Origin of the sequence: Cytobacillus sp. Hm23, assembly GCF_051842895.1 — a bacterium.
GTDB lineage: Bacteria > Bacillota > Bacilli > Bacillales > SM2101 > Nanhaiella.
Genome location: NZ_JBPXRQ010000011.1, coordinates 57672 through 115342, shown reverse-complemented (window position 1 = coordinate 115342; position 57671 = coordinate 57672). Strand labels below are relative to the sequence as shown.

Here is a 57671-nt window from a genome sequence, read left to right as displayed (position 1 = left end):
GTATTACATGTTGAGTTACATAACAATGAACGTGAAATAGGGTCGATCATTTCTCTACTGGTAATGTAATATAGAAAATTGTACCCTGTCCTTGTTCACTTTCAACATGGATACTGCCCTTGTGTTCTTCGATAATCTGATAACTTACCATCAGTCCTAAACCTGTTCCAGACTCTTTTGTTGTAAAAAATGGCTCACCTAATCTTGATAACATTTCTTTTGGCATGCCGTTACCTTCATCTCGAATCATAATCATCAGTTCAGATTGGTTTCTCATTTCGGTTTTAACAGTAATCGTTCCACCGTTACTCATCACTTCAATGCCATTTTTTATGATATTAATAAATACTTGCTTCAGTCGATTTGGTTCACAATACATAAAAGGTAAACCATCCTCAAAAACTGTGACAAATTCTATATTATGAAGCAATGCCTGTGCGGATAATAAATCAATTGTTTCTTTGACAATTGTTGATACATCCTTATGTACAAATAATTCGTGCTTAGGTTTTGCCAACATCAAAAAATCAGTTATGATCGTTTCTATACGATTAATTTCAGATGTAATGACATCAAAATACATCTGATAATTTTCTTTAATACTACTTTCTAATAATTGTATAAAACCTTTTAATGCGGTAACTGGATTTCTAATTTCATGTGCAATTCCTGCAGCAAGTTGACCTACAACACTAAGTGTGTCTGATTTTCTTATATGTTCCTCCATACCGATCCGTTCAGAAACGTCCCTGACAATTGTGATATTAAGCCCCTCTACAACATTTTGCTTTGCTGCAAATTCAAGATACTTAAGTTGTTTTCTACTATCCCTTATTTTTAATCTACCCGTTGATTCGCCTTCTTCGTTAAAGTTTACTAGACCTCCATTATCACATGCTAGGTCATCAATAAAATCTGTTAAATTTGAGCTAGTTAATTCTTCTTGACTTAAACCATATATATCACATGCTGCTGGATTTACATCAACGATATTGAATTGATGATCCCAAAAAACAATGCCATCCAACGCCCAATTAAACGTATTTCTAAACCTCTGATCACTTTCCCTAAGCTGATGTTCAATCTCAATGCGTTTACTAATATTTCTGAAGACAACTACGTTTAAACCATCTATAATTCCCTTCTTAGTTGTAAATTCAAGATATTTCTTCTCACCATTAGGCATATAAAAAACTAATTCATCTCTAATTTCAATATTATCACGGAATTTCCCCAATAAATCCCTCATTTTAGGATGTTTATTGTCAACAAAGTCGGACAATTTTTTTGAAATAAGAATATCAAGAGGTAATTCGAAAGTACGACTAGCAGCATGGTTTGCTTTTTTTATTTGAAAACTGTCATCATATAACATAATTGCTTCATGGGCATGCTCAAAAATCGCTCGGAACCTCTCTTCACTTTTTTCAAGCTCTATTTCCATATCTCGTTTTTGAGTGATATCACGTATGATCGCTATCCTAGATCCACTATTTACATTTGCTGCAACTGAGTATTCAACGTATATTTCTTTACCATCAAGGAGTACGACATGTAGTACTCCCTTCTTTCTACGGTTTATGACAAGATTCTTTAGCACAGTCTTTATGTATTGCTGATCATTCATATGTACAAATTGAAAAATATTAAAAGAACGTATTTGACTTTCTCTTATATTTAAATATGTCCTCATAGGTTCATTCATGTCAACAAATTGACCATCTTTGTCGAAAATAAGTATGCCATCTACAGTATGGTCAAACAATTCTAGTAACATTTGTTCATTTATAGAACGTTCTTGCTCTATTTTTTTACGTTTTGTCACATCTCTAAATAGTGAAACGCAATAATCTCCAATATCGTTTATGGTTGTTCCATATTCTATATATTTTAATGTTCCATTATTCAACCTTATCGGAAATTCATTAGTTACTTGCTTATTTGTTTCAAAAATGGTCAACCTCTTAATCATAGTTTCTTTTGGAACGACAGTTAGAAAATCTGTCATGTTCTTAGTAAGTAATTGTTCTTCGGGAAGTTCAAATATTTCGCATGCCATCTCATTTACTTTCACAAAATTACCTTTTTTATCAAATACGACGATAGCTTCATTTGCTTTCTTATAGTATGTACGAATGTCAAGTAGTTGTTGTTGAAGCTGCTTATTACTCTTTTCAAGCTGTGATATTTGTCTTTTTAACTTTTCAACTTCGTTATCATGAGTTGTTTCATTCAAGTTCATTAACCCTCCCCTTTAAAACAAATATTGTCTCAATTAGTCGTTTTTTCATCATCAGCAAAAACGTTTCTTAGCCTCTTCTCATCTTTTAAAAAATAGTAGTAGCATAAAGCTTTTCTTATACAGGAATCAAAGTTGTACCGTTTATGGGACTAATCAAAATGTGGCAAGTAACAATCATGTTGAATAATGTAGGATTATTCAAAATTGTCGAATTTTTAATATAATATATTATATCATAGTTAAAGTTTGTATTAATGTAAATATTTTGTATCACTTCAAAATAGAAACTATGCTTTGCACTTCTTTGTCTATTTACTACAGTACAAAACAAAAGACTAACTCTTAGAGTATAGTCCTCGTTTTAGTCAACATATCAATTGACCTTACCGAGCAAACAATACTCTTCTAATGAGTTAGCCTCTTGTTTATTTACAAATATGGATTGTCATTAAATGCTTTTAAACGTTGCCATCTTCTTTCTACCTCATCTTCAAACTCGCTAAGCATCTCACCATTTTCTTCCTTTAAAAGATGCTTAGTTTTACCCATAAATTTCAACCACTCTGTTAATGGAATTCGCTTGTTCTTCGTTTCCGGATTGTATGTTATCATTGTTTCTCCACGTTCAATTTCATATAGTGGGAAAAAGCAAGAGTGAACAGCTGCTTCCATAATTTTCTGACCGAAACGATCCTCAGACTTCCAATTTAGAGGGCATGTGATTAAAATCTTCCCATAAACTGTACCAACATTTTGTGCATACCATTGTGCTTTCGCTGCCTTTTTGACCAAATCTTGCGGAAATGCTTCTGTCCCAGTGAAGACATATGGAATATTAGTAGCAGCCATTATTTGAGCAGTATCCTTATGATGAAATGCTTTACCACTTTGTATTTTACCTACACCTGTAGTACTTGTCATATGACCCAAAGGTGTAGAATATGACATTTGTGAGCCTGTATTCATATACCCTTCATTATCATATTCAAGCATAATTATTTTGTGGTTACGTAGAGCTGTCCCTATCGCGGAGCCCATTCCAATATCCATACCTCCATCACCTGTAACCATTACGAATGTTACATCATCTGCAACATCGATCTCTCCACGGCGTTTCATTTCTAAGAAAGCTTCTGCTGTACCTGATAGAGTTGCAGGGCCATTTTGGAATAAATTATGAATCATCGTTTGCTTATGTGAGCTATAAGGGTATGCTGTAGTTACTACATACGCACAACCAGTTTGAAATAAGACAACAATGTCGCCTTCAATGCCTTTAAAGAACAACTCTAACCCAGAAAAAATCCCACAACCTGGACATGCACCATGCCCTGATGCTATTCGTTTTGGCTTGCTAGTTAGTGCTCTTAATGGAGGAATTTTCACTTTTAATTTATTCGTTTCTACATCTTCAGTTACTTTAATGAGGCCTGATTTAAACGTATCACCGTGCATTGGTTTTATCGCTTGCTTAAGTGAGTCTTCTGGATATCCTTTTATATGTCCGTAGTAATCAAATACTTTATCGGCATATCCCTTTTCTACCGCAGAAATTGCCTCATTAAAGAAAGCCTCTGCATCGTCAACAAAAAAATCTTTTCCACCCACTCCAAAAACACGACTCAGTACAATCGTTTTATTATCCCTATCTTCTTGGAGGGCTGATTTCACTTCATGTGTGATATTCGGTCCATTAGCTCCGTAAGAATCGGCTCGTTCACCAACTAATAGCGCTTTAACATCACTCAATGCATGCTTAACCTCTTCTGTAGGAAACGGCCGAATAATATTTGGACTAATTACCCCAGCTTTCACACCTTGACTACGAAGTTTATCCACTGTATCCTTTGCTGTTTCAGCTGCAGAATTTAATAGAAATAATGCCACTTCAGCATCTTCCATTTTATATAAGTCTAGTATAGGATATTCTCTGCCTGATAACTTAGCATACTCACGAGTAATTTGCTTATATACTTCTGATGAGTTATAAAGCGCTTCTGATTGCTGGTAGTTATTATTTATTAAGTCATCACCATTCATATGTGCCCCAATTGTAACTGGCTTGTGTAAATCAACTGCTCGAGGATAATCAGTAGGACATTCTCCAACAAACTCTTGTACAACTTTCCGATCTTTGAAATACTCTACCTTCCTTTTTTGGTGAGAGGTAAAGAAACCATCATATGCGACTATTACAGGTAACCTCACATCAGCATGCTCGGCAATTTTCAGCGCGATAATATTCATGTCGTACACTGCCTGGGGACTTCTAGCCGTTAAAATAACCCACCCTGTATTTAGAGCATAATATAAGTCAGAATGGTCACCTCTAATATCAAGCGGCCCGCTTACAGAACGTGTTACGAGATTCATAACCATAGGGAAACGAGTTCCAGATTGTACTGGTAATTGTTCAATCATATACAATAACCCATTGGCGCTCGTTGCATTAAAAACTCTAGCTCCAGCTACAGATGCCCCATAGCATATACCTGCTGAACCATGCTCACCATCAGCAGCTATTAGCTGGATGTCATGTTCTCCCCTTGATCTCATTTGATCTAAGTATTGAGCAACTTCAGTTGATGGCGTTATAGGGAAATACCCCATTATATGATAGTTAATTTGTGCAGCAGCCATTGCGGCCATTTCATTTCCTGATTCAAACGTGACGACTTGCTCAGCTCTATTAACTTTATTTACATTTTCCTCTATCATTGCCACTATAAAACACCTCCTGATACTAATGGGAATTTATGCTTAACTTGATTCTTTTCAGCGAAACCAATCTCTTCTCGCAAATCTGCTAATGCAGTAGTAGGACAAGCTTCGACACATTTAAGGCATCCCTTACAATATTGATAATCAATTCCTTTAAGAAACATTTGCTCTCGACCACGTTTATCTTCACCTTGTTCCCATACAAAGCAAAAATCTGGACAAACTGTATCACAAGCAGCACAATTTATACATTTATCTTGGTCAAATTGCGGTAAGAAACCTTGGCGAGAACCACTTAAATCTTTAAAAATACTATTTGCATTGGTAGTAATTATTCCTCCGGAAGTTTGTGTATCATACCCTAGTTTTGCTTCTAATCTAGTAAACTGTTTTTCAACTACTTCGCCTGGTACTTCGTATGTTTTAAACTGTACTTGCGCATATCCACGATTAAATGTTCGAATATTTGGTTCTACTAAATGTGGATATTTTTTTTCAAATGTTTTTCGAATAACGTCACGCATAGCGTCTGCATCTAAGAAATCGCATATTCTAAACAAAGCACCAAGCATAGCGGTATTGACCTTTGTTTTTTCTTCAACTGCTATTCCCAGAGCATCAACAATCGCCAATGTTCCATATTTAAGTTGTAAATCATCTTTAACAGCATCGAACTCTCGAACTGAGTTAACTAATACGATACCATCCGAAGCTAATCCACTGACCACATCGACCATTTTATATAATGCTTCATGAAAAACTCCGATGACATGTGGCTGTTCGATTGGACTATGTGCTCTAATTTCTGTATCTGGGTCACAAAAACGAACGAAACCTTTTACAGGCGAACCTTTTTTTTCTGAGCCGTATGAGGAAAAGTTGGAGCCGTTCAATCCAAGCCCGAGCACACCTGCTTCTGCTAGCATTTTTCCAGCTAAATTAGCCCCAAGACCTCCTATTGATTCTAATCTAATTTCATAAAAACCGAGTTCATTTTTCTTCGGTAGTATTGACATTACATCACCCCTAATCTTTTTTACTGAATTCCCCTATATCTAATTGTAGTTTTTTATATGATTTTTGACTGTGACAAAAGTCAAACATTTATTATTTTTTTGTAATACAATTTTTATTTTTTTCTGCAATTGCTGAGTTTTAAAGTTTTGTAAACGTTACCATAGTATATAACAGTTTATTTCCTGTGATAATACAGTTGTAATATTTTCACTAAAATTTCTATTTTATTTCATACAAACCTCATATGGTTTGATAACTTACTTAATGCAAAAGGCAGTTTTCTCATTAATTGTTGCTTTTCGTAAGAGCAGCTAAACACGAATGCAACTATATTTTTGGGCATCTTTTCATCTTTTGTTGGGTATCGTTCTTTAACTAGGATATAAAAATGTCGTTTTTATGGAAATAAAATACCGCGTAGTCTAATTGTATACATGGTTATTTTTTAGTAGGAAAAACAACAATTCATCAGAGAACTCTGTTCGAAAAAAAGTGAAACTTGCTCCTTATATGCAGGTTTTGTATTAAAAACTAGCATTTTGTATTCTCTTTGTTACTTACTTGTAACTTTTATGTTTTTTGCTTATGTTATTATTTACGAATAGTAGATTTAATTTGGAGGAAACTAATGCTAAAAAATAAAAAACATCGAAAACTACTTATATACGTGACAATTCCTTTGTTGTTCCTCATATTAGCTGGAGGGGTATACGCATCCGTTCTATTTAATAAAGCACAAACAACTGTTGAAAAAGCACATAAAGAACTTGACAGAGGAGAACAATCAGAAAGGCGTATTGATGAGGTGGATCCTAAATCAGACAATATTTCTATCTTATTAATGGGTGTTGATGACAGTGAAACTAGAAATATTGGAGACAGATTAGGCGAAGGGCCACGAACTGACGCATTGTTACTAGCTACGTTTAACGAGGACAAAAAATCAGTTAAACTTGTACACATCCCTCGAGATTCTTATGTCCCTTTACAATTTTATGATGGAGAAAATCACCGAATTAATAGCGCATATCATTTTGGTTTAGCAGATGGCGCTGTACAAACCGTAGAGGAATTATTTGATATACCTGTTGATTATTATGCTACTGTTAACTTCAACTCTTTTATGGATATAGTAGATGCCCTAAACGGGATTGAAGTTGATGTACCTGTTACATTTACAGAGCAGGATAGTCAAGACCGTTCAAAAGCTATCCACCTTGAAAAAGGATTGCAAACACTAAACGGAGAAGAAGCTCTCGCCTTAGCAAGAACAAGGAAAATTGATACCGATGTGGAGAGAGGGAAACGACAACAGTTGATTTTAGAAGCTATAGTAAAAAAAGCTGCATCACTTGGTTCTATAACAAGATACGGAAATGCACTTGACGCAATTGGAGATAATATTATTACAAATTTGACATTTGATGAAATGTTATCCTTCTATGATTATGCAACAGGAGATGTAACGATAGAAACGTACACAGTACCTGGTTATTCAAACGATCAATATGACTATATCGTTGATTATGATGCGTTTGAAATAATTAAACAGGATTTAAAAGCACACTTAAATTTTGAAACAACAAATGTGGAGACTAACACTGCAAACAACCATTCAAATGATAAAGTACAAAATAATAACTAACTTAATATAAGCTCTTTTCACAAACTTTGTTGCTATTGAGACCAATATAGTACAGCATCAAATGAACTTATGCAATTGCTCTCATTTAACGCTATGTAGCAACAAGCAATGCGAAATCAGCAAAAGTAGAAAAGGCCCTGAGTGCTAAGTATATAAATTCTTTGTAAGACTGAATTTCAGTCAATGAAAAACAATATAATAAAAGGGTCTAACTCAAATTGAGCTTAGACCCTTAAATATAATTATAATGAATGTAGTTCGTTAATTACTTCTGATGGTTCCATTCGTTTCGTATAATCAGGATTGACAGAAGCTAATCTAATTTTCCCATCCTTATCGATTATAAATGTTGCTGGGACAGGTAATGACCAATCACTATCGTTAAATTCTTCTAAATTAATACCGAAACCTTTGTACACTTCAACTAAATATTTTGGTAATTCGAATAATAAATTATATTCCTTAATTACGTGAGATCCCGCATCACTTAGGACTGGATATGCAAGTTCATTTTTTTCCTTCATTGACAATGAATGATCTGGTGTTTGAGGACTAATAGCAATCAATTGGGCACCTAAAGCATTTATTTCCGGTAATGCTTGCTGATATGCCCTAAGTTCTAGATTGCAATAAGGACACCATTCACCTCTATAAAAGGTTAATATAACCGGCCCCTTTTGTAGCTGCTCATATAGATTAAGTTCTTTTCCTGTCGGATCAGACAGAGTAAAATCTGGAGCATGATCACCTATTTCTAATCCTTTTGCAATATCTGATTGTGCAAGGTCTGTAGTTGCTTGCACCATTTTATTTAAAACCTCTTCAGGCATTTTTTTCACTGCATTTTCGTTGTATGCCTTTAGTTGTTCTGCCAATGTTGTCAATATACTCACTCCTTTTAATAAATTCACCTAAATGATAACAAGCACCATCCGTAGGTTAGGGCTTCCCAAATTACTAACAATATGATTTTCCTAACACTATTTTTTTATTCTATATCCACCTTCGATTTTTTTCTGTAAGCTCGCTTACAATTTATATTTTTCACAAATTCATTTCGTTAGGCCCTTTTCGTAAACTTTGTTGCTATTGTTATCAAATTAGTACCCAAAAAGTAGTTTACATTGTTAGTTTTCTTAATACAGAAAAAAAGATCCCACGAACTTTAGTTGTGTACGTGTTTATTTCTTAATACGAAAACTGCCTTTAGGAATGAATATATCAAGCTTGCTTTCAGCGTAATTTCAGAGTGAGATATATGTGTAAGACAACTTCTCTCGAGACAATAAAAGAGCCTGCTCTTAGCTTCAGACTCTTCTATTATGGCTAAATATCTCTTAATGTAAATACGATACACCTGGTAACCTAATATAGGCTCATACTAATTCTTTTTCAATAATATTTTGTACATTTGTTGCAAGGTCATTGATCGTCATACCATCGTACTCTTCTTTTGAAATGGGTTTAGAAATAATTACTTCAACATTCGCTCCTTTAAGAATATTCTTGTTCGCTTCCATGATTTTATAAGAGCCATTGATCGTAACTGGGACAATTGGCACGCCTGATTTAGTCGCTAACTTAAAACTACCTGGTTTAAATTCACCTATAGCATTTCCTTTACTTCGTGTACCTTCAGGAAAAATAACAAGTGAATGCCCTTCTTTTATATTGTTAATCCCTAAATTGATTGCTTTAACAGATTGACGTATATTTTTACGATCCATAAAAACACATCTCATCATTGACATCCAATGCGAAATAATAGGATATTTTTTAATTTCTAATTTTGAAATAAATCCCATTTTCCTGTCTAAAAAGCCTAGTAAAATAGGAATATCAAAATTCCCTTGATGATTACTTACGAAAAGAACAGGCTGATTATCTGGTATATTTTCCTTACCTTTCACATTGATCTTTGAGCCTGTCAGATTGACTAATGTTCTAGACCAACGTATTGTTTCTCTTAAAACAATTTGATCTCGTTCTGAATGTAATTCTCTCTTATCTAGGTGTCTCGCTTTTAGTAAGGCAGGGACAGTAAATAGTAAATGTAGCCAAAAATAGATAAACCATACGATTGTACGAATCATGTTGACACCATCCAGTTCTTATAAAATATAGAATAATCTTGCTCACGTCTATTTATATTAATGATAGTTTAATATTTTTTCAACTATAGAATACAATTGAATCGAATCCATTGACATTTGGTTTTTAATATTATACATTTGGTTTAAAAGTTTAAACGAAAGAACGAGGTGTCGTCATGAAGCAACATAAAACAGAACCTCAAGATATTTTAGCAGTATTCCGTGAAGCGATCCCTGCTTTTCAAGTCCTTTCAGATAAAACCCGCCAAGATATCATACTTTTGTTAGATGAACATGAAGAAACAGGACTTAATGTTAATGAAATAGCTGAAAAGCTCCCATTATCTAGACCAGCAATTTCGCATCATTTAAAAAACTTAAAACAAGCTGGTCTTGTTGATGTTAGACAACAGGGCACAGGTAATTATTATTACTTAACCCTTCTTCAAGCAGTAGAGCATATGAAGCATCTTATTTCATTACTGGAAAACAACTGTGAATTGAAATAAAAAGTATAGGGGGAATTTAACATGACTGAAATTAGCGATTTAGTAAAAAAACAAAAAAAGTTTTTTTTCACCGGTAAAACGAAAGATGTTACTTTCAGATTGAACGCCCTTACCAAGTTGAAAAAAGCAATTCTTGAAAATGAACGTGGGATTACTACCGCATTAAAGGCTGATTTAAACAAATCTGAAGCTGATACTTACATGTCTGAAATCGGCCTAGTATTAGCTGAGATTTCAGTTATTCAAAAAGGCTTGAGGTCATGGGTTAAACCAAAAAGAGTTAAAACTCCTATTTCACACTTTGGCGCATCAAGCTATCGATATGCTGAGCCTTATGGTGTTACCCTTACTATTGCTCCGTGGAATTACCCATTCCAACTAGCACTCACTCCTATTCTTGGTGCAATTGCTGGTGGAAATACTGTCATTTTAAAACCTTCAGAGTTAACACCGACTGTTTCAGCAATTTTAAAAGAACTGTTGTCTTCAACCTTTGATGAAGAGTATATAGCTGTAGTTGAGGGCGGCGTAGAAGAAAGTACACAACTTTTAAATGAACCCGTTGATTATATCTTCTTCACTGGCAGTGTCCCTGTTGGCAAGATTGTGATGGAAGCTGCATCAAAAAACTTAACTCCAGTAACTTTAGAACTTGGTGGCAAAAGTCCAGTGATTGTTGATGAAACAGCTGATTTAAAACTTGCAGCAAAACGAATCGTATGGGGTAAATTCTTTAATGCTGGGCAAACTTGTGTTGCTCCAGACTACATGCTCGTTCACCATAGTGTAAAAGACGAGCTCATCAATAACATGAAGAAAATAATCAATGAGTTTTATTCTGATAATGCTCTTACTAATGAAGAGTATACTCATATAGTCAATGAACGCCATTTTCAGCGCCTAGTGAAATATTTAAGTGACGGAAACATTATCGTTGGTGGAAATATTGATGAAAAATTGCATGCGATTGAACCTACCATTCTAGATCATATCACATGGGATGATTCAATAATGCAAGATGAAATATTCGGTCCAATACTACCTGTCATTGAATATAGTGATGCGAGTGAAGTGATTAACATGGTAAACGAGCGACCGAAACCTTTAGCTCTATATTTGTTTTCTAGCAATAAACAAGCTCAAGAGCACATCATTAACAACATCTCTTACGGTGGTGGATGTATTAACGATACGCTCTACCATCTAGCTTCTCCTCACCTTCCATTCGGGGGTGTTGGAACTAGTGGAGTAGGTGCATACCATGGTAAACATAGTTTTGATACGTTCTCCCATTACAAAAGTGTTCTTAAGCAAACGACTAAATTTGACATACCATTACGTTACCCAAATATGAAAAATGGACTAAAGCTGGCAAAAAAAATATTAAAATAAAAATTCTTGTAAATTAGGAAGGTGCTATTATATGTCTAATAACTTTGTATTAATTACTGGTGCTTCTGGTGGGATTGGCTTAGAGTTAGCCCATCTATTTGCCAAAGATAATCATAACGTTTTACTTATCGCGCGTAATGAGCAAAAGTTAACTGATTTAGCTAACGATTTAATGAAAACTTACAATATTAAAGCAAAGGTACTTTCAAAAGACTTATCAAATCCTGAATCACCACAGCAAATATACGATTATTGTGAAAATGAAAAAATTGATGTTGAAGTTCTTGTAAACAACGCTGGCTTTGGAAGTTTTGGGTTCTTTGCTGAAACGGATATCAACAAAGAATTGGAATTGATTCAAGTGAACATCACAGCACTTACTTATTTAACTAAACTATTCTTGCCACGAATGGTTAAAAGAAAATCTGGCAAAATATTAAATGTAGCATCAACAGCATCTTTTCAGCCTGGACCATATTTATCTAACTATTCGGCATCAAAAGCATATGTGTTATCTCTTTCTGAGGCCATTGCAAATGAAGTAGAAGGTACTGGCGTATCAGTTAGTGTTCTTTGTCCAGGACCTACTGAAACTGGCTTTCAATCTGCTGCCGACATGGACAACTCAAAAAATTTCACAGGTGGCAAGGTGATGGATGTTAAGTCAGTAGCAATAGCAGGATATGAAGGTTTACAGAAGGGCAAGACGGTAATCATACCTGGTTTAATGAACCGTATTATGGCGACATCGGTTCGATTTGGACCTCGTAAACTTATACCTAAAATTGTTCGACGCATGGTTGAACCAACTAAATAACATGAAGCAAGCTGTCTCAAATTTGAGACAGCTTTTCCTTTTAGTTTTTTAGAAAGAACTGAATTTGACCCATAAATACAGGAAATTGACCGATAAACTTTCAATTTGACCTATAAATTTGCTCAGGTTCATAAAATGTTAGCTTATGTTTACTTTTTCACCCGCTGTTATAGATTGAAAACACGCATCGATAACTTTCATGTTTTTTAGACTTTGCTCTCCAGTATATATAGGTTGCGATTTGTTCAATACACAATTAGAGAAATGTTCTATTTGAAGGACATATTGGTCTGCTTTATAGTACTCTACTCTAGACTCTTCTTGCTCTTTTGATATGATTATTTTCCCTACGTTATTATATAAGTTAGGTGTAAATGCCCGCGGTAAAACCAATTTGCCCTTCGTACCTATTAATTCATAATATGCGCTAAAAGATCTTTCAAAACTACAATCAAAAGAAATCATCACATCGTTTTGTAATTTTAATAGAGCATATGTTGACATATCTACATGATATAGTTCGTGAATATGAGCATGAGCAAAAACATCAATAGGTTCTGAATCTAATATGTACTGAATTGCATTAATGCAGTAGCTACCAACATCATACAAGCTCCCCCCTCCTAATTTAGGAACCATACGGATATTACCTTCAAGGTCATTTAATGTAAATGAGAAGCTTGAACGCATTAGTTTAATGTCACCAATTTCACCAGATGCTATAATTTCTTTTACTCTTTTATGTTGTGGATGAAATTGATACATAAATGCTTCCATAAAAATGACATTATTCTTCCGACATGTGTCGATGATGTCCTTCATCTCTGAAGAATTCAGTGCTGCTGGTTTTTCACATAAGATATGTTTACCGTGTGTAGCAGCCTCCATTACCCATTCTGCATGTAAGCCATTAGGTAGAGGAATGTAAACAGCATCAACATTAGAATCCAATAATAAATCCTTATAACTTTTATATACATTAGGTATGGATAATGATTTAGCAACACTTTTTACGCGCTCATTTCCGCTAGCAATAGCAACTACTTCGGCATTAGTTGCTTTGTGAATCGCTGGAATAATTGCAGTTTGAGCTATATTTGCAGTACTTAGTATCCCCCATCTAATTTTCTTATACATTCTCTCATCTCCTAAACTTTTAATTCTATTATAATAGAAAAATTAAAAGACGGTATGTGAATTAAATGTTATACTTTTTTCCTCCTTAATAACGATATACAACATATAACACCGTAAATTATTGGTTAGTATTGCAACAATTGATACGATATGAGCCATAAATAAAGAAAAAAAACTTGTATAACATTAACTGCTTGTTTTTAGAATACAATTTTCGGTTAAAATTATGATAGAATAAATCGACGTGTTAATGCTATAGCGAAGTAAAAGGAGCTAAAAAATCTAATGAATGTAGTTTTAAGTACATTAAATGCAAAATATATTCACACAAGCCTATCAATTAGATATTTAAAGGCATACGCTGAACCAGAGTATGATGTACAGCTTGCAGAATATACTATTAAAGATCCAGCGATGAATATCGTGACTGATATATACAGAAAAAAACCAGATGTAGTTGGTTTCAGTTGTTATATATGGAATATAGAAGAAACAATAAAAGTGATAAAAATGCTAAAGAAAATAAACCCAAAGCTTACTATTGTATTAGGTGGTCCCGAAGTGACATATGATGTAAGTGAATGGTTAGATAGAATTCCTGAAGTTGATTTTATCGTCATCGGAGAAGGTGAAGAAACGTTTAAACAATTGCTTGACGAACTTAATCTTGACAATAATTTTGAAAAAATTGATGGGATTGCTTATCGACAAGAAAAACAAAAAGTTATAAAGCGTCCGCAAAAAAAGCTTGATCTAAAGTTACTGCCTTCACCTTTTCGTTTAGAAGAAGACAGGCAAAGTTTATCCAAGCGAGTAACTTATATTGAAACAAGCCGTGGCTGTCCTTTTAGTTGCCAATTTTGTCTCTCATCAATAGAAGTTGGGGTACGTTATTTTGATCGGGAAAAGGTAAAAGACGATATTCGTTATTTAATGGATAACGGTGCTAGAACAATAAAGTTTGTCGATCGAACCTTTAATATAAGCAGAAGTTATGCGATGGAGATGTTCAGGTTTTTAATTGATGAGCATAAGCCAGGTACCGTGTTCCAATTTGAGATTACTGCTGACATTATGCGTCCAGAAGTCATTGAGTTTTTGAATCAAGAAGCACCACCTGGGTTGTTTAGATTCGAAATAGGTGTTCAGTCTACAAATGATGCAACAAACGAGCTTGTCATGCGCAAGCAAAATTTCGAAAAGCTGACACGTACTGTGACGATGGTTAAGGAAGGTGGTAAGATTGACCAGCACCTTGATCTAATTGCCGGCCTACCTGAAGAAAACTATGGATCATTCCGTAAGACTTTTAATGATGTTTTTGCTATGCGACCTGAAGAACTGCAGCTTGGCTTTTTGAAAATGCTACGAGGAACAGGACTTCGACTAACTGCACATGACCACGGCTATAAATATATGGACACATCACCATATGAAATTCTGGAAAATGATATTTTACCATTTGATGACATTATGCGTATTAAACAGGTTGAAGACGTGTTAGAAAAGTATTGGAATGACCACAGAATGGATCAAACGATAGAATTCCTTGTAACTAATAGCTATCCTACTCCATTTGACTTCTTTCAATTATTCGGTACGTATTGGGATGAACAAGGTTGGATTAGAATTGGACATCAATTGGAGGATTTATTTAAAAGGTTATATCAATTTTTGCACGAAACAAATGTAAAAGATTTGGCCATTATTTCAGGATTAATGAAATATGATTATTTACGTAAGCAAAAGCATAAACCACGTAAACCGTGGTGGAATGATTTACTAGAAAAACCAATTAGAGCAGCATATTATCGTGATATTGTTAACAACCCTCACGTTTTCGGACGTCAATTTACACATTTACAACTTAGTGAAAAAGATATACACAAGCACACCGTCATTGAAGAGCTTAGTTTTAATCTTTCACACTATTTATTATCAAATAAAATTGTTCATGAGCAAACATTGTTATTAGTATATTTTGATCCATCGACAAACAAGACAAGTTACTTTACATCAACGATAGATAATATAGCTAAAACCAAATAATTTAACATAAGGTGGAGATGTATCTCCACCTTTGAAAAGTTGCTACTCTTTGTCACAGTTCTTATTTTTCGACTCAAGTGCTCCTTCGTAGGGCTTCATTGCATTATAATCCCCTAGCTCCCCACCAAACTCTTCACGTAATAAATCTTTAGACATCTTATGGTTTTGATCACCTGCGTGCTGTTTCTTCTGCATTCTTTTTCCCATGAATCTTTACTCCTCCTCTTTTCTTTGCTGATACCCTTTTTTAGAGTTTCTATTGGCCCCTTTTATTGGCTCTTCATAGTCAGCTTCAGCTGAAAACTCAGTATCAGGTAGACTTTCCTTTGGGGTAAAATTATTATTTCTTGCTGCATTATATTTTACTTTTCGTTTCATCTTATTCCCTCCAAACACACTTACTGACGTTCTGTATTTTTATATGCAATCAAAATAATTTCCTCACCTGTATCAGTTCTAAGCTCTTCCTCAATACGCTGAACTTTTGTTAAATCATCTGATGCAAGCTGGGCAATTGCAAAAGTATCATTGTTCATATTTTCACCTGCCTGTACTTTTCATCATTGTCCTTCACCTTTTATATTGTTCGAACGACTAAAACGTATGCATGATAAATGAAAAATTCGATTATAATACCAATAAGGTTGTGAGTAAGCTTGTTCATTAGTATAAACCCTTTCATCTAATTTAAAGATCTATAGCTGAGAAAGATACAAGTTTGAAAAAACAAGCAATACAGTAGACATATATAATAACAATTTGAAATATAGTGAGGTGTAGACTCAGTGGCTAAAAAAGAGGATAAGATATCATCACCAATACTTGACGAAACTCAACCCCATCAAATTAACGCTCCAAGCTTTAAAGGAACTGGTAAAAAAATGCAAGAGCCTTTTGTTAATAAAAATGGTGTTGTCATAGGTGATAGCATGTATAATTCTCCAAATTCACCACTAAATCAATGGAGTGATGACATTGATCCTGAAATTATGGCTGGTGATGATTGGGTACATCCTACTAATGACATTGGTTGGAACACACCAGAAAATAGAGATTTAATTGAAAAGAACAACAATCCAAATGGTGCACCTTTCATGCATCCCACAGAAGATACGAGTTACGGTACTGATTAATATTAATAAATAGAAGTGGCTCATAAGCATGTTACAAGTAGCATTTTCAATCTCCCCCTGTGTCTATATTACTTTTGAGCCACATTTATATTATTTTCCACATTATAGTTATATATTTTTTTCGATCGTTCTTTAATAGGTAATTGTTAAGCTTATAAAGAAAATACTACGTGATCCTCTCATGCATTAATGTATTTATTTTCTTCTTCTAGCATAATTATTTTGTTATTATTTAACTTGTGGACATCATCTATATGATAATTTCTTAACTTACCTATTAATTTCTACCTATATACCTCTAGCGAAAAATTCATCTTCTACTCTCTACTTATGAAATATACATTTCTCAAATGTTTAGATCACTTATAATCCTTTAACTACAAAAATATTAGAAAATATTGAAATATAATAAAAATTATATTATATTAAGATTATCAACTTTATTACTATTCTTTATATTCTGAAATTGATTAATTTGAACTAGTAATACAGTTGAAACAAATACATAAGGGGGAAAAAAATGAAAAAAAGATTTGGAATTTTCACAGTTTTTCTTTTATTGGTAGTTGCAGCTATTTCTGGATGCTCAGATGATGCATCAAGTGAAGAGTCAAAATCACTACTTGATACAGTAAAAGACAGAGGAAAATTAATTGCTGGTGTTAACGGTTCATTACCTGGTTTTGGTTATGTAGGAACTGATGGAGAATATACTGGTTTTGATGTAGACTTTGCTAAGGCAATTGCAGTTGCTGTTTTAGGGGATGCAAACGCGATAGAATATCGTCCACTTACATCAGATGAGCGTTTCACAGCTGTACAATCTGGTGAGGTAGACGTATTAGTTCGTAATACAACTTGGACAACAAACCGTGACTCAGAAGTTGGTTTAAACTTTGCACCTGTCACGTTTTATGACGGACAAGGGATAATCGTTCGTAAAGACAGCGGAATTAACAGTTTACAAGATTTAGAAGGTGCTCGTATTTCTGTTGACCAAGGAACGACAACTGAGCTTAACTTAGCTGACGTACTTGATTCTTTAGGAATTCAATATGAAGCTGCAGTTTTTGATACACAGGATGCGGCTGTTCAAGCATATGAAGAAGGATCTGTTGATGCTTGGACAACAGATAAATCTGGGTTAATCGCAAGACAAGCAAACATGGAAAACCCTAGTGATCACAAAATCTTAGACGAAACTTTATCAAAAGAGCCACTAGGACCTTCAGTTATTGGTGGAGATGACACATGGTTTGATATCGTAAAATGGGTTACTTTTGCTACTATGCGTGCTGAGGAATTAGGCATTACTTCTGAAAACGTAGATGAAATGTTAAATAGTGATAACAAAGAGATCCAGCGTTTATTAGGTCAAGATGGAAACCTTGGAGAACAGTTACATCTTGATAATGATTTCGCTTATAAAGTTATTAAAGAAGTTGGAAACTACGGTGAAATTTTCGAACGTAATTTAGGGTCTGTTTTCGGTTTAGAGCGTGGCTTAAATGATACGTATTTAAACGGTGGATTAATGTATTCTCCTCCGTTCCGCTAAATTTAACTTTGTATGCTTTAATAATGAACGAAAGGTCTGCAAATTTATGTTGTTACTAATGCAGACCTTTTCAATTGTGAGGTGGATGTATGAAAAAAGATGTATCAGTGTCAACTCCGTTTTGGCGAGACAAAAGAGTTATTCCGATTTTACTACAACTAAGCTTTGCAGTCGTTGTCATTTTATTTGGTGCGTATTTTGCAATTAACGCAATAAACGGGTTGGAGAAGATCGGCATTGCTTTTGGTTTCTCCTTTTTAAGTCAAACAGCTGGTTTTGGAATATCCGATAGTATAATCGAGTACGCATCAACTGATACCTATGGAAGAGCATTACTTGTCGGGATTGTAAACACACTAAAGGTTGCATTTTTCGGGATTATATTTGCTACTATAATCGGCATAGTTGCTGGTATTTCAAGACTTTCTTCAAACTGGCTAGTAAACAAATCATCAAGTATTTATATTGAAGTATTCAGGAATACTCCTTTACTTGTACAGATATTCATTTGGTATTTTGCTGTATTGCTTCAATTACCTAAAATACAGGAAGTTGAATCAAATGCTTTAATTTTTACAAATCGTGGAGTCGCTATTCCATGGTTTACCCAAACTTCTGGTACTCTCTTATGGACAATTCTTCTATTATTAGGAATCATCCTTTCTATTATCATGTGGCGTGTTCAACTTAAAAGGCAAATTGACTTAGGAAAACGAACTTACCCTTTTATTTGGTCAGCAGCTGTGATAATCATTTCGATGGTAGCAGCTTTTATCGTTACGCAACAGGCTCCATTCCATCTTTCAACCCCTTCTATTGAAGGAAAAGGATTTACCGGTGGTTATGTACTTAGGCCCGAATTTCTTGCATTGCTGATGGCGTTAAGTGTTTATACATCAACTTATATTGCAGAAGTTGTTCGAGCGGGGATTTTAGGTGTAAAACAAGGGCAAAAAGAAGCAGCTAATGCATTGGGACTAAAACCGTCGACTACTATGAGGCTCGTTGTTTTCCCACAAGCCATTAGGATTATCATCCCTCCTGTTACGAGCCAATATTTAAATTTAATAAAAAACTCAAGTTTAGGAGTTGCAATTGGATTTCAAGAACTTGTAAGTGTAGGTAAAACTACGTTAGGCCAAAATGGACGAGCGATTGAAGTAGTTCTTATCTGGATAGCAGTATATTTACTCATTAATTTATTTACAGCCTTATTAATGAATATCTTTAACAAAAAAGTACAAATCGTTGAAAGGTAGGTGGTAACGATGGGGAATATTGGTGTTGAAAAGCAAGAACCGAAACAACTTGATGTAAATTCTGATAAAGAACCTAACAAGGTAGTACAATGGTTAAAAGCAAATCTTTTTAGTAACTTGGCAAATACAGCATTAACACTTGTATCTATCGTTATAGCCTATTTTGTCATTAAAAATGCTTCGTACTGGATTTTTGTTACTGCAGAGTGGCGAGTTGTTGCTGATAACTTTAAACTCTTTGTCGTTGGTCAATATCCTGTTGCTGACATTTGGCGAGTTTGGGTATTATTAGCCTATGTATCTACTATGCTTGGGTTTTCATATGGTATTTGGAAAGGAATCGTTAGACCAATTGCATGGACACTTGGAATTATCATGTTAATTGTAGCCTGCCTCCCATTCGTAGAAGGTATAACGAGAATTTGGTTAGGTGCAAACATTGTCATTTTAATTGCAGCTTATTTTCTAGCAATTAAATTTAACAAATTAAAAAACGTTACTCTCATTGGCTGGTTTTTATTATTCCCTATTTCTATTTTCTTACTGTCTGGGTTCGGTATATTACCTGAGGTAAGCACGAGTGTCTGGGGAGGATTTTTACTAACATTATTAATCGCTTTGGTCGCTATCGTCTTTTCATTTCCTATTGGCATTTTGCTTGCACTAGGAAGACGTAGTAATCTTCCAATTGTAAAATGGTTTAGTATCCTATTCATTGAGCTCGTTCGAGGTATTCCGTTAATTACAGTGCTATTTATTTCCCAACTGATGGTTCCTTTGTTTTTGGGAGATGGAATTGAAGTAGATAATGTGTTACGTGCTATGATTGGGTTTATCATGTTTTCAGCCGCTTACTTAGCAGAAAATGTTCGTGGTGGATTACAAGCTATTCCACGTGGACAGTTTGAAGCAGCTCAAGCCTTAGGCTTAAACAAGACTTTGATGACTGGATTTATTATATTACCACAAGCGTTAAAAATTGTCATACCACCTATTGTTGGTTTATATATCGGTATTTTTAAAGATACCGTTCTTGTTACAATTGTTGGTTTATCTGATTTATTAGGTATGGCAAAGAAAATAATTGCAAATCCACAATATTTAGGTACACATATGGAATCATACGTTTTTGTAGCCTTTGTGTTCTTTATTTTCTGTTACTTAATGTCTTACGTAAGTAGAAAGCTAGAAGCAACACTCGCAGTTGGGAAACGATAGGAGGTATTATATATGAGTAGTATTTTTGCAGTTGAAAAATTAACGACACCGCTTGAAGAAAGAGACGATATTATAACCGTTAACAATTTAGACAAATGGTTTGGAAAGCTACATGTGTTAAAAAACGTTGATATTACAGTAAAAGAAGGTGAAGTGGTCGTTATTCTTGGTCCTTCCGGCTCTGGAAAATCAACTTTTATTCGAACAATAAATGCATTGGAAGAATTTCAAAATGGAGAAATTATTGTTGACGGCATTAGCTTAACAAATGATGTGAAGAACATAGAAGAAATTCGTAAAGAAACAGGAATGGTATTTCAACAGTTTAACCTATTTCCTCATATGACAATACTTAAAAATATTACATTAGCCCCTATTTGGGTTCGTCGATGGAAAAAGGAAAAAGCAGAAAAAATTGCCCATGAGCTCCTTGAGCGGGTCGGTATTCCAGAGCAAGCAGATAAATACCCAGGTCAGCTATCAGGTGGACAGCAGCAGCGTGTGGCGATTGCTCGAGCACTAGCTATGCAACCAAAAATTATGTTATTTGATGAACCAACATCAGCCCTTGATCCAGAAATGGTTCGTGAAGTGCTTGATGTTATGAAAACATTGGCAGAATCTGGTATGACAATGCTCGTCGTTACCCATGAAATGAATTTCGCAAGAGAAGTTGCAGACCGTATCGTCTTGTTTGACCATGGTGAAATTGTTGAAACTGGTACTCCTGAAGAACTATTTGACAATCCTCAACATGAGCGAACAAAAGCATTTTTATCTCAAATTTTATAACATAATCATTAAAATAAAAAAGGATCTCGTTTATCTACGACTTGCACTGGAGCCATATATATCTCTCGAAGGTAACGTATACCTTCGAGAGATATATCGAAGTGACCTCGAGAAGGCTACGTGCTGGAACTAACAAATTACATATAACACAGCAAAGCCTGACCTTTATATTGGTCAGGCTTTCCAATGTTTTCTAGTGTGTAATTATCCAATAATAACCCGCTCTTTCGGAAAATGATAATTTGGCTCTTTTGACCGCTTTCCTATTAAAAAGAGGAATGTTAACAACCCTATTCTTCCTATAAACATTAACAAAATGATGATTATTTTTCCTATCACACTTAACCCTGGTGTTATACCCATTGATAGACCTGTTGTTCCGAATGCAGAGCTCACTTCAAAAATAATCTCTGTTAATGTGAAAGGCTCAGTTAAAGTTAATATGACAATAGCTAGTGAAAACATCATAAATGCCATCATGGTAACTACTAATGATTTAACCACATCTTCCTCATGAAGTTCTCTTTTAAATACTTTAACCGTTTTACGACCTTTAGCAAAATGGAATAAGAATAGTAAATTTAACGCAAAGGTAGTCGTTCTAATACCTCCACCTACTGAGCTGGGAGAAGCTCCGATAAACATAAGAGCACACAAAACTAACAAGGTAGGTTCAGTAAACTCACTAACGTTCATCGTCGATAAACCTCCACTCCGCGTTGTGACCGACTGGAATAGAGCATAGAAAAAAGATTCATGCCATGTTTTATCAGCAAAGAAATGATTAAATTCAAATAGCAGAATGATAAGTGTACCAAAGATTAATAAGCTAAAGTAAGTTATTGTTGTAATCTTTGTAAAAAGTGAGAAGCGATAGCTCTGACCATTCTCCCTTTTATTTAATAAATAATCTTTTACTTCAATTAGTACTGGAAACCCTATCGCTCCTAAAGTAATTAAGATAATCGTAATAAATTGTACGAAATAATCCTTAGCAAACGGCACCAGTGATTGCCCAGTAATATCAAAACCACCATTTGTTGTCGCACTAACTGATGCAAATAAACCGTGTAAATATGCCTCCTGCCAAGTTGGATAATACTTCAAAAAGTATGTCCCTAAAATAACTGCACCAATGAGTTCAATGATAATAATGAGCCAAAGAATTTGCTTCATTAAGATGACTAAACCAGATAAATTTGATTGGTTATGATCGGTCATAATTAACCGACGTTGCCTCAAACCAATCTTTTTACCGATTAAAACATAAATGAATGTCCCTAAAGTCATAATACCAATACCACCAACTTGAAGCATTAACAAAAGGATAAACACACCTGTAGTACTGAATGTATCTGCAGTTGACACAACAGTTAATCCTGTGACACTTACTGCACTAACTGCAGTAAATAAAGCATCCAAAAAAGATAGTTCAATACCTGGTTTATGCGCAACAGGTAAACTGATTAAAATTGTTGATATTGAGACTGCCAAAAAATAATAACTGACAATAATTTGAAAAGGTGTTAAGCCACTTATGCGTTCACGAAATTTTTTCAACATTAATTCTTCATTCCCTCATTCATTACATATACACATAATCATATCATAAAAAAATATCATTGTTACATGAAAAAATGGATGTATTCATTAAGTATAAACGTACAATCAATTTACCACATTTTTAATAAAGTATTAATATACAATGAAAGGAGGAATGGTATTTATGAGTGATGGGTTTGGATCTATTTTTGCTTTGGTTATCGTTTTATTCGTGCTGTTAATCATTATCGGTTGTGCTTGTGTAAGACCACCAGCTCCTGTGCTTCCTGCACGAAGATGTCCCTTATGCTAGAACGACAAGCATTAATCTGCAATTAGCCAAATTACCACCTTCTTTACGAAATGAACAAAACTACCATCCTTTTGAATTGCATAAGAGAGGGAGGCTAACTCCTCTCTTTTTATTATGCGTTTTTCCACCTTGATTGTTGCTGATTGTACAAAGAGATGAACAGAAAAACCACGATCGTTTTAAGCATCTTTTCTTCTCCAAAGAATATAGCAATTATATAGGGCATTGATTGTTGTTTTCTTACAAATAGATGTCTATAGTTTCATGGCACCTTTAGAAATGATGATAATCACAAAAAACTTCGAAAGAACAATATGGCATACGAAAAGAGCTTTTATATAAAACGTACCTATCTGTATATTAGCTAAATGAGTTTTGAATATTATGACGTTTTATCGGGAATTGTAAGCACCATCACTTTTACCTCCGAACATAACTTTTGCGTTGAACAGATGTTTTTATAATGTTACACATAGCTCCTAACATACATATTTTTTTTGTTTTTCCAAATATTTATTGCCTGTTGAAACGATATTTATATCTTCCTTCCGCATAAAATTATCATGACGTTTAACACTATAATTAATAAGAATATTTCATTCTTATAATGTTTTACACATAAACAAGGAGATGATTTGAAATGGGGCGTAGTAGTAATAAATTACTTGTGCCTGGTATAGAACAGGCGTTAGATCAAATAAAATTTGAAATCGCTCAAGAATTTGGCGTGAATTTAAGTCCAGATAGTGCATCACGAGCAAATGGGTCTGTAGGTGGAGAAATTACGAAAAGACTCGTCACTCAAGCTCAGCATCATATTAACGGGCAGTTTCCTAAATAATAAGGTGAAGGTCACCACACAAAAAATTTAATACCATATGGATAAAACCGAGTGATATTATCACTCGGTTCATCTCATACTGACTTATTGTCATATGCTTCGTTCTATGTATTAACTGTGTTATTCAGATTCTGGTGAAAAAGAGCGGCCAGCAAATTCATTGTCTAGCATAAAGATAGCATTGCTGTCATTTTCAATACGCTTTAATTTTTGAATAATACTATCAAATAAATCTTCTTCTTCGACTTGCTCTTCGATAAACCATTTCAAAAAATTAATCGTTGCATGTTCACGTTCATCCAATGCAATGTCTGATAATTGGTATATACGCTTGGTAACTTCCTTTTCATGGCTTAACGCTTTTTCATAAGCGTCCAACAGTGATGAAAATTCATTATTTGGTTCAGGGAAGCCTATAATTGTTGCACGTTCACCTAAAGCATTTATAAAGTTATAAAATTTCATCGCATGAAAACGTTCTTCCTCTGCTTGAACTAAAAAGAAGTTCGCAAAACCATCAAAGCTTTCAGACGAACAGTATGCTGCCATTGCCATGTATGCATGTGCAGAATAAAATTCAAAATTCATTTGTTCATTTAAACCATCAAGTAAATTTTTACTTATCATTGTATACTCTCCTTCATTGCTATGTTGTCCATTTTTATTATAGCACTTTTATGTAGAGTATTCTAAAACGAAGTGCAACCATTTAGTAAATTTGAACATGTGTAAATTTTATATTTTATTCTTCCTCATTACTTTAGGATTTTTAGCATTGATGTATTAAGAAGAAAACACGTACAATAGTAACCAACAATTTAATACTACTTTTTATATTGCTAATTTAATAACAATAGCAACCATACATACTAAAAGAGCCTTACTTTAATAGTAAAAAATATGTTCTTATAGTTCTTTCTGTTCATCCATATTTTTTATTGTCGTCATCACTTTTTTCTTTTATGTTCATATGACCTCTTTAATCTTCTTTATCCTTTTTGCTCTCATGATCCCATTTTTCTTTTTTGTTCTCATGGTCCCTTTTATCTACTTTATCCTTTTTGTTCTCATGATCCCATTTTTCTTTTTTGTCTTTTTTGTTCTCATGATCCCTTTTATCTTTTTTGTCTTTTTTGTTCTCATGATCCCTTTTATCTTTTTTATCCTTCGATTCTTTCTTCTCTAAGTTATCCCTTTGATTTTCTAACTTAATAATGTTTTCGTTTTTTAAGTTGCTAGAGGATGTTTTAGCACCCTCACCTTCCTTATGGTCTTTATCTCTATTTTCAGCTTCTTCAATTAAGTATTTACCAGTAGAGATACCCTGTTCCTCTGCTTTCTTACGTGTATTTTCATCACTTTTAACAGAGGTGACATGAATAGTATCCTTTTCTAATGTTTCAGATATTATTACAATTTTTTCTTCTAGTTTTTTTTCGACATCTTTTGTTGTAGATTCTTGATGTATTTGTACCGTTGTAATAAGTAGATTACTACCTTCAATTAAATATCCATTCTTCTTGCTTTCATCTATGATAGAATTTGTGACAAACGTAATATCTTGTTTTTCCCAATCTGGTAAATTCTCAATAATTCTTTCACCCTCGGTGTTAAGTGCTGTTACGCTTAAAACCTCTAGCTTGTTATTTATTGATAATTCTATACTTGGGTTAATATCAATTGACATATAAGCAAATACCTTATTTGGCGTATAAAATGGTAAAATAGAAATGAAAACTAATAGAGCGGCTATTGTGCTAACAAGTGCAAGCTTCCATTTTTCAATTCGTGTAATTTTTAACAAAAATGAATAACTTCTTTTCCCCTCACGAAAGGGCAGAAATATAATCTCTTGACCAATATCATATTGTTGTTCCAGCAGCTTATTTGTCCGTAAAAATTCTCCATCATCTGTTAATACTGTAACAAATTTACTGCTTATTTCCATAATGACCCCCTTTTTCAATTTTAGATCACCTCCTTCAAATATTCTTTTAGAAACAAGTAATCACCAGTGAGAATGACCGAAATGGCAATTATATATTTGCGGTTTCTCTCTATCGTTTTTCGGCTCACTTTTACTTGTTTTTCTAATTGTTTTATTGGTAACTGTTTTTTAGCCAACAAACTACCTCGAAGCTCTTCATGATCAACAAGAATCTTCGCTACAGTAATGGCATTTTGCCTAGCATCGGCATGCTTTGGTGATTGATTTACTAAATCTTGAAATGTTAAGCCAAATGTTTTAAGCTCCTGCTTATATTGCTCAATCTCTTCTTTTCGTCGTTCTTGTTCAACTTGTTTGCCATATTCTTCGAAGGATAGATGTGACTCTAGTGTTTGAGGACGGGCATCGTTTTCACTTTCATGTAAATCGTATGGTATTGACCTGTTACGTGCTTGTTTCCGAATGTAATCTATGACTCTCCTCTTAATTATTAATTCAGCAAAAGCTAAAAAAGAACGACCTTTTTCTCTTTCAAATTTTTCAATTGCGTCATTGAAAGCAATCAGACCAATGCTAAACTCATCATCTGTTTCATCAATATATCGTTTACATACAGAGGAGACAGTCTTGGCAATAAAAGGATGATATTTTTTTATAATCTTGTAATGTAATTGACTGTTACCGCTTTGGATTTCTCCAATTATTGCTTCTAATGATTTTTCTTTCTTGCCAATTTTAAACAACAGACTGAGCACCGATTACACCCCTCTTCCTAATATGAAGTTCGGTAGCTCTGCTTTTTTTATAGGGGTAGAAAATAGAAAAATAGTCATTTTTTTTGACTATTTTTTCATACCACTATATTCATCTTACTTATATAATCTACAACACTTTTATTATAACAATATGGCATGTTCAACAACATAAGCCACTAACAATTACCGAATATTACCTAAGTGTAATCAAGAAAAAAAGCACTCAATTATATTGAGTGCCTTAATACCTTGACAATTGTTAACAATATTTCTAGTTATCATTGTAGGATATGTATTTTCCTCACTTAGTGTTGGTAGCACTTTGTGTTAACACGGATTATTATATCACGTATTATTAGTGAAATGGTTACGAAATGATTACAATACATCAATTACATCATTTACTATTTTTTCATTGATGTTCTATTTTTTGTTTTTTTCCTCTTTCCTTAGTTCCTTTTCCTTTTTTTTCTGTTCTTTTTTCATTTCATGTTCTTTTTTCTTCTGTTCTTTTTCTAATTCTTTCTGACCTTTGTGATTTTGTTTCTTATTCTTGTCATGTTTTTGACCCTGAGCATCATTTTCAATGTCTTCATACAACTCATTAATTATTAGTTCAATATCATCTTCAATATTTTTTTGTTCTTCTTGTAATGCTCCAAGTTTTGTCATCTTGTCGCCAATTCGCTTGTAACTTTTTTCAATATTTTTCTTTAGTGCTTCTTGTGCATTGTTATTCCCTACTTTCTCCAAAGCAGCAGTTAAAGATATAATATTTTGTGCGAGTTGTGTTTTGATATCGGTCATTTCATCTTGCTGTTCTATGTTAGTATCTCCATTATTATCGATATTAGGTTGGCTTGAATCTCCATAAATTTCGTTATTGCTATCTTCCTCACTACGGCTCTTTGCTTCCTTATCCTGTCTATCTTCAATTATACCTTCAGAATCATCTATTAGCTTTGTAGCCTTAAGGATCAATTCCTCCGCTAAATCTTTATCACCATTAGCTATTAACTTCTCGGCTTCTAACAATCTTTCAGATGAAAACCTTGCTAATAACTCAGCATCATACATATCATCAAACGAAATTGCAAGCTGTATTTTTTCAAGTGCAATTTTGATAAAATACAAAAAGTCTCCTGGTATTGTATTTGGATCTTCACTGTTTGTGTTTAAGCTTATAGTGCTTTCAATGTCGGTATTATTTTCATTTGCATGTGCAATAGTACCTGCTACCGCTATTACTCCTACTAGAGCACATGCAATAATGCCATTTCTTATAACTTTTATCAAAAACTACACACCCCTATTGTTAAAATTTCATATACGTTATAGTTGTACGAACTTATCCACTTCTTTTTGGGGTGAATTTAATATATTTAGTATTCTAAATATTTCAAAGCGGAATTTTATTGGATATTACCTTAATTAATCCTTTCTTTACGACAGGTCTCATTATCAAATTCTACCTTTTGTTGTTTTTCACTAGAGAGTAACCAACCGCCAAATGCAAGCAATATCAACCCTAGCCAAAAAATTATTTTCCACAAAAACGACTCTGGTAAATGGGATGAGATCAGACCAACCTCCTCATGTGCTAACGTATGAATACTTAATTTCAACCTACCCAACCTACTATCAGAAATGTGATTGTCTCAATTCCAGGCCTGTTTGCTAGTAATCTAACAAACCAGCTTGCCGCAAAACGCATAATGATTAAACGAAACGAAAGATCCAAATTGTATCCCACCTAATGATTATTTGTTTCTTCAACCTATTACAGATCAATAAAGCGGTCAATTGCTTTCAAACGGCGATGGGGCTTTGTTAGCAAGCACAAAAAGACCTTTGCCTATTATGGCAAAGGTCTTGCTAGACATTAAATATGCCAACAAAGCAGATGGGTTTTTATCCATGCATTGACGACTTTATTTTAAAGGTATACCCTTATCGCTACTCCCCTTTGTCAAAGAAACGAACATTTATTATGCATTCATTTCACAAAACATGGTAAACGTTGTCAAGTTTTTCGGTTTTCTCGAGTATGTAACATAACGTAAATTATGATAGTGGTTATCATAATAATAACTACAATATACATAAATCTATTAGCTATTTGTGCAATATCTTGCCATCTTGTCCCTAATTTGAACCCCATATAAACATAGCAGTATGTGATAGGAAGCGTAGCCGCAAACGTATATAAGCTAAAGCTTGTTACATTCATTTTTGCCATTCCACAAGGTATTGAAATGATCGTCCGAATCCCAGGTAAAAATCTAGCAGAAAAAGCTACAATCCCGCCGTGCTTATCAAAAAATCGCTCTGCTTTTGTTAGCTCCTTTTCACGTATTAAAAAGTATTTTCCAAACGATGTAAGGAACGGCCTTCCACCAAAACGTCCAAGTGCATACAATGTTAATGGACCAAGCGTTCCTCCAATGGTTCCAGCTAACACAACTAACCAAAAATTCATTACTCCTTGATACACAGAATAGCCAGCTAAAGGAAGAACTAATTCAGCAGGTACAAACTCAAATGTTAATGCAATTAAAATCCCAAAATACGAAAATTCTCTTAGCCAATCAACAAATAAAAAAATTAATTCTTCCAAATACATCACCAACATTCACTATTTTCGTTTTTAATAATACAAAAAGCTGTTTTCTAATAGTTTGTTGTTTCGTTCTAAGAAATAATCATATAAACAATAGATTTCTCAAAACCTATTCTTATATAAATAGACCTATGTTGTTAACAATTAAGAGCAATAGTAGTTTGCTACTTTAATAAACAAGTTGAATTTAATGACATTTCATATAAACATTTAACAAGAAGCATTTATTTGTAATTTCTTTTTATCTTCGTACGTAGCTGTTTTTTGTAATGAGAGCTAAATATTAATATAACTAACGTTCGGGATATCTCTTTTTCTCTAAATATTATAAATAATCATATCAACACATCAACTACTCAGTTGTATGTGAAAAAGTAACAAAGTTACCGAAAAGAGCCTTGTACAAAAGTATATTTTTCAACAAGTAAAAAAATGACATAAAGAAGGCAGAATGCAAATCATAAATTACATGGAGTATGTAAACAACCCCTAATTCATAATGCAACACCATACAGATATCTCTAAGTAGGTTGTTCACTTATTATTCTAGGATTTTTATTAATGATTACATATTTATTACTTCAATAATCTGGCACACTTCACAAAAAACCGTTCTTCACTTTCCTTAACAAGGTTTGTTATTTCTATGCCAACAGTTCTTGTAGGATCTTTTTTGTTATTGGTAATTATTTCTTGAATATCAAATAATTATCATATATACTGTATATATACGATATAAACAGTTAGGGGAACTTTGGAGTGAAACTATGCATATATCAGTATCTCTAAATTCAAAATCACCAATATATTCGCAAATTGTGGAGCAAATTGAAAATCAAATTCTTACAGGACACCTTAAAGAAGCGGAACTTCTTCCTTCTATTCGAAATCTTGCTCAGAATTTGAAGATAAGTGTGATAACAACGAAAAGGGCATATGATGAGTTGGAGAAAAAAGGTCTTATAACATCTGTCGCTGGCAAAGGAACTTTTGTTTCAGGTAACACAAAAGAATTAATCAGAGAAGACCAATGTAGAGGATTAGAAAATCAATTAATGCAAGTTATTATGAAAAGTAAAGTTTTAGGAATCAATCGCGAAGAATTAATTAATATGCTTATATTTTTGTATGGAGAGGATGAATAATTATATGCATGTAATTGAGTTGTGTGGGTTTTCTAAATCTTATAGAGATTTTAATTTGAATGATTTAAATATTAAGATTAACAGTGGTTACATCACCGGTTTAATTGGGCCGAATGGCGCAGGTAAAACAACGTTAATTAACGCGATTATGAACTTAATTCCACCTGATCAAGGAGAAGTTATTGTATTTAACAAGTCGATGGGAACATGGGAAAGAGAAATTAAACAAAGAATTGGTTTTGTGTACGATGAAGACTTTTATTATAACCATCTTTCTATAAAGGAAATGGGAAAGATCATCGCATCATTTTATTCAAACTGGAACGATGCTGTTTTCAAACAATATTTAACAGAATTTAAATTGCCTGAACGTAAAAAAATCGGTAACTTATCAAAAGGAATGAAAATCAAATTCTCCTTGGCAGCTGCACTCGCACATGAACCTGATTTATTAATAATGGATGAACCTACCTCTGGGCTTGATCCTGTGTTTAGAAGGAAAGTATTATCGATATTAAGTGATTATATTCAAAATGAAAATCGATCAGTTCTTTTTTCAACTCATATAAGTACAGATTTAGAAAGGATAGCAGATTACATTGTTTATATAAGTAACGGACATTTAATATTTAGTGGTAGTAAAGAGGACCTATTAGATGAATATTTTATATTAAAAGGACCTATTGGATCACTGCCAATGAATAAACAATTATTAGGTTTACAGCAATCTCCTCTAGGATTCGAAGGTTTAATTTCAAAAAACATTTTTTCTGAAAGCTCATTTGATAGTCAAGTTGTTGTAGAGAAACCTACATTAGATGATATTTTGGTTTATACACAGGGGGCTTGTTAAAAATGATGAAACTACTTATGAAAGATTTACAAATTCAAAGAAGGTTTATATTTCTTGGATTTGTATTCATCGGTTTTTTCTTTTTTCTATTAGGCGCTTTTGAAGGTTTACCTCTTGCTGTACCAGCAGCACTATTCAGCCACTTCTTAATTGTACTTGCAAGTAAATCTGATGAGAAAAATAATAACAGTCGATTGTTGGCTTCTTTTCCACTTCGCAGAAAGGATATCGTAACCTCAAAATATATAGGAATTTTTATGTTCATGGCAATCTCCTTCTTTATAACCACCTTATGGAGGTGGGTCACCGGTTTTTTTCTTCCTGCAAATGAACTCCCTTGGTTTAGTGTTCAATCTGTAGTAATATCTATTCTCATTTTACTTCTGTTTTATAGTATTTATTTTCCTATTTTTTTCATGACGGGATCTCGTCTCGTACAGGTCCTAGATTTAATAGTTATATTGACGATAGGTGGCTTGATCATATTAGGTTTACGAATATTAGAATGGATAGATATAAACATTAGTTTTATACTCTCCGACTTATTGAGATACAATGTAATATCTCTGTCCTTTTGGTTATCTACCATATGTTTAATGTTAATAATCATGTCTTGGGTTCTTTCTATTTTTGTTTACGAACGTAGAAATATATAAAGGGGGAGAATTATGTTTGTACGAATTTTCCATAGACTAGGCAAAAAGTGGATTAATGTAGTATTCGTTGTTGTAAGCATACTACTAATAGTTGGAGTTATTTATTTCGTAGTATAAACAGTGTTTTAAAATTATGCTAAATAATTCTATATTTATGCAATTGACCTTATTTTACATGAGAAAAGATGCGACGAGCGCTTTGCTTATACGTATTGATTTCTTAGTACGAAAAACAACGATCCATGCGAAAACAGCCTTTATAAAAAATAAGAATCCATTTTGATCAATCTTATAATCAAAATGGATTCTATCTATTTATTACAAAGTACTCGTTAAAGTATTTTTGATCAAACTTTATTCCGAACTAACAATGAGTAGTAATCTAGTTAACAAATTCAAAACTGTTTCATTATCGTATCGTACTATCTAATAATAAGTTGTTTATTTTTATCATGTTTATGTTCATTATAATAAGCGACCATTTCTTTAACACCAGATTTAAAATCAGGACATGTAATTCCACTACCTTTTAAATCATTTTTAGCAGTAGAACAATCAAACCTTGCTTCATACGAAAAATAGTCTAAGGATTCTTTCTCCACTCCTAATACCTTACGCAAGTTTTTAATCTGCAAGAAAGCTCTTGTTAAAGAAATTGGGATTCTACCACGCGGTTTCTTGTGTAAGAGTTCACCCATTAACATTGTATAAACTTCACTAGCCTTATACGGAGAAGGGTCTGTTAAATGATATGTTTTCCCCTTCCCAACACTAGCGTGACCTAGATAGCAGGAAGCAGCAATAATATAGTCAACAGGCACTAGGTTCAGCTCTACTTGACCTCTGCCAATGTTAGGCAAGATAGGTAAAAAGCGCAATCGATCAAGAAAATTCAAGATAAAGTACGGCCCATCAAACTTTATTGTTTCCCCTGTTATAGAGTCCCCCTTCACAATTCCAGGACGAATGATGGTTGTTGGGACTTCATTGAAAATCTTTTTAACAAGCACTTCTGCTTCATATTTCGTTTCTTCGTAATAATTTTGAAAGGTTTGATTTTTTTCTAATTCAGATTCCAAAATTGTTCCTGCACGGTCTCCTGCAACATAAGCTGTACTAAAGTAAATGTATCTTTGAAGCTTGTTCATTTCTTTTACAAATTCATTCACCTTACTTGTACCTTGTACATTCACAAGGTATGCAACATCTTTTGGTACGGCTAGATCATAAATAGCTGCTAGGTGAAAAACATGTGTAACAGTAGTCCTTAATGAAGCCATATACTTATCAGCTATACCTAGGTTATCCTTGGTTATATCACCAGGTAAAATGGAAAATTGAGTCTTATCAATTAACTTATCTTCAGATAGCCTCTCTATTTCCTTTTCGGCTTCGTTAATCATATCAGGCAAAACAAGCGCGTAAATATGATCAATTTCATAGCTCTCCTTCATCATATAGCGAATAATTTGACTTGCAATAAATCCAGGAAAGCCTGTGAAAAAATAAGTATTCCCCATTGTTTCTCCCCCCATAAAATATATCTTATCTAAACATTCAGAATTCATTTCCTAACTTTAGTTTATCGTATTTACGCTATTTTGCAACCGTTTACAAAATAGATTTTTTAAACTGTACTCACATTAATACTTATTTTCCCCCCTTTAAACATTAGCACACTTATCTCAAACATTTATGCCACCTTTTGTTCCATAAATTAAGACAAAGACTAAATCCATCGTATAGCTTATGTATTGCTTTTTTTCCCTTACTTTTGAGCAACTGATGTGTATGATATGGTTGTTATTGTTCATAGAGTAGAAAAGATGCCACGAACATGAGTTATATTCGTGTTTAGCTCATTTTACGAAAAGCAACTAATAGTGCCAACAGCCTAATCAAAATAATCATAAAGCTTTTGAAAAGAGCTCATTTTCTGATTACTGCTGTATTTGTCTACACTTAAAAATTATCAAGGAAAAGATTGTAACTTATCATATTCCTTTTGTTGTTAATGCTAACATTATATAATCTTTGGAAGGTAGGCGTTGTCATGCACACAATTTGGAAGGGGTCAATTAGTTTTGGACTTGTAACGATCCCAATAAAACTATATGCTGCAACTGAAGATAAAGATATTAAATTCCGATCGTTACATAAAAAATGTAAAACTCCAATTAAGTATGAGAAGATCTGTCCAATATGTAATGAGGAACTAACAAATGATAACCTAGTAAAAGGTTATGAATATGTTAAAGGAAAATTTGTCATTTTATCTGAAGAAGAAATGAAAGAAATAAAAGAGGAATATGAGGAGAAAAGTATTAAAATTATTGATTTTGTAAATTTAGATGATATTGACCCTATCTATTTTAATCGCTCCTATTTTATTGGCCCAAATGATAATGGAACTAGAGCATACGCTTTATTAAGAGAAGCACTTGTCAAATCTAAACGGATTGGCATTGCCGAAATAACTATTCGTTCTAAGCGACATCTAGCTATTGTCAGGGTATATCATGATGGCCTCCTCATGGAAACGATTCATTATCCAGATGAAGTACGAAATGTTAGTGACGTTCCAAATATACCAGAGCAAATAGAGATTAATAATAAAGAGCTTGATACAGCTATGTTATTAATTGATCAATTAACGACAGACTTTGACCCAAGCAAATATAAGGATGATTATCGTACTGCATTAATGGAGCTTATCGAGGAAAAAGTTAACACCGATGAAACAACTTCCGTTGACCATATACCAAGAACGAATGTAGTTGATCTAATGAGTGCATTGCAAGCAAGTATTGACAGAACTAAACAACAACCACAATCCACAACGCCAGCTAATAACAAAGGTACTACAAAAACAAAACAAAGAACATCACGCAAAAAAGTAACATCATAGGAACAATTACTAAAATCAGGCGGGAATTTTTCTCGCCTGTTATATCTGTTATGTCACACTCGTTCTCCTTCGGCTATAATCCATTTAACAGCAAGTAATAAATTTCCAAACCACATATCAGCTAATCCAAACTGTTCATCATTTCCAACTAAAATGGTTTTTGTCCCTGCCGACTTACCTGCAAAAATGTCCACATCACGATCTCCGATCATATAGCTATCTTTAAGCGCGATGTTATATTTTTGCGCAAGATTCGTAATCATCTCTGGTTCCGGCTTTCGACATGCACATCCCTCGTGAGGTTTATGGGGACAATAAGCAATATCATCAATCATCGCTCCGTATTCCTTCAAATCAAGTTTCATTTTCTCATGTACACGTATTAGCTGTTGTTCCTTCATATACCCTAACCCAACCCCACCTTGATTCGTTACGACAAAGACTTTAAAGTTATCTTGATTTAACAACTTTATCGCTTCACCTACGCCATCCAATAAATAAAAATCACTCGGTTTATTTACAAATTTCACACGATGTGACAACACCTCATTAATGACTCCATCACGATCTAAAAATACAGCTTTTTGCATATAAAAATCTCCTTTGTTATGTAGTAAAAAAGAAAAACATTCAACTTTCCTATTATTAATCAAGATGTAAAAATCCAAACTAAGTTTCAACACAATACAAATAGATCATATATAATATCAGAATAAAACACCTTACCTATCATTATAAATATGATGAGTAAGGTTAGCTTAACAATGACCATTCCAAGGTAGTATACTTTTATTATTGATTGAACTTTGTAATACTCCTATACTTTTGATCTCATTGCACTGGGGGCAATGGAGGTATAATTTGAACTGAACATAGACAGCTACAATCTACAACGACCGTGTCGTCAATAGGATTTAATACAAGTTCATCATTTTGACAAATTTGATCTAATCTAATACAACATTCATTTCCTGGCATAATTTCTCGATTTCCTTCTGGTTGCAGCAATTGTAAAATTACACATCCTGTTTCTATATCTACCTCACTAACCCTAAAGTATACAGTAAGAAAACAGTTCCCTTGTCCAGTACTAGACTCTCTTATGTTTCCAAATGCATACAATAGAGTATTATTATTAGTTGTTATAATTACATCTTGATTTATATTTTCTTCTAAAACCGTGCAAACACAATTACGAATGTTTCCACCATTACTATCTCCGCCATTTGGACAACAGCATGGCATATTCTCACCTCCCCAAAACATCATATCAACTACGGTATGTATATGACCTACACATGCATTGAAATAATTGATTGTTTTCTTAATTTCGAAGTTTGTTGAACGAACATGTAAATTACAAAGAGACTAAATCCACAAACCATTTATAATAATAACAATCATTAGTATTGAGTTAAATTAACATTATTGAATTTGTGGATTTAGACCTTTGCATGTGACAAAAAAACTGCTTATGCTTATACTAAAAAACCGATTGAATAGAATTTCCCATTATAAAACTAAACTACTGCTTCATAGTTAATACATAAGCAATATTTCCCACGACATGCAGCACCCATCCCAGTCGAACAAGTCAAACGAACCGTATCGAAGCCTATTTGTGTAGTGGACATACTGTTTCCATTATTACCACTACCCATTAAAACTGGACTTATATCAAACATTTTAACCACCGAACCGCCTTCGCCACCTAGTAACAATTCAACTGTTAAATCTCCACAGCCTCTATCTAAAAATACTGTTACCGAACCAGTGACTGGAAAAGTTTCCATTGCTTCATTTTCAGTAGTCCAAATTATTTCACTTTCGCCACATTCTATCGTATAGTTTCCGCATAATTCATCTTTAAAAAATTCATCCCCTCTATCAGGACAACAACAATTAGACATTTTTTCCCCTCCCTTCTTTGCTAATAATTTATGTACTAACATAGCAGCTTGTATAAACGGAATCACTAAGTTTGTATAAAAATTTCAAAATGACTTAATTATTAAATACTGCCCTTACATAATCACCAGAGAGGTTGTCCAATTTATTTATATAAATGTGCCTTAGTACTTCTATAACTGTGATTTTTTGTAATTATAATTCCTTTAGAAAATTTCTTATTTTTTGTATTATTAATAATAAAAGGAGAGATAGTTGCAGAAAAATATAATAACTAAAAAAGATCATTAACTTGTTCATTCATTTGTTACACATGAATAAAAAACAACTTTGTTTCAATACTATTTCCAATTTAAATTATTTTTCTTCATCAAGTGTTACATACCTTTTCATTACATACATGGGTAATTAATACTTATACAAAATTTACCTGTACAACTCTTGGATTGATCTGTTTGACCATGACAGCATATTTCAATTCGATTAAAAGACTTTAAAGTAATTGAACGTGTATTTCCGTTATTTCCTTGATATGCATTAGGAATTGTTAATGTACCTACAATATTTAAATTTAAATATATATTTACTGTTAATATATCTGCACAGCCCTTGTCATAAAACACTGTAACTGTACCTCCAACAGGAAAAGAAGGGGAAGTCCATATATCATCTTTACATCCACAACTCAAAGTAAAATTACCACATGTCTCATCCTGAATAATACATTCTTTCTTCGGTTGAAGTGTTTTTGGAACATTACAACTACATTTATTATGTGTCTGTATCACTTTATTTCCACCTCTCTGTAGGCAATAAGGAATTATTATCTAGGCTATTGTATGAATCTTTTATTCAATCGGTTCAAGAAAAATATAGTTATAATCAGTAAAGTATTTTCTTCGGCTCAAATAGGTATTCTAAATTTAAATGTAAAATGAAAGGATGGGGAAAAAGCATGATGAGACCTATGCTTCCAACATTGTCATTTACCCCTCCAAAAGGAGAAGAATGGACTTATGAAGTCAAATACGATGGTTTTCGAGGGCTATTGTTTATTGATCATAATGAATGTAAGTTAATGAGTCGTAATGGGAATAATTTAATAAACCAGTTCCCTGAAATAAAAGCATCTGTTGAGAGCATGAGGCTGGAGAAGATTGAATCAATTCTTCCTATCATCTTAGATGGTGAAATATGTATATTGGATTCAACAATAAAAGCTAATTTCTCTAAAATTCAATTTAGGGGCCGCTTAAAAGATCAAGAAAGAATTAAACACAGCCTTATCCAGGCCCCAGCCCATTTTTTAGTATTTGATTTGCTACAATATAGCGGTAATATGACGACACATCTACCTTATGCTAAACGCAAGGAACAATTACATCACTTATTTTCACAGCTTGCTCTCCCTACTACTGTCACAATGGATAGGGAGAATCTTATTCAACTTATTAGTGAATCTTGTCATTTTGATTCCTTATGGAATGAAGTGCAGTTACATAACGGTGAAGGGCTTATTGCGAAGCAAATACATAGTAAATGGGAAGCTGGGAAACGAACGACGCGTTGGATAAAGTTGAAAAACTGGAAAATAGGTCAGTTTTTTGTGACAAAATATGAAAAATCAAATGGCTACTTTCACGTAGGTCTCTTTCGTGAGGGTAGCATTTACGAAATAGGTTTATTTTTGCACGGCTTGAGTCCTGCTGAAAGAGCTACACTTTCTCAAGTAATTCAAGACAACAAACAAGCTGAAACAGCTCAATTTATTTACATCCAGCCTAGTATATGTGTAGAGCTAAAATATCTTGAAATTTATAATGGCACTTTAAGACAACCAATATTTTCAAGTTTTTTAACGGATTTAAATGTAAATGAATGCACATGGGAAAAGCTTCACGTTGTACAACAGCTAAACCAGCCTGAATCTACTACTGTTGTTCAAGTAACAAACCCAGGAAAAAGATTATGGAAAGACAGATTTATTACTAAACACGATTATCTCGATTATTTAAACAGCATTTCCAGCTACATGCTTCCTTTTTTACAAAATCGATTATTAACTACAATCCGTTACCCACACGGGATGTATGGTGAAAAGTTTTATCAAAAAAACTGTCCAGCATACGCTCCTGATTTTGTTCAAACTTTTAAACATGAAGATATTACTTACATCTTATGTAACAATGCTGAAACGTTAGCATGGCTTGGAAATCAACTTGCAATTGAATTTCACGTTCCTTTTAAAGACATTAAGTCAACGGGCCCAAATGAAATTGTTTTTGACCTTGACCCCCCCTCTAGGCAATATTTTAAACTGGCTGTTCAAGCAGCACTATTGATGAAGAAAATATTTGATCAATTACAGCTACAATCGTTTGTGAAAACATCAGGTAATAAAGGATTACAAGTATATATCCCATTACCAACTAACACTTTTTCTTATCATGATACACGGCTATTTACTCGATTTATTGCTAATTTTTTAATAGAAAATGACCCACAGAAATTTACGGTAGAGCGATTGAAAAAAAAGCGGGAAAATCGCTTATATATCGACTATGTTCAGCACGCTGAAGGTAAAACAATAATTGCACCATATTCGGTAAGAGGAAATGAAGGTGCATATGTGGCAAGTCCTCTTTTTTGGCATGAGGTAAATCATCAATTAAAAATTGAGCATTTTCCAATTGAATCCATCATAGAAAGAGTAACAACGAAAGGCTGTCCATTTCATACTTTTTATCAAGTAGAAAATAAACAGCCTTTTGAACAAATATTGAAATTTTTAGGGTCTAGTAAAAGTTTATTGTAGATGTTGCTAACCCAAATCTCTTTCAGCAAACCACATGATAATTTATATAACATAATCTATTTTTCTATGGAGTTGGATAAAGTACCTATTCCTTCTACAGTAACTTCTACAACATCACCAGGTTGTAAAAACTTAGGAGGGGTAAAGCCTTTGCCGACACCTGCTGGTGTTCCTGTCGCAATAATATCTCCTGGCTCTAACGTTGTACCTTGAGATAGTACTGAAATAATCTTTTCAATAGAAAAAATAAATTGTTTTGTATTTGCACTCTGACGTATCTCATCATTTACTCTCGTCTCAATGTTTAATTGATTCGGCTGTTTGACAAGCGATTTATGAACAATTACTGGTCCCATAGGACATGAAGTGTCCAAGCTTTTTCCTAGTAAAAACTGCTTATGCCGTGCTTGCAAATCTCTCGCAGTAATATCATTTACTATAGTATATCCAAATACGTAATCTAATGCCTCATCTTCTGAGATGCACTTCCCCTTCTTACCGATAACGACTGCAAGCTCCCCTTCATAATCGAGCTGGTTAGTTATACGTCGATGGTTTAATACGATATCATTAGTACCAATGACAGTCGTTGGAGTTTTAGAAAACATCATTACATCGGTTGGAATATCCGCTACACTTCCCATTTCTATCGCATGGTCAGCATAGTTTTTGCCGACACAAAATATATTCTTCGATGGTCGAGGGATAGGTGCTAACAACTCTACATCATTTAAAGTGTAAACATTGTTGTTCTGCTTAGCCCACTTTTCTATCTGTTGAACACGTTCTTCAAACTTATAACCAAGTTGGATACACTGTAGCAAAGATGCTGGAAGTAAATTATCAGCAAAAACTTCCTGTTCAGCGGCGTTTAAATCTAGCACTTCTGTCATTTCTTTATTAACAGTACCTACAAATAAGCGGTCATCCTTTTTTGCCGTCACAAAGCGCATACTGTCCCCTCCTATATCATACTGCGAATAGATGTAATATACTTCATTAAGTCATCTATCTGTAGTTTTTCTAAAAAAAGCAATAACCCTTGTACTACTCCTACTCGCGGAGATTCATCATTGTTTTGAAACTGCGTTAGTAAAACTTCTAACGTCTCTAACGAGTGCTTCTCATCATCATTTGATAAATTTGCTTCAATAATTATTTCCTTCATTTGCAAAATCATATGGACGATTTCTTGATATTTATCATTCGTAAGGTGACTAAAGTATTGACGTATTGAATCCTCATTAATAATAACCTCTTGCTTATTTGCAACACTTTTTACAAGGTCATCCAATCGATCTACTAAGTATCCAGCTAGTTTCTCTAAATCAAGCTTTTGATAGTCAAATATGAGAAAGGATAAATATTCTACGAGCATCCCGCTGAACATTGCAGTTAAATCGAAAGCAAATGGGCGAATATCATCTCCATAAATAGCAAGAATGCGACTTTTGTACCAACGATACATTTCGATTCGCATTTGAAATAAATAAGTTTTTATTTTGCCCCTCTCTGGAAAGGCTTTCTCTCTCATATGCATTTGTAAAAAGTCTCGATACTTTGTAAATTCTTTTAGTTGGCGATGGATTTGAATAATAAAACGATCTCTTTCAGATATGATTTCATCGTTGATTTGCTCAGACATTTGTTTTGTAAAATGCTCATAAAAATGCTTGAAAATTGACAAAAACAGTTCTTCTTTAGATGAGAAATAATTATATAATGATCCTTTCGCCACGCCACTTTCATGGGCAATTTCCTGCATGGAGGTGTTATGGTATCCATTTTGCGCAAACAATTTCATCGCAGTTTCTAGGATGAATATTTTTTTATCTTTCATCCAATCACTTCCTATATCCTTTAAATGAGAGGGGCTGTCCCTTTTATAGAAGGACAGCATAATTTCTTACAATTACAATTTATAGTTAAAAGAAAGAAAACCCTCTTACATTATTTAGGTTGATTGAGTTTAGGTGGAGAAAGCCGACTCCACCTATTTTACATAGTTCATTGTATCTTGTTGAAGATTTCTACTTCTCTTTATCGTCTTCAATGTTATCATTCTTTTTCTCTTCTTGATCCTTTACTATCTTTAATATATTTTCGAGCATAGATACCATGTCTTCGTTTTTGTGTTCCTTTTGTTCAACTACTGGTAAATTATCCTCGCTATAAATTGTCTCATCTACTGGTGGCAATTGTTCAGCTTGTTCTTTGATTTCTGGTTTTTCGTGAATTTCATCTAATAAATATGCCGGAATGAGATGACCGTCAGGTGTAGCGTATTTTTTGTTCAGTCGTCTCGTCTCTTTATCAAAGAAGCTATACACAACAGGAATGACGAATAATGTTAGGAATGTACTACTTATTAATCCACCAATAACTGTAATACCCATCGGCTGATTCATTTCCGTACCTTCACCAAGCCCGAGTGCTAACGGGAATAAACCTAGTATAGTCGTTGTGGCAGTCATTAATATTGGGCGCGTCCTAACCTTAACCGCCTCTACGATTGCATCATACGTTTTATAGCCATCACTCTTCTTCTGATTAATGTAATCGATTAACACAATCGCATTATTTACAACAATACCAGCTAATACAATTAAACCAATAATTGCCATTAAACTTACAGGAACTCTAGTAACTGTTAAGCCAATGGATACCCCAATGACCATTAATGGAACGGTAAACATAATTACAAACGGGTATTTTAATGATTCAAATTGAGCTGCCATGACTAAATAAACAAAAACAATCGCTAGAATAAACGCAAATACCATATCATCGATTGAAGACTCTAGTAGGTCTCGATCTCCACCGAACGTAATCTCAGTTTCATCATTTAAATCTAAATCAGCTATCTTTTCATCTACTTCGCTAGAGATTGTGCTCAAATTGGTTGAATTTGAATATTTCAAAGTAAATTGTACTGCATTTTGCTCATTAATTCTCTGTATGTTGACAGGACCTTCACCAATTGTTATATCAGCAACATCTTCAACAGGAATATATGAACCATCAGGCTTCTTCACTAACAATGTTTTTAATTGATCTAGGTTAGATGTAATGTCTTTATCATAGCTAACGTGTACGTTAAATATTTCATTATTTTCATCGGTAATTCTAATTGCATTAACTCCACGTGTCACATTGTTAACAGCCATAGCAATTTGAGCTGGTGCTAAGCCATTAGCAAATGCTTTTTCACGATCAACTGTCATTTGTACTTCTTCCACAGTATCACTTAAATCAGTTGTAAGCTCTGTTACATCATCTATTGTAAGAAGCTCATCATTAATTTTTGTTACTGCATCTTCTAGTCGCTGCTTATTAGTATCTTTCACACTAAAAGAAAGTGTATTTGGCGCAGAACCAGTAGTTGATTGTAAATTGAATGAAACTTCTGCCGTTGGGTTTACTCTTTCAGCTTCTTTTTCAATCTCACGTTTCACATCATCAACAAATTGGAATGTAGATCGCTCTCTATTATCAAAGTCCTTCATTTTAACAGAGATTTCTGCTATATTCCCTTGACTAGTCCCTCTAAATGAATTTTCTTGAGTAGAGCCAAGCAAGCTGACATATACATCAACATCGTCTTCATCTGCTAACACATTTTCAATTTGTTCAACTACTTTGTCTGTTTCAGTTAGCGCTGTTCCATTTTCCAACTCAACCGATATAGAAAAGAAGCCTTCATCAGTTTTTGGTAAAAATTCCATCCCTACAGTTGTAATACCATAGAGTCCTGATCCTAAGAATACGAAAGCAGTAATTATTACAACAGCTCTACGACGAAGAGCCCACTTAATTGCACGATCAAGACCTTTCATAAAAGGAGACTCTCTACGTACTTTCTCTTTATTTTCTTTTGGTGCTTTTAACATTCGGCTTGCAAGCATCGGAACTACTGTTAATGCTACGACCAATGATGCAAACAAACTAAATGCAATAGTCATTGCAAATTCAGTAAACAATTCACCGATAATCCCTGTAATAAAGACAACTGGAACAAACACCGCAATAGTTGTGAATGTTGAAGCTGTAATGGCACCAGCTACTTCCTTCACACCATGAGAGGCTGCTTCTTTTGAGTCTTTACCCATTGATAAATGCCTGTATATGTTTTCAATAACAACTATCGAGTTATCTACTAACATCCCAATTCCTAGTGCAAGTCCACCTAGTGTCATGATATTTAATGAAAAATCTGAGAAATACATGAGTACAAAAGTTAATATAACTGAATACGGTATTGCAACACCAATAATAAACGGGCTTTTCACACTGCGAAGGAAGAAGAATAATACGACCATCGCAAATAGTCCACCTAGTATAAGCGTAGTAGATATATTATCAATCGCTACTTGTATAAAATCACCTTGGTCAAATAAAATTTGGGCTTCTACGTCCTCGTATTTCTCTTTACCAAGTATGTCATCAAGTTTTTCCTTAAACGCAGCTGAAACGGATGCAGTGTTTGCGTCGGATTGTTGTAGTACACTAACAAGTAAAGCAGGCTCCTGATTTGCACGTGTGATTGTATCTTCGTTTTGTGGAGCAACTTTCACTTCGCTTATATCACCAAGAGTAACTTTTTCACCAGTAGCTGGATCTACTGAAATTGCTATGTCCTTCAGCATATCCACTGATGTGATCGAGCTTATAACCCTAGTAGTTAGCTCCTTCCCATCAGTTAATATCGTATCTCCAGGCAATGAAATATTTTGTGCTTTCATAAAATCAACAATATCATTTTGAGTTAATGAATATTGTTGGAGTAAATCTTGGTCAAGCTCAACTTTAATTTCGTCTATCGTATTCCCAGATAAATTAACACTTGCAATTCCTTCAATCTTTGTTAATTCCTGAGATAGTCCATCTGCTAAACTTTGCAATTCTTCTTTATCATTAGAATTTGCTGTTACAGACATTTGGATAATTGGAAACTGTGATGGATCAAACTTCATAAAGCTTGGTTTTCCTGCATCGTCAGGAAGTTGTGTCTGATCAATTCTACTGCGGACTTCATTTTCAATATCCTCAATAGAAGTCGTCCATGAAAATTCCATTAACGTTAAACTTGCACTCTCCTGTGATGTTGAAGTTAACGTCTTTAGCCCAGGCAGCGTCGAAAGATTAGTTTCAAGTGGTTTCGTTACTTTTTCAACCACCTCTGCTGGATTCGCACCAGGATATGATGCAACTACAACAGCGATTGGCGGTTTAATATCAGGTATTAATTTTAGTGGAATATTTAACAGTGAAACAAAGCCTAATATAATAACTAGTAACATAGATACTAGTGTAAATACAGGCCTCCTAATGGAAAAATCACTTATTTTCATTTTTGCTCCCCTTCCGATACTTTCATCTATTATTGTTTAGCAATCATGAATAATTGTCGACTGTTTACTAGTCATTTCATTGAATGTCTTAAGTGAAGATATATCCGCTCTCGGTTTTGATAGCTCTATCTTCACTCCTTGTTTAATCAACTCTGCAATTAATTTTTCGGACCGATCTTTAAATTGACCCATCAGTCATCGCTCCCTTCAATTTTTACCTCCATTACGTGCATTTCATCACAAACACGAGCGAAAGCTTGCATACAAGGGGAAAGTCACACGTATATAACTTCCCAAAACACAAAATTAATTTATGTACTAGCTCACAAACAATTCATATTCATCCTTTTTTACTTTACAATATGACTAATAAGTCATGATTATATCATACAACAAATGACTGGTCGGTTCAAATATTAAGCACTGGATAATTTCGTAATTGATTGTTGTTATATTAATTATGGTATTTATGTAAACTTTGTTGCCATTGTCATCAAAGTAAATATGCTAGAAATAGTTTTTAACAGCTTGTATACGTTTTACAAGTGAAAGAGATGCCACATGTAGGTGTTTACTTCTTAACGAAGAATAACAATCAATGTGAGAACAGTCACTAATTTAAAGAGAATCCGTATAAAACTAGTAATCCTCGTAGCTTTTCTTCTATAACACGATAACAGTTGATTTAAATTTTTACAAACGTAATATTAGTGAAGTTTACTAAAAGGGAGTCAACATTTAACACTTGACTCCTTATCACTCTTGTTTTTCCATTATTTTAATAATGATTTACATTCTCTACCAAGATAAAATTTATATGTAACAACATTTGTTCAGAAAGGAGAAAACAATGTTTCAATATACTAAAATCTTCTTAGCTTTTGTACTTGTCCTGTTTAGTCTTCCTATGCAGACTGTTTTTGCTCAAGACAAACCTGTTTCTGCTTATCTTCCAACTGATTTGGAGGAAGATTATTGGGCATACACTGAAATAAATCATTTTATTCAAGCCGATATTATTAACGGTTATTTAAATAACCAAGATGATATGGAAATAAGACCTAATGACAATGTTACCCGTTCACAATTTGTAAAAATACTCGTTAATGCAATGGGCCTACAAACTAACCTTCAGGGTAAAACATTTACTGATGTCACATCTGACGATTGGTTTTATGAATATGTAAATGTTGCAAGTAACCTTGGCATTGTTAATGGGAAGGAAGATGGCAGATTTGCACCGTATGAAAAAATTACGAGAGACCAACTAACAGCTATGATCGTACGTGCATTTGAAAGTACAATATCTTTTGAACAAAGCAACGAACAATCGTTCCCGGACGTTACAAATTCATACTGGGCGTATGATGTCATAGAAAAAGCAAGTGCACAAGGAATTGTTAAAGGGTACGATGATGAAACTTTCAAACCTAGGGATCATGCAACAAGAGCTCAAGCAGTAGTAATGATCTATAGAGCATTAAATCAAGAGCTAGCAAACGTACCGACTAATGATGAAATTACCTCGTTACTAAGATCATATATAGAAAATGAGAATGAATTATCGACAAACCAATCATTTGATGAATTAGAGCAATTATATATAAATGACTCTCTCGGCTATTACCAAGCTCAAGGAATAGCAGCTGTAGAGAGCTATAAATCACTTGTTAAACAAATGAAAGAAGAAGTTGACGAATTTACAATTAGTGCGGACAACAATTTTTCTTTATCGGTAACAACATCAACTGATAGATACGTTACAGTACAAATCAAGGATTTGAACTATGAAATCAAGATTAAAAACAGCGATTTGGATTTGGATGTAACATCCACTAAAAATGCTGAAGGTATGTACTACTTGAAAAAAGATATTCAAGAAGAAACATGGAAAATCTACGCTTTTTCCCCAAGTGCTGAGTAAGATAAATAAGACATTATTCAGCTAAATACAGAGAGTTATCCTGCTTTTGTATTAGTGATGTGCTCAAGTAGGATAACAACCTTTTTCAAATACCTCAATTGTATATTCCTCATCATTTCTTTAGCCACTAATATTTTTTACATTTACAAAATATAATTATTTTGTCGTTGTAAGTTTTGGAGAAAATAAGAAGAATTGTGGTAAGATAATTATCAGATCACTTCTCTCAGTAATATTAATTAAATCGATTATATTAGATGTTTTCTTATTAATAGTTGCTTTCCGTAATAAGAGCTAAATACGAATGTAACTAAACGTTCGGTGCACCTTTCCTTCTCTAAAAACAATAAAAATCATATCATTTATAAATCAATCACTCTAATGAAAGTGAAAAAAGCAACATAGTTTACGAAAAAAAGAACCTTTACTTTACTCACTTTCTATTTCTTACATGCGTATAATATTGTAAAAAAAGGTGGGAGGTTTATGTCTACTCTCGTATACGCCCATCGCGGAGCAAGTAAATTAGCTCCTGAAAACACGATGACTGCATTCTTAACTGCAGAAGAGCTTGGTGCAGATGGGATTGAACTTGATGTTCAATTATCAAAAGATAATATCCCTGTGATTATTCACGATGAAACATTAAACAGGACGACAAACGGCGTAGGTTACGTAAAAGACTACACTGCAAAAGAATTGGAAGAATTAGATGCGGGGAGCTGGTTTACGCCTTTGCATATGGGTGAAAAAATTCCAACTTTAGATCACTTTCTAAGCTGGTTTTCAACTACAAAAATGTTATTAAATCTGGAATTGAAAAATTCCCTCATCGAATATAAAGGCATTGAACAAATCGTTTGTGACATGTTAAAGGCATACAAAGTAGATGACCGAACAGTCATTTCTTCATTTAATCATCATAGTATTAAAAATGTTATGAAAATTGATCCTCAGCTAGATACAGCATTTTTAGTGTCCTCTAGATTACAAAAAGCATGGGAAAGTGCAAAAAATGCTGGCACAAGGAGTATTCATGTCAAGCATAACCTCTTAAGCAAGCAATTTGTTGACGAATGTCGTAAAGAAAATGTGACCCTTAGAACTTATACAGTCAATAGACCATTATCTATTCGTTTGTATTACAAATGGAAAGTTGATGGAATCATTACTGATGTTCCTAATACAGCTGTTAAAATTAGAAAAAAGATGTCCTCCTCCATTAAAAAGAGATTTCTTTTTTAATGGTTTTTTTATGTTTACTACTAATATCCAGACTGGAGTCGCATTGATTATCATTTTTCAGAAAACGTAATAGCCATATAGGCACTTAGAGATTGTGCCTTCTTATTATATATGTTCGTAAAGTGTTACTTGTCGTTCTAAGATATAAGCACATATACCTCTATCTACTGTTTTGATTATTGAGTTCTCTTAAAACTCATTATGCTATCATTGCTAGTACAATAACAACAAAGTATTTGGAAAGAAAACCAATATCCTAATGTAAGGTCTGTTTTTGCATTGATTATTATTTTTCCTATTAAGGAATCAACACGTTCAAAACTATTGTTCATGGCATCTTTTCTTCTATACAACGATGACTAACACATAAAACCACTTTTAATGGTTCTAATTTGGGAACAATAGCAACAAAATTTACGAAAAGAGTCTTACAATCATCTTTCGTGTTATTTAATATATGAAATGATATACTATATTTAATTAATTAGGTTAGGAGGCGTGTAGGATGGAGTCAGCTCTATTTTCTCCACACAAAATAAAAGACGTTACTTTAAAAAATAGAATTGTAATGTCTCCAATGTGTATGTATTCATGTTTTGAGGAAAATGGGAAAGTAACAAATTGGCATCTTACTCATTATACTAGCCGAGCTGTTGGACAAGTGGGTTTAGTCATGATTGAAGCAACCGCAGTGAAGCCAGAAGGTAGGATATCTGCAAATGATTTAGGTATTTGGGATGCTGCTCATGTTGAAGGTCTCAAACAACTTACAAATCAATTACATAAGAATGGCTCACATGCAGCTATTCAACTTGCACATGCAGGTAGAAAGTCGCAAGTTGAAGGGGCTATTTACGGACCATCAGCCATTGCTTTTGATCATAAAAGTCGTGTGCCTATTGAAATGACTAAGGCTGACATTGATGATGTAATTCACGCATTTGCTTTGGCAGCTCGCCGAGCTAAAGAGGCTGGATTTGATATTATTGAAATCCATTCTGCTCACGGCTATTTATTAAATGAGTTTCTCTCTCCACTAACTAATAAACGAACCGATGAGTACGGTGGAAATTTAGCAAAACGTTATCGTTTGTTGAAAGAAGTAATTGATGCTGTCAAATCAGAATGGTCTGGACCATTATTTGTAAGAGTTTCAGCTAATGAATATGATAATCAAGGAAATTCTATTGAAGATTATGTTCAAATTGCTCATATGATGAAAGAACAAGGCGTTGATTTAATTGATTGTAGCTCTGGCGCCGTAATTCCAACTAGATTCGATGTATTTCCTGGCTATCAAGTCCCTTATGCAGAAACCATTAAACGAAACGCTCATATCCAAACAGGTGCAGTTGGCTTAATTACAACTGGCATGCAAGCTGAAGAAATTATTAAGAATGGCCGCGCAGATTTAATATTCATCGGTCGTGAATTATTACGCAACCCATATTGGCCTAAAACAGCAGCTCAAGAATTAGGGGTAACAATTGAAGCTCCTGGCCAGTACAGCCGTGCATGGTAATCTACCCTATAACATTTTTATTTACTATTTTTATCCATATAACTATATCCTAATTTAGAGATTGAGATTAATAAAAATTCTGTATTAATCTTAACTTTAGTGAGTGAACTATGGACTATTCTCCATAGTTCACTCATCGTTTAATGATTTTTTAAATCTTTGCATGTTTAATTAACACACTCATAGTAATTGAGATTCATGATATTATATTAGTTTCATCATTGAAAAGTCCTATCTTAATGACACAACTGTTGAACTCATTTCCTAATGCCTTCATTTAAATGATATCCCATTTACGACTACCCAATAAATGTGCTCTCTTTTTCAACCACCCTTTACAAACCATGCTATTTCATAATCTTTAATGGAATTTTTATTATATTTATAAACTGTCAACAAGATAGTATACAATCCCAGTATGTTAAAACCTTAAAACAATAGTTGTGCCGCCACTGTTCCCTAACCCTTTCCTCAACTATCCTTTTCTCCAATAAGGTTATTGCTATTTGATTTTGTTATCAACATCTGAGAAAAGTGTGTTCCCTATTGGTTTTAATGTTTCTATCTCATAAGTAATTAAATTAGTAGTTATAGAGAATTCAAAATTTACCTTTTTACGATCGAATCGTAAATCACCGTTTAACAAAATAGAATGTAAGGTCTTTTTTATTTTAGTTGAACTACTCACCACTTAGCTTCGCTTGAAGTGGGAGATTCCTGCGAACACTAGCGTAACCGCAAGTTATTTAGCAGGCTCTACGGGTAAGTCCCTACCCTGAAAGCAAAGCTTGTACGTATACTCACACGCTCCCTACTTTAGCTTGGTTTTCGCAACTTCGGCGAGCGTGGGCGATGGAGCGTTGAAGATTTTACGTTGCAGACGAATTCCTACAACAACCTCATATCTTCAGTTTTCAAAGAGCAATCTGTACAAGTATATTCTACCAATAGTTTTGGCTGACGCAACCGACATTTATCTCACACCTACTCATTGGGCTTCGCCCTTCTCATTCCTTGAGGTGAGAGTCTTCTGTCGGAAAAAGAAAAAGAATCAAGATTTAGTATATTTGAATTGAATAATACAAATTTAACTTATATTTGTGTCATGATACATATTTGCTTTTAAACAATCAGTTCATACGTATAGTTGACATGAGGGAAATTTAATCTTATAATTATCTCGAATTAAGATATTATTAATTCGAGATAATTTCATAGCCATTCTTTTGTGGAAGCAATTTAGAATCGCTGCATACTGAATTGCTTACCAAAACTATATTTAAAGGGGGAAAATAATATGCTCAATGAAATTGAAGCCAAAGAATTATAAATCGGATAAGGCTAGATTTCATATTAATTCATTTAAAACTCAGGTTAGTGGTCATCGTAAAGTATTAATTTTCTATTTATTCTTACAATAATCACTGTATCTAATTAAAGTTCGAACCAATTTGTACTATAGGAGTGAAATAAATATGGGTGTAGAAAAAAAGCGTTATACCGGGGAATACATTGACGTTACATTTTCGAAAGAAAGATGTATTCATGCTGCGAAATGTGTTAGAGGGTTACCCAAAGTTTTCAATCTTAAAAAAAGACCGTGGATTAATGCAGATGGCGAAACTGTAGATAAAATAGTTGAAGTAATCGAAAGGTGTCCAAGTGGTGCTTTAGAGTATATTAGGAAAAATGGAGGTAAACAAGAAACACCAGCTAATGAGACAACAATCGAAGCTGCTTCCATTGGACCTATCTATATAAAAGGTAACCTCTCGATAAAACAAAAAGAATCTACAATTAAATGTACACGAGCAACTCTTTGTGGATGTGGTTCTTCTAAAAATAGTCCATTCTGTGATAACAGCCATGTAAATGAAAATTAAAAACTTACGTTGGACAACTTAATTAAATGGGGTCAACTTAAAACCTATTGGAGGGCATAATGAAAAATATATTAAGAGGAGTCAATCGATTTTATATCGAAGATGCAGATCAAATAATTGCAGAGATCACCTTTGTTAACTCAGGTACGGAGCGTTTAATAATTGACCATACTTTCGTATCAAACCAACTACGTGGTGAGGGAATTGGAGAAGCACTAGTAGATAAAGTAGTTAATCTAGCAAGAGAAGAAAACAAAAAAATTATCCCTTTATGTCCTTTTGCTAAAAGCCAATTTAATAAGAAGCCAGATTATAGGGATGTTTTTGCACACTAGTGGTTAATACTTACATTAATAGAAATAAACATCATAATTTATCAAAGGATGTGTAACTACTAACTAACAATATTTAAATATATTTTTTATGTAAAAATATGATTAGACTGAGAGTTGATGAGGTTGGAAGAAAAAAAGGTAACGTGGCTTGAATTATTTTATGACTTAGTTTTTGTAGCGGCTATATCAACTGCAACACACGCGCTTATCCATGTAGAAGATGGTGTTATACACACAGAATATTTTGTTAAATTTATTATTATGATGATACCCATTTGGTGGGCATGGGTAGGTCAAACTTTATTCATTAACCGTTTCGGAAAAGATTTTGTTCATCAACGGTTGTATATGATTGTACAAATGTTCTTTGTCCTAATTATGACTTCTAGCTTATCGGTTGATTTTGATACCTATTACGTGCCATTTATGGTTGGATATATCGGTTTAAGAGTACTAACAGCTATCCAATATATAATAGTACAACAGTATGAAACAATACATCATAAAAAGACTGCACAGTTTTTAGGTAAGTTCTTTTGGATTGGAATTATCGTATCTTTTTCTTCTATTTTTTTCGATTCATGGATTAGATATGTCATATTTTATTTAGGTATATTTGTGGATATATTAGTTCCTATCTTCGGGAGAAAATATTTAGTTAAAGCACCTATTAACATCGGACATTTATTAGAACGCTTTGGACTTTTGACAATTATCTTGTTCGGTGAATTGATTATTAGCACCATTGTCGTCCTACAGCCTGAAAAAGGGAATTTGGAGTCCATCTCCTATGCTGTTATGTCATTTATAGTTATTATAGCGATGTGGTGGCAATATTTTGATAACATAGATAAAAAAATAGACAAAACGATAAGATCTGCAGGTCAATTGATTGTATATGGACACCTTATTATATTCATTACATTAAGTATGATTGCTGCTTCTATCAATATGATTTATTTGCATGATTTAAACTATTTGTTTATGATCGGATTATTATTCTTTGCTGTCATTCTTTACTTTTTTGCAACAACATTGGTTTTTCATATGTATAGGTATGAACACCACCGCTTAAAAATTTATCATTTAGCATTATTCCTAGGTTTAATTTCAATCTTTTTTATTATAGACATCATGTTTGTAGTACCAAGGCTCATTCTTATGACGCAAATAGCAATATTCTTTTTAGTGTATGCTAGAGTAACAACAACTTAAAAAGTATCTAAAGGAGGAAGAAACTAATGGACACACAAAAAACAAAAATTCTAGGATTTGCAGGTAGTTTCCGAAAAGAATCATACAATCGGGCCCTTCTCCAAGAAGCAATCAGACTTTCGCCTCAACAAATAGAAATCAATACATTTGACTTGTCTGATATACCTATGTTTAACGAAGACCTTGAAAAGAATGAAGACCCTTCGATTGTCACTAAATTTAAAAAAGCTATTCAAGAGTCCGACGGCCTCCTGATTGTAACTCCAGAATATAACGGAGCCGTTCCTGGTGTGTTAAAAAACGCTCTGGATTGGGCTTCTAGAGGTGGAAAAGAAGCTCCTTTATTAAAAAAACCAATAGCAATTATGGGAGGAACTCCGGGACGAGCAGGTACTGCACAGGCTCAGGCTCAACTAAGGCAAATCTTAACTTCAACACGTTCGTTAGTTATGGTAGAACCACAAGTATTAATATCTGGAGTACACAGCTTATTTAATGAACAAGGTGAATTAGTAGATGAAAGAACTAGTCAATATATAGAAAGGCTCGTTCATTCTTTTGAAAATTGGATAAAACATTTTAAGTAAACTTAAGATCGTGAAAAAATCTCTACATGATTAAAGAGCACACGTACAAAAGTGTCTATCTATTTCGATAAAATGTGTCTACAAATATTTAATAGCTTGTTTCACTCTCAGCTTTCAAATATTTTTAACCCCGTCCTAGTTTAAGCCGGGGTTAAAATAGTTGTTCCGCTTTTAGTAAACTTCTTCAAATAAAATTGTTATTTGGAGGGGCTTTTTCTTAAAATCTATTGCTTTTATCATCAATTTGGTAATATGAGAAATGGTTTTATATTATGTATGTCATCATTATACAAAAGTAAAGGTGCCACGAAATTCTAGTTATGTATATTTTTATTTCCTAATACGAAAAAAATACGAATAACAACTATCAGCGAAAACAGTTTAAGGAAGAGATATTCATTTTTGAACATCGCCTATCCTGGTGTTTTTTAATATTCGTTGTAACCCCTTCACTTTTTGATAGTATGTCAAAATCATTAACAATGGTACGATAAATCATGACACTAAGCTATCTATCCCCATTTTTTGGCCAGCATTAATATATTCTAAAAAAACATTATTATTCTAATGGAACGATAAATATTCCAATAAAAATTGAGATGATCCCAAGTAAAAGAAGAATTAACTTTAGAAGCCATATTGGAATAACCTTTAAAATCCTTGATATTAAAAAAATAACAACCGCTTCGGATAAAGAAGCATTATAATATGCACTTGGGCTAATGAATTCTTCATTTTTTTGTGAGTTCTGATTAATTTTATACCCTGTAATAAGTAAATGTAAGCCTACTAAAATTACTAGAACTTTTAATATAATTAACCAAATCACGTAGTTTACCTCTCCTAATACTGCAATAACAATTAGTTATCTTTTAGTCATTCCCTAGTTTCGTGAAACCTTCCTATAGTTTTTACTTTTGACTAAGTAAAACCCTGTATTGTTTATCATAAATAGCAACCATGATTGAAATGGAGAGTTATCATATCGCCAATGTTGCTTTCTAGGAATAAATTTCAACTCTTAGAAAATCTTTTTTGATCCTTATTTATGATTAATAAAATTTTACACATGTGTATCATTTTACAACCACTTTCGTATACAACTCCGCTCTAAAAACAAATCAGGTGGGATAAAAATTCCCACCAGATTCCTCAATATTCAAGTTTACGTATGTGTTATGGGATTAATTATTGCTTTTCGTACTATGGTAATAACACAAACTTAGCATTCGTAACATCTAATATAAGAAAATTTTGCTGTTCAAAAGCAGGTAAAATAGGAACAAAGTTTGCAACAAGATTCAAATTTACTTACGATGAAACCTTGTTCTATCGCCACTTATTTTTTTCCACTTTTTCCGCTCAGCTATTCTAGCCTTGTTATCTGCTTTTCTTTCAAGATAAGCAAGTTCTTTTTTTATTTTTACAAAGCTGAGAAACCTGCCTTGATCTAGTACACCTTGATCAATCGCGGATAACACTGCACACCCAGGTTCAGACTGATGCTTGCAATTTGTAAACCTACACTGCTCTGATAGTGCTTCTATGTCTTGAAAGCTCTGTGCCACACTATCCTCTGAATCCCATAATTGCAACTCTCTCATACCTGGGGTATCTATAATAATACCTCCTGTTGTGAGCACGATTAGTTCGCGGTGTGTTGTCGTATGCCTCCCTCGATCATCGCCTTCACGCACTTGTTGAACAGCTTGAACATCTTTGCCGTATAGTTTATTAGATAGGGTAGATTTCCCAGCACCTGAGGAGCCTAGCAACGCAATTGTTTGACCGTCAGTTAAATATTGTTGCAAGCTTTCAATCCCTGTATCCTCTTTAGCACTAATGACATGGACCGGAACGCCAAAAGCTATAGCTTCTACTTTAGCTAATTTTTCTTCAATGTCGGTACATAAATCACTTTTAGATAAAACGATGACGGGATTAGCGCCACTTTCCCATGTGAGCAAAATATACCTCTCTAATCTTCTTAAGTTGAAATCTTGATTCAACGCAGCTACTAAAAAGATCGAGTTTACATTAGATGCAACAATTTGCTCTTCAGTAACTTCTCCTGCACTTTTTCTTGAAAACTTACTTTGCCTTGGCAACACCGCATGGATTAAAGCTCTATCTTCATTTGGTTGTGTTGTAATTACGACCCAATCTCCAACAGCAGGAAAATCTTCTCTAGCATGAGTATTGTAACGAAATTTCCCAGAAACTTCTCCTAATAGTTCTCCTTGCTCTGTGAATATTCGGTACATCCGCTTATGTTCTAATGCGACTCTTCCTACTGAGTATTCTGAGTTATTGTATGGTAAAAATGCTTCTTCAAATTGTTTATTCCATCCTAAAGTTAATAAATTCAATGTAATTCCTCCGATATGTTTGAATGTTTGTTAAATTATTGTTTAAAAATTTTGTTGTCTTCTTTTTTCCAAAATCACAAAAAAACCATAGGCATACTACAGCCCATGGCTAAACATTCATATCATATCGTTTCTCACATTGAAAGCATATTGAAACTTATATAGCTATGTTTATGGGCTGTATTATGAAATATCCAGTTACGCTTTTAATTACAATTAATTTACTCATAATACAACCCTCCCCGTTCAAATAATGTATGTATAATATATCATTGCAAAATATAAATGTAAAGGTTTATTGTATAAATTTTCTTGTTATAGATTATTCTATACATAAATTAAAGAAACTCCTAATAGCTAAGGAGCTGTGAGTTTAAAATGTCGGAGAATAACCGTTTTCATCCCATTCAACAATCAAGTCGTCAGCCATTATTTAAACAAATATGGGAAGATCTCATATTTGCTCATTGGCCTGTATGTAAACGTTCTTTAGAAAAGGTCATTCCGTATCCATTAAAACTAGATTGTTACGAACACCAAGCATGGATAAGTATCGTGTTTCTTTCGATGAGTGGCATGTATGTTAATGGCATCCCATTTTTATCGTTGTTCAAACCTTTTCAACAAATCAATGTAAGGACGTATGTTTCATATCAAGGAATTCGAGGTGTGTTTTTTCTAAAGATTCATGCATCCAATTTCTTCGCAAGCCGCCTTGCTGCTTTTTTTTACCATTTACCATATACTTATTCTATAATTACAACCGACAACGACCAAAATCGATACAGCTATATGTGCTCTCAAAAACAGCGTCAATTCTCACCATTTCTTCATGCACATTTTACGATTGATGATGAAGAATTTACTCCGCATAATGAAGATTTTGTTAGCTTTTTAGTGAATCGTTATTGTTTGTTTATCGTCAACAAACATAATAACGTCTACCGTGGAGATCTTCTACACGAACCTTGGCTGCTCCGAAAAGGCACTTGTACTTCCTTTGACAGTTCTTCTTTTTTTGATCAAAATCTTTCTATAATAAAAGAACAACCCATCGTTCATTATTCATCTAAGAAAGATGCTTTATTATGGGGGTTAGTAAAAAACACTAACAAATAACAGCTATAATGGGGCAAATACCACTTTATTAAAATTTAACTTACTTATTTATTGCTTTTAGTTTTGATAATATTTTTTCTCGCATTTCTAAAGAGGAAAAGTAGACAGGGTCAAGAATTTCTAATAATAACTCTTGCTTTTCTCGTGGATTCTTCACGTTATTTTTTATTATGTGCCTACATTCATATAAAAAGTCTAAATAATGACTATAGGTTTCATCGTATTGGTTCGTTAG

At 33.7% G+C, this 57671-nt stretch carries 53 protein-coding genes (1 of these 53 only partly in view); 25 read left to right on the top strand and 28 right to left on the bottom strand.

Going from position 1 to position 57671, the window contains the following annotated elements; genetic code table 11:
- Positions 1 to 46: 46 nt before the first annotated feature.
- The 3 genes from ACSVDA_RS09410 to ACSVDA_RS09400 form a co-directional block, all read right to left on the bottom strand.
- Positions 47 to 2236: a PAS domain S-box protein gene (locus ACSVDA_RS09410; RefSeq protein ID WP_485882661.1), complete on the bottom strand. Its 2190-nt coding sequence runs from the start codon at positions 2234 to 2236 to the stop codon at positions 47 to 49.
- A gap of 435 nt (positions 2237 to 2671) precedes the next feature.
- Positions 2672 to 4960, bottom strand: coding sequence for a thiamine pyrophosphate-dependent enzyme (locus tag ACSVDA_RS09405; protein WP_485882725.1), 2289 nt, complete (start codon positions 4958 to 4960; stop codon positions 2672 to 2674).
- Positions 4961 to 4965: 5 nt separating this feature from the next.
- On the bottom strand, positions 4966 to 5979 hold the full coding sequence (locus ACSVDA_RS09400; RefSeq protein WP_485882659.1) for a 2-oxoacid:acceptor oxidoreductase family protein: 1014 nt from the start codon (positions 5977 to 5979) through the stop codon (positions 4966 to 4968).
- 629 nt (positions 5980 to 6608) lie between these two features.
- On the opposite strand from ACSVDA_RS09400, the gene ACSVDA_RS09395 reads away from it, so the two are divergent.
- Positions 6609 to 7625: an LCP family protein gene (locus ACSVDA_RS09395; RefSeq protein WP_485882658.1), complete on the top strand. Its 1017-nt coding sequence runs from the start codon at positions 6609 to 6611 to the stop codon at positions 7623 to 7625.
- A 242-nt stretch (positions 7626 to 7867) separates the two neighbouring features.
- Here the strand turns inward: ACSVDA_RS09395 and ACSVDA_RS09390 are convergent, their stop codons facing one another.
- Together ACSVDA_RS09390 and ACSVDA_RS09385 are read right to left on the bottom strand one after the other, a co-directional pair.
- Entirely contained in the window at positions 7868 to 8518 is a 651-nt protein-coding gene (locus tag ACSVDA_RS09390) for a peroxiredoxin-like family protein (RefSeq protein ID WP_485882723.1), read from the bottom strand.
- Between the two features lie 483 nt (positions 8519 to 9001).
- Entirely contained in the window at positions 9002 to 9718 is a 717-nt protein-coding gene (locus ACSVDA_RS09385; RefSeq protein ID WP_485882657.1) for a lysophospholipid acyltransferase family protein, read from the bottom strand.
- 176 nt (positions 9719 to 9894) lie between these two features.
- Here ACSVDA_RS09385 and ACSVDA_RS09380 point away from each other — a divergent pair, with 176 nt between their 5' ends.
- The 3 genes from ACSVDA_RS09380 to ACSVDA_RS09370 are packed head-to-tail and all read left to right on the top strand — an operon-like array spanning position 9895 to position 12436.
- Positions 9895 to 10227, top strand: coding sequence for an ArsR/SmtB family transcription factor (locus ACSVDA_RS09380; protein ID WP_320209385.1), 333 nt, complete (start codon positions 9895 to 9897; stop codon positions 10225 to 10227).
- Between the two features lie 21 nt (positions 10228 to 10248).
- Positions 10249 to 11619, top strand: a complete 1371-nt coding sequence (locus ACSVDA_RS09375; RefSeq protein WP_485882656.1) for an aldehyde dehydrogenase — start codon at positions 10249 to 10251, stop codon at positions 11617 to 11619.
- A 31-nt stretch (positions 11620 to 11650) separates the two neighbouring features.
- The gene (locus ACSVDA_RS09370) at positions 11651 to 12436 is read left to right on the top strand and encodes an SDR family NAD(P)-dependent oxidoreductase (protein WP_485882655.1); all 786 of its coding nucleotides are present in this window, start codon (positions 11651 to 11653) and stop codon (positions 12434 to 12436) included.
- A 138-nt stretch (positions 12437 to 12574) separates the two neighbouring features.
- On the opposite strand, the gene ACSVDA_RS09365 is transcribed toward ACSVDA_RS09370, so the two are convergent.
- Complete coding sequence (locus ACSVDA_RS09365; protein ID WP_485882653.1) at positions 12575 to 13573, bottom strand: Gfo/Idh/MocA family protein; 999 nt, start codon at positions 13571 to 13573, stop codon at positions 12575 to 12577.
- A 285-nt stretch (positions 13574 to 13858) separates the two neighbouring features.
- Here ACSVDA_RS09365 and ACSVDA_RS09360 point away from each other — a divergent pair, with 285 nt between their 5' ends.
- Complete coding sequence (locus ACSVDA_RS09360) at positions 13859 to 15622, top strand: B12-binding domain-containing radical SAM protein (RefSeq protein WP_485882652.1); 1764 nt, start codon at positions 13859 to 13861, stop codon at positions 15620 to 15622.
- Between the two features lie 42 nt (positions 15623 to 15664).
- On the opposite strand, the gene ACSVDA_RS09355 is transcribed toward ACSVDA_RS09360, so the two are convergent.
- From ACSVDA_RS09355 to ACSVDA_RS09345, 3 genes are read right to left on the bottom strand one after another with little or no spacing between them, the layout of a single operon-like run.
- Positions 15665 to 15829 (bottom strand): hypothetical protein, encoded by a 165-nt coding sequence (locus ACSVDA_RS09355; protein ID WP_320209390.1) that lies wholly within the window; start codon positions 15827 to 15829, stop codon positions 15665 to 15667.
- A 6-nt stretch (positions 15830 to 15835) separates the two neighbouring features.
- Positions 15836 to 16000: a hypothetical protein gene (locus tag ACSVDA_RS09350; RefSeq protein WP_485882650.1), complete on the bottom strand. Its 165-nt coding sequence runs from the start codon at positions 15998 to 16000 to the stop codon at positions 15836 to 15838.
- 20 nt (positions 16001 to 16020) lie between these two features.
- Positions 16021 to 16158, bottom strand: a complete 138-nt coding sequence (locus tag ACSVDA_RS09345; protein WP_320209392.1) for a hypothetical protein — start codon at positions 16156 to 16158, stop codon at positions 16021 to 16023.
- 249 nt (positions 16159 to 16407) lie between these two features.
- Between ACSVDA_RS09345 and ACSVDA_RS09340 the strand changes: the two genes are divergently transcribed.
- The 5 genes from ACSVDA_RS09340 (at position 16408) to ACSVDA_RS09320 (ending at position 21582) form a co-directional block, all read left to right on the top strand.
- Positions 16408 to 16755 (top strand): DUF3905 domain-containing protein, encoded by a 348-nt coding sequence (locus tag ACSVDA_RS09340; protein ID WP_485882648.1) that lies wholly within the window; start codon positions 16408 to 16410, stop codon positions 16753 to 16755.
- Between the two features lie 520 nt (positions 16756 to 17275).
- Entirely contained in the window at positions 17276 to 18313 is a 1038-nt protein-coding gene (locus ACSVDA_RS09335; protein WP_485882646.1) for an amino acid ABC transporter substrate-binding protein, read from the top strand.
- 89 nt (positions 18314 to 18402) lie between these two features.
- Positions 18403 to 19572, top strand: a complete 1170-nt coding sequence (locus ACSVDA_RS09330; protein WP_485882644.1) for an amino acid ABC transporter permease — start codon at positions 18403 to 18405, stop codon at positions 19570 to 19572.
- 9 nt (positions 19573 to 19581) lie between these two features.
- The gene (locus tag ACSVDA_RS09325) at positions 19582 to 20790 is read left to right on the top strand and encodes an amino acid ABC transporter permease (RefSeq protein WP_485882643.1); all 1209 of its coding nucleotides are present in this window, start codon (positions 19582 to 19584) and stop codon (positions 20788 to 20790) included.
- A 12-nt stretch (positions 20791 to 20802) separates the two neighbouring features.
- Positions 20803 to 21582 (top strand): amino acid ABC transporter ATP-binding protein, encoded by a 780-nt coding sequence (locus tag ACSVDA_RS09320; RefSeq protein ID WP_320209397.1) that lies wholly within the window; start codon positions 20803 to 20805, stop codon positions 21580 to 21582.
- A gap of 204 nt (positions 21583 to 21786) precedes the next feature.
- Here the strand turns inward: ACSVDA_RS09320 and ACSVDA_RS09315 are convergent, their stop codons facing one another.
- Entirely contained in the window at positions 21787 to 23145 is a 1359-nt protein-coding gene (locus tag ACSVDA_RS09315) for a TrkH family potassium uptake protein (RefSeq protein ID WP_485882641.1), read from the bottom strand.
- Positions 23146 to 23308: 163 nt separating this feature from the next.
- On the opposite strand from ACSVDA_RS09315, the gene ACSVDA_RS09310 reads away from it, so the two are divergent.
- On the top strand, positions 23309 to 23437 hold the full coding sequence (locus ACSVDA_RS09310) for a YjcZ family sporulation protein (RefSeq protein WP_214482063.1): 129 nt from the start codon (positions 23309 to 23311) through the stop codon (positions 23435 to 23437).
- Between the two features lie 640 nt (positions 23438 to 24077).
- Positions 24078 to 24278, top strand: a complete 201-nt coding sequence (locus ACSVDA_RS09305; protein ID WP_214482057.1) for an alpha/beta-type small acid-soluble spore protein — start codon at positions 24078 to 24080, stop codon at positions 24276 to 24278.
- Between the two features lie 120 nt (positions 24279 to 24398).
- Here ACSVDA_RS09305 and ACSVDA_RS09300 read toward each other — a convergent pair whose 3' ends face one another.
- The 6 genes from ACSVDA_RS09300 to ACSVDA_RS09275 all read right to left on the bottom strand — a co-directional run bounded on the left by ACSVDA_RS09300 (position 24399) and on the right by ACSVDA_RS09275 (position 29604).
- Positions 24399 to 24905: a ferritin gene (locus ACSVDA_RS09300; protein WP_485882638.1), complete on the bottom strand. Its 507-nt coding sequence runs from the start codon at positions 24903 to 24905 to the stop codon at positions 24399 to 24401.
- A 352-nt stretch (positions 24906 to 25257) separates the two neighbouring features.
- On the bottom strand, positions 25258 to 26244 hold the full coding sequence (locus ACSVDA_RS09295) for an anti-sigma factor domain-containing protein (RefSeq protein WP_485882637.1): 987 nt from the start codon (positions 26242 to 26244) through the stop codon (positions 25258 to 25260).
- Between the two features lie 2 nt (positions 26245 to 26246).
- Complete coding sequence (gene sigI / locus ACSVDA_RS09290; RefSeq protein ID WP_485882635.1) at positions 26247 to 26981, bottom strand: RNA polymerase sigma factor SigI; 735 nt, start codon at positions 26979 to 26981, stop codon at positions 26247 to 26249.
- A 423-nt stretch (positions 26982 to 27404) separates the two neighbouring features.
- Entirely contained in the window at positions 27405 to 28277 is an 873-nt protein-coding gene (locus ACSVDA_RS09285; protein ID WP_485882633.1) for a DUF5667 domain-containing protein, read from the bottom strand.
- A 131-nt stretch (positions 28278 to 28408) separates the two neighbouring features.
- A complete protein-coding gene (locus ACSVDA_RS09280; RefSeq protein ID WP_485882631.1) occupies positions 28409 to 28606 on the bottom strand; it encodes a hypothetical protein in 198 nt (65 codons plus the stop codon).
- Positions 28607 to 29004: 398 nt separating this feature from the next.
- Positions 29005 to 29604, bottom strand: a complete 600-nt coding sequence (locus tag ACSVDA_RS09275; protein ID WP_485882721.1) for a DedA family protein — start codon at positions 29602 to 29604, stop codon at positions 29005 to 29007.
- A 764-nt stretch (positions 29605 to 30368) separates the two neighbouring features.
- Here ACSVDA_RS09275 and ACSVDA_RS09270 point away from each other — a divergent pair.
- Genes ACSVDA_RS09270 through ACSVDA_RS09260 form a run of 3 tightly spaced genes read left to right on the top strand, consistent with a single transcriptional unit; the run spans position 30369 to position 32255 of the window.
- Positions 30369 to 30746, top strand: coding sequence for a GntR family transcriptional regulator (locus ACSVDA_RS09270; protein WP_485882629.1), 378 nt, complete (start codon positions 30369 to 30371; stop codon positions 30744 to 30746).
- Entirely contained in the window at positions 30739 to 31599 is an 861-nt protein-coding gene (locus tag ACSVDA_RS09265) for an ABC transporter ATP-binding protein (RefSeq protein WP_485882627.1), read from the top strand. Before ACSVDA_RS09270 ends, ACSVDA_RS09265 begins: the two co-directional genes overlap by 8 nt.
- Before the next feature lie 2 nt (positions 31600 to 31601).
- On the top strand, positions 31602 to 32255 hold the full coding sequence (locus ACSVDA_RS09260) for an ABC-2 transporter permease (protein ID WP_485882625.1): 654 nt from the start codon (positions 31602 to 31604) through the stop codon (positions 32253 to 32255).
- Between the two features lie 422 nt (positions 32256 to 32677).
- On the opposite strand, the gene ACSVDA_RS09255 is transcribed toward ACSVDA_RS09260, so the two are convergent.
- Positions 32678 to 33775, bottom strand: a complete 1098-nt coding sequence (locus ACSVDA_RS09255; protein WP_485882623.1) for an SDR family oxidoreductase — start codon at positions 33773 to 33775, stop codon at positions 32678 to 32680.
- A gap of 533 nt (positions 33776 to 34308) precedes the next feature.
- Here ACSVDA_RS09255 and ku point away from each other — a divergent pair.
- The gene (gene ku / locus ACSVDA_RS09250; protein ID WP_485882621.1) at positions 34309 to 35163 is read left to right on the top strand and encodes a non-homologous end joining protein Ku; all 855 of its coding nucleotides are present in this window, start codon (positions 34309 to 34311) and stop codon (positions 35161 to 35163) included.
- Positions 35164 to 35216: 53 nt separating this feature from the next.
- On the opposite strand, the gene ACSVDA_RS09245 is transcribed toward ku, so the two are convergent.
- The 4 genes from ACSVDA_RS09245 to ACSVDA_RS09230 all read right to left on the bottom strand — a co-directional run bounded on the left by ACSVDA_RS09245 (position 35217) and on the right by ACSVDA_RS09230 (position 37859).
- Positions 35217 to 35753, bottom strand: coding sequence for a D-glycero-alpha-D-manno-heptose-1,7-bisphosphate 7-phosphatase (locus ACSVDA_RS09245; RefSeq protein ID WP_485882619.1), 537 nt, complete (start codon positions 35751 to 35753; stop codon positions 35217 to 35219).
- Positions 35754 to 35994: 241 nt separating this feature from the next.
- Entirely contained in the window at positions 35995 to 36408 is a 414-nt protein-coding gene (locus ACSVDA_RS09240) for a CotY/CotZ family spore coat protein (RefSeq protein WP_485882617.1), read from the bottom strand.
- Positions 36409 to 36683: 275 nt separating this feature from the next.
- Positions 36684 to 37073: a DUF3992 domain-containing protein gene (locus ACSVDA_RS09235; RefSeq protein ID WP_485882616.1), complete on the bottom strand. Its 390-nt coding sequence runs from the start codon at positions 37071 to 37073 to the stop codon at positions 36684 to 36686.
- Positions 37074 to 37463: 390 nt separating this feature from the next.
- Entirely contained in the window at positions 37464 to 37859 is a 396-nt protein-coding gene (locus ACSVDA_RS09230; RefSeq protein ID WP_485882614.1) for a DUF3992 domain-containing protein, read from the bottom strand.
- Positions 37860 to 38026: 167 nt separating this feature from the next.
- On the opposite strand from ACSVDA_RS09230, the gene ACSVDA_RS09225 reads away from it, so the two are divergent.
- Positions 38027 to 39886 carry a DNA ligase D gene (locus tag ACSVDA_RS09225; RefSeq protein ID WP_485882613.1) on the top strand — a complete coding sequence of 620 codons (1860 nt, stop codon included), beginning with the start codon at positions 38027 to 38029 and terminating at the stop codon, positions 39884 to 39886.
- Between the two features lie 56 nt (positions 39887 to 39942).
- On the opposite strand, the gene ACSVDA_RS09220 is transcribed toward ACSVDA_RS09225, so the two are convergent.
- From ACSVDA_RS09220 to ACSVDA_RS09205, 4 genes are all read right to left on the bottom strand, one after another.
- Positions 39943 to 40839, bottom strand: coding sequence for a fumarylacetoacetate hydrolase family protein (locus ACSVDA_RS09220; protein ID WP_485882611.1), 897 nt, complete (start codon positions 40837 to 40839; stop codon positions 39943 to 39945).
- A gap of 11 nt (positions 40840 to 40850) precedes the next feature.
- On the bottom strand, positions 40851 to 41726 hold the full coding sequence (locus tag ACSVDA_RS09215) for a TetR/AcrR family transcriptional regulator (RefSeq protein WP_485882609.1): 876 nt from the start codon (positions 41724 to 41726) through the stop codon (positions 40851 to 40853).
- Between the two features lie 190 nt (positions 41727 to 41916).
- Positions 41917 to 45237, bottom strand: a complete 3321-nt coding sequence (locus tag ACSVDA_RS09210) for an efflux RND transporter permease subunit (protein ID WP_485882608.1) — start codon at positions 45235 to 45237, stop codon at positions 41917 to 41919.
- Positions 45238 to 45273: 36 nt separating this feature from the next.
- On the bottom strand, positions 45274 to 45429 hold the full coding sequence (locus ACSVDA_RS09205) for a hypothetical protein (protein ID WP_485882607.1): 156 nt from the start codon (positions 45427 to 45429) through the stop codon (positions 45274 to 45276).
- Positions 45430 to 46087: 658 nt separating this feature from the next.
- Between ACSVDA_RS09205 and ACSVDA_RS09200 the strand changes: the two genes are divergently transcribed.
- The 7 genes from ACSVDA_RS09200 (at position 46088) to ACSVDA_RS09170 (ending at position 53948) form a co-directional block, all read left to right on the top strand.
- Positions 46088 to 47161: an S-layer homology domain-containing protein gene (locus ACSVDA_RS09200; protein WP_485882605.1), complete on the top strand. Its 1074-nt coding sequence runs from the start codon at positions 46088 to 46090 to the stop codon at positions 47159 to 47161.
- 486 nt (positions 47162 to 47647) lie between these two features.
- Entirely contained in the window at positions 47648 to 48406 is a 759-nt protein-coding gene (locus tag ACSVDA_RS09195; RefSeq protein WP_485882603.1) for a glycerophosphodiester phosphodiesterase, read from the top strand.
- Positions 48407 to 48911: 505 nt separating this feature from the next.
- Positions 48912 to 49928, top strand: a complete 1017-nt coding sequence (gene namA / locus ACSVDA_RS09190; protein WP_485882601.1) for an NADPH dehydrogenase NamA — start codon at positions 48912 to 48914, stop codon at positions 49926 to 49928.
- A 1475-nt stretch (positions 49929 to 51403) separates the two neighbouring features.
- On the top strand, positions 51404 to 51811 hold the full coding sequence (locus ACSVDA_RS09185) for a (4Fe-4S)-binding protein (RefSeq protein ID WP_485882599.1): 408 nt from the start codon (positions 51404 to 51406) through the stop codon (positions 51809 to 51811).
- 59 nt (positions 51812 to 51870) lie between these two features.
- Positions 51871 to 52146 carry a GNAT family N-acetyltransferase gene (locus ACSVDA_RS09180; protein WP_485882598.1) on the top strand — a complete coding sequence of 92 codons (276 nt, stop codon included), beginning with the start codon at positions 51871 to 51873 and terminating at the stop codon, positions 52144 to 52146.
- 123 nt (positions 52147 to 52269) lie between these two features.
- Complete coding sequence (locus tag ACSVDA_RS09175) at positions 52270 to 53361, top strand: low temperature requirement protein A (protein ID WP_485882596.1); 1092 nt, start codon at positions 52270 to 52272, stop codon at positions 53359 to 53361.
- A 26-nt stretch (positions 53362 to 53387) separates the two neighbouring features.
- Positions 53388 to 53948, top strand: coding sequence for an NADPH-dependent FMN reductase (locus tag ACSVDA_RS09170; protein WP_485882594.1), 561 nt, complete (start codon positions 53388 to 53390; stop codon positions 53946 to 53948).
- A 559-nt stretch (positions 53949 to 54507) separates the two neighbouring features.
- Here the strand turns inward: ACSVDA_RS09170 and ACSVDA_RS09165 are convergent.
- Both ACSVDA_RS09165 and rsgA read right to left on the bottom strand, forming a co-directional pair.
- Positions 54508 to 54777, bottom strand: a complete 270-nt coding sequence (locus ACSVDA_RS09165) for a hypothetical protein (RefSeq protein WP_485882593.1) — start codon at positions 54775 to 54777, stop codon at positions 54508 to 54510.
- A gap of 478 nt (positions 54778 to 55255) precedes the next feature.
- Positions 55256 to 56317 (bottom strand): ribosome small subunit-dependent GTPase A, encoded by a 1062-nt coding sequence (gene rsgA / locus ACSVDA_RS09160; RefSeq protein WP_485882591.1) that lies wholly within the window; start codon positions 56315 to 56317, stop codon positions 55256 to 55258.
- Positions 56318 to 56695: 378 nt separating this feature from the next.
- Here rsgA and ACSVDA_RS09155 point away from each other — a divergent pair, with 378 nt between their 5' ends.
- Complete coding sequence (locus ACSVDA_RS09155) at positions 56696 to 57436, top strand: YqjF family protein (protein WP_485882589.1); 741 nt, start codon at positions 56696 to 56698, stop codon at positions 57434 to 57436.
- 40 nt (positions 57437 to 57476) lie between these two features.
- Here the strand turns inward: ACSVDA_RS09155 and ACSVDA_RS09150 are convergent, their stop codons facing one another.
- A protein-coding gene (locus tag ACSVDA_RS09150; protein WP_485882587.1) for an NAD(P)-binding protein crosses the window boundary here: on the bottom strand, positions 57477 to 57671 show its final stretch. It continues 423 nt past the right edge of the window; only the last 195 of its 618 coding nucleotides appear in the window; its start codon lies beyond the right edge, outside the window; the stop codon is at positions 57477 to 57479.

Coding starts and splice junctions, on each gene's coding strand:
- ACSVDA_RS09305 (WP_214482057.1), top strand. CDS start 24,078: ATGGGGCGTAGTAGTAATAAATTACTTGTGCCTGGTATAGAACAGGCG.
- ACSVDA_RS09260 (WP_485882625.1), top strand. CDS start 31,602: ATGATGAAACTACTTATGAAAGATTTACAAATTCAAAGAAGGTTTATA.
- ACSVDA_RS09370 (WP_485882655.1), top strand. CDS start 11,651: ATGTCTAATAACTTTGTATTAATTACTGGTGCTTCTGGTGGGATTGGC.
- ACSVDA_RS09335 (WP_485882646.1), top strand. CDS start 17,276: ATGAAAAAAAGATTTGGAATTTTCACAGTTTTTCTTTTATTGGTAGTT.
- ACSVDA_RS09180 (WP_485882598.1), top strand. CDS start 51,871: ATGAAAAATATATTAAGAGGAGTCAATCGATTTTATATCGAAGATGCA.
- ACSVDA_RS09315 (WP_485882641.1), bottom strand. CDS start 23,145: ATGTTGAAAAAATTTCGTGAACGCATAAGTGGCTTAACACCTTTTCAA.
- ACSVDA_RS09220 (WP_485882611.1), bottom strand. CDS start 40,839: ATGCGCTTTGTGACGGCAAAAAAGGATGACCGCTTATTTGTAGGTACT.
- ACSVDA_RS09395 (WP_485882658.1), top strand. CDS start 6,609: ATGCTAAAAAATAAAAAACATCGAAAACTACTTATATACGTGACAATT.
- ACSVDA_RS09270 (WP_485882629.1), top strand. CDS start 30,369: ATGCATATATCAGTATCTCTAAATTCAAAATCACCAATATATTCGCAA.
- namA (WP_485882601.1), top strand. CDS start 48,912: ATGGAGTCAGCTCTATTTTCTCCACACAAAATAAAAGACGTTACTTTA.
- ACSVDA_RS09325 (WP_485882643.1), top strand. CDS start 19,582: ATGGGGAATATTGGTGTTGAAAAGCAAGAACCGAAACAACTTGATGTA.
- ACSVDA_RS09235 (WP_485882616.1), bottom strand. CDS start 37,073: ATGTCTAATTGTTGTTGTCCTGATAGAGGGGATGAATTTTTTAAAGAT.
- ACSVDA_RS09365 (WP_485882653.1), bottom strand. CDS start 13,573: ATGTATAAGAAAATTAGATGGGGGATACTAAGTACTGCAAATATAGCT.
- ACSVDA_RS09265 (WP_485882627.1), top strand. CDS start 30,739: ATGAATAATTATATGCATGTAATTGAGTTGTGTGGGTTTTCTAAATCT.
- ACSVDA_RS09225 (WP_485882613.1), top strand. CDS start 38,027: ATGATGAGACCTATGCTTCCAACATTGTCATTTACCCCTCCAAAAGGA.
- ACSVDA_RS09375 (WP_485882656.1), top strand. CDS start 10,249: ATGACTGAAATTAGCGATTTAGTAAAAAAACAAAAAAAGTTTTTTTTC.
- ACSVDA_RS09255 (WP_485882623.1), bottom strand. CDS start 33,775: ATGGGGAATACTTATTTTTTCACAGGCTTTCCTGGATTTATTGCAAGT.
- ACSVDA_RS09355 (WP_320209390.1), bottom strand. CDS start 15,829: ATGGGAAAAAGAATGCAGAAGAAACAGCACGCAGGTGATCAAAACCAT.
- ACSVDA_RS09400 (WP_485882659.1), bottom strand. CDS start 5,979: ATGTCAATACTACCGAAGAAAAATGAACTCGGTTTTTATGAAATTAGA.
- ACSVDA_RS09245 (WP_485882619.1), bottom strand. CDS start 35,753: ATGCAAAAAGCTGTATTTTTAGATCGTGATGGAGTCATTAATGAGGTG.
- ACSVDA_RS09320 (WP_320209397.1), top strand. CDS start 20,803: ATGAGTAGTATTTTTGCAGTTGAAAAATTAACGACACCGCTTGAAGAA.
- ACSVDA_RS09185 (WP_485882599.1), top strand. CDS start 51,404: ATGGGTGTAGAAAAAAAGCGTTATACCGGGGAATACATTGACGTTACA.
- ACSVDA_RS09210 (WP_485882608.1), bottom strand. CDS start 45,237: ATGAAAATAAGTGATTTTTCCATTAGGAGGCCTGTATTTACACTAGTA.
- ACSVDA_RS09350 (WP_485882650.1), bottom strand. CDS start 16,000: ATGAAACGAAAAGTAAAATATAATGCAGCAAGAAATAATAATTTTACC.
- ACSVDA_RS09310 (WP_214482063.1), top strand. CDS start 23,309: ATGAGTGATGGGTTTGGATCTATTTTTGCTTTGGTTATCGTTTTATTC.
- ACSVDA_RS09385 (WP_485882657.1), bottom strand. CDS start 9,718: ATGATTCGTACAATCGTATGGTTTATCTATTTTTGGCTACATTTACTA.
- ACSVDA_RS09380 (WP_320209385.1), top strand. CDS start 9,895: ATGAAGCAACATAAAACAGAACCTCAAGATATTTTAGCAGTATTCCGT.
- ACSVDA_RS09275 (WP_485882721.1), bottom strand. CDS start 29,604: ATGTATTTGGAAGAATTAATTTTTTTATTTGTTGATTGGCTAAGAGAA.
- ACSVDA_RS09195 (WP_485882603.1), top strand. CDS start 47,648: ATGTCTACTCTCGTATACGCCCATCGCGGAGCAAGTAAATTAGCTCCT.
- ACSVDA_RS09240 (WP_485882617.1), bottom strand. CDS start 36,408: ATGCCATGCTGTTGTCCAAATGGCGGAGATAGTAATGGTGGAAACATT.
- ku (WP_485882621.1), top strand. CDS start 34,309: ATGCACACAATTTGGAAGGGGTCAATTAGTTTTGGACTTGTAACGATC.
- ACSVDA_RS09300 (WP_485882638.1), bottom strand. CDS start 24,905: ATGATAAGTAAAAATTTACTTGATGGTTTAAATGAACAAATGAATTTT.
- ACSVDA_RS09155 (WP_485882589.1), top strand. CDS start 56,696: ATGTCGGAGAATAACCGTTTTCATCCCATTCAACAATCAAGTCGTCAG.
- ACSVDA_RS09360 (WP_485882652.1), top strand. CDS start 13,859: ATGAATGTAGTTTTAAGTACATTAAATGCAAAATATATTCACACAAGC.
- ACSVDA_RS09215 (WP_485882609.1), bottom strand. CDS start 41,726: ATGAAAGATAAAAAAATATTCATCCTAGAAACTGCGATGAAATTGTTT.
- ACSVDA_RS09200 (WP_485882605.1), top strand. CDS start 46,088: ATGTTTCAATATACTAAAATCTTCTTAGCTTTTGTACTTGTCCTGTTT.
- ACSVDA_RS09170 (WP_485882594.1), top strand. CDS start 53,388: ATGGACACACAAAAAACAAAAATTCTAGGATTTGCAGGTAGTTTCCGA.
- ACSVDA_RS09345 (WP_320209392.1), bottom strand. CDS start 16,158: ATGAACAATGATACTTTTGCAATTGCCCAGCTTGCATCAGATGATTTA.
- ACSVDA_RS09330 (WP_485882644.1), top strand. CDS start 18,403: ATGAAAAAAGATGTATCAGTGTCAACTCCGTTTTGGCGAGACAAAAGA.
- ACSVDA_RS09405 (WP_485882725.1), bottom strand. CDS start 4,960: ATGATAGAGGAAAATGTAAATAAAGTTAATAGAGCTGAGCAAGTCGTC.
- ACSVDA_RS09205 (WP_485882607.1), bottom strand. CDS start 45,429: ATGGGTCAATTTAAAGATCGGTCCGAAAAATTAATTGCAGAGTTGATT.